Raw genomic sequence first — 55,237 nt, 5'->3', positions numbered from 1 at the left:
TCCTCATAGGCAGGGCTTTCACCTGCATCCGATAGGTAGTTAGACTTTTCAGGTTTTATCCTGCGCAAGTCCCCAACTCATACCCCTTCAGTCGCTGAAGGCTCCTAGTTGGAACGAGCCGCACCCAGTTAAGCCCCCAACCTTGCAACGAACCTAATTTGTTATAGGTCAATGCTCTGGCAGTTCCACAAAGTCCCATAATCTCTAAAATCTGAGACTCATCCTGGCAGGCAACCACAGGAATGACCTGAGTATAGGTTTGTTTAGCTGTGGTTGCGTAAGCCAGGATTTTTTCCATGCTGACACCCCTAACCTTAGCGGCCTCTCCCATAGGAACTAAGTCGTCTAATCTATGCATAATTTTTAGTTAAGTAGTTATGCAGAGATTTAAGAAGATTTTAGGCGAACTGTGCAAGGGCTAGTTCACTTTACAGCAGTATACTCAATTATGATAATCTTTGATTAAAGCTGTTAAGAAATGTAAAAAAGCTGGCTCTGTAGTGCTATGGACATCCGCCAAATCGAAATCTCTCTCAAAAGTCCAAATGCTCAGGATCGCCTCAGGGCACTTACTGCTTTGAGAGAGTATGGTTCAGATGTAGCTGTTCCCCTACTTACAAGTAAACTCAAGGATCCAGAGTTTTTAGTGCGCTCCTTTGTGGCCATGGGACTGGGGAATAAACGGAGTGACGAGTCCTATGCTGCGTTGTTAAATTTGATGCAATTTGATACAGATCCCAATGTAAGGGCAGAAGCTTCCAATTCCTTGTCTAAGTATGGAGACGTGTCAATATCTCATCTGGTCACTACCTTTCAACAGGATGATCACTGGCTGGTGCGCCGTAGCATTCTTGCTGCTTTGGTGGAAATGTCTTGTCCAGAAGAACTCTATAGTATTTGTATTTGCGCCTTAGCAGGGGAAGACCCAACTGTTCGAGAAGCAGGAATTGATGCCCTAGGGTTACTGGCTGGTACTGTTAAGGAAACTGAGGCATTGCAACAAATGCTGGCTCTGAAAGATTCACAATGGTGGCGTATTCGGATGCATGTTGCTCGTGCCCTAAAACGATTTGATTCCCCCGATGCTAAAGCAGCATTGGCAGAACTCATGAAGGATCAAGAGCATCGGGTGGTAGCTGCTGCTTTAGATAGTTCTCTCTAGAGCATTGGTTTGGTGAACAGATTTAGGGAGTAGGGAGTAGGGAGTAGGGAGTAGGGAGTAGGGAGTAGCAAAGCAGCGCCTACCTGTGGGGGGAACCCCCAAGACCGCGCTGCATCAAGACATTGAATTTACCTAATAATGCTGAAAAATCCTATTTGACACTCCCCGCCTTGAAAGAGCGGGGATTCCTAGATCAACGAGCCGCCTTAAACCGCCGTATTCCTATTTTTAACGCCGTCAAAAATAGGACAGTACTTAAACCAAAAACCCGTCAAGACCAAGTTTTTAGTCAATTTACGACAGACCCAGAGGGCGATTCTCGCGATTGCGTTCGAGTACTTTTTACGTTGGAAGTGCATGTGCATAGTCCGTTGCTTCCATTTTCCTCAAGTTCCGGTGTGCCCCACCGTACCGTTTTTTTTCAAAACGTGATTTTTCTGGGTTCACACGTTAACTGTTAATTAACGATTGGGTTTTTAAAGAGGATTTTCCCTACCCTCTGGGCATTATTCTTTTAAGGTCAAGCAGTGGCGGATCTCTCTTCCGGTTGCACCTCGGTTTTTCAACCTGTACCCTATACTTTTAGTATACTCTGGCGCTAGAAAAGTGTCAACTTTTTGCTAAAAGTTTTCTAGGCGACTAAAGTCGCTAGTCACTTTCATCTCCGCTCGCTTTTTGGCGGAATTTTCAGTGTTAGGTTTTCTAATAAAAATCACAGATAAAAATTTCATACCAAGTTGCGCTCAAACGTACAACATTCTCTTCCCCCAATCTCCCCATCTCCCCATCTCCCCATCTCCCTATCCAACCAATCTACTATCTTTGAATGTAACTCGGTATCACAAGGAGTGCGGCTCGTTATGAGTTCTTAACATTGGTTGTATGCCATGCTTAATTAACAGCCGTATTATATGGATTGGATAATACAGGAAAGCCAGCACTCTAGGCAGGGAGAGTAAGTCCCAATCCGCTTCGTTCGGCATCAAGATAACAAACAAACTGTTTTTTAACCAATGGAGACAGTACATCACTCTGTCATGGAGACGCTCTCTCATGCTGAAGTAGAAGCGATGATTGTAGGACAAGAAAAAAGCCCAAAACCCTTTTGCTTCTGAGAGCTTAGGACCCACTTCAAGGTCACGGAAAAGCTGTGATCGTACTTGGATAGCGAGGGATTGGGAGACTGGTTGGGCTTGCAATTTATTTAAGACTATCTGTGGCAACGTGACTCCCAGCAAATCCCTGACTAGGCAAAGGTCAAGCAAGAGCATGCGTTCACAACCAAGCTTTTGAGCCTCGGCCAGTACTCTGCGCCAATCTAACTGGGGATGAGTACGGAGTAGTTCAGCAACGTCGCATAACTGAGCCAGACGTACACTCCAGTGACAACAGTCTTTGCCCAATTGCACACAGAGAATTAACAGCATCTGTTCTGGCGAGATAGTAGATACTGTCTTACCAGCAAGAGATAGAGGCTGAAGATGCGATCGCAAATACTCAAAATCTAATGGCAAACAGAATAAATCGGGTACAATCCCCTGGTGAAGGTCAATACAGACTCGACTCTTTTGATCTACAAAGTGATACTCCCAGCCTAGGTCTTTTTGCAATTCATACCCTTGAGACAGGAGTAATTCTTTAACTCTGGGGATGTCGTGCTTATCAACCAGGATGTCTAAGTCACCAAACTGCCGCAGCCCCACATTGCCGTAAACTGAAACAGCAAGGGTAGCCCCTTTGAAGGGGATAGCAGAAATGCCGTGTGTCTCTAGAAGAGTCAGGAGCTTGAGTAGTTTCTCAGTTAGAAATGTGTTGTGTACAACTAAGTGCTGGAAATAATTTCGGAGTTGTTTGAGGATGTTCTGGGGAACCAGGTCTGGGCAGGTATTTTTGAGACTATGGTACAGCAGCGGTAAGACTTTCTGACGGCGAGCTGTTTTGAGGAGATAAGTCCAGTCGATGTCTTGCTCAAGCAGTAAACGTTTGATAAACTTAGCAGTCGCTTCGTCGATGCTGGTTCGGACACAGTAGAGGAGTAACTGGAGTTCTGGTTTAGTCTGGAATTCTCGGTTAGTTATCGATACTGATGCTATAGTAGTTAATGGGGTTAAAGTCATCATCCAAAGTTAATCTAAAAATTCGCTCAAAAGTGGAAACCGCCATTATACATGTGGCGGATTTAATGGCACGTAAGACTGTAATTCTCCCATTTTGAAGGGAAAATTAGCGAATTACGGCTCAACGGTAATTAATTAAAATAATCTATTCAGTAATCTATTCAGTAATTGATTACTATTTACTTACTACTTACAGAAAAAACTGGGATTTTCAGTACATTTGACTAGTGAGTTTGCAAAGTTTTGATGAAGTACCTTGCCAGATAACACAATAACGATTAGCTTTTAAGTAATCCCTATTGACTGGCAGCGCTTTCCTTGCTAATGCTTTGACAGAATGGCAAGGAAAGCTTCCCCTTAAGCATTCAGTGGTCAGCGGTCAGCAGTCAGCTTTGTGGCACAGGCTTCCAGCCTGTGACTTCACTGAGATTAAACCAATGCTTACCTGTTTTATTCAAAAGCTGTTCCCCTAGCAGATTAGCTGAATGTTGAATGCTAAATGCTTACGCTTCCCCTTAGGTAGATTTGCGGATGGGAATTGGGGGGCTGAGTCAGGCAAATCTTAGGTTAGGCAAAGGTTAGATCAGCCAAATGTTAACGATTATTTCTTTGTCTGGGAGAAATGAGACAGGAAGTATCGCGATACTCTATGCTCAGTAAGGGTTTTACTATGTATACGAGCAATATAAATGTATCAGCCTTTCCTGGACTATCTGGAAAAAGAGCTATTCAAGCGGTTTGATTTAAGCAGTCAACCAATTCCCCCAGGCTTAGAACGCCAGGTAAGCGATCGCGCTAAACATCGGGCGATTATTCAAAGCTGGTGTTACCAATGCCCGGAATTGCGGAAGATTCGCTATACCTACATGGATGTTGGACCAGTCTCTCAAGTCTTTAACAGTGTGATGTATCCCAGTCACTGTTACGATATCCCTTTGCTAGGGATTGACTTCTTAGCCTTTGGCAAAAAGAAGATCCTGGTGGTTCTAGACTTTCAGCCATTGTTTAGGGATGAAGCGTATCAGGAAAAATACATTGAACCGATGCGAGTCATTCGCGATCGCTATCAGGACTTGGCACAAAACTTAGAAATGAAGTTTTACGATGCCAACCAATACTTCTCTAAGTATCTACTGTTTGCCAAAATCGATTCCCTAGAGACAGTGAAAACAGAAGTCTTTGAGGCTTACAAAGACTACTTGGCGTTATATTGGCAAATGGTGGAGCAAGCTGAGCCTCTAACTGAGCCAGAAGATATTGAGCGCATTGTTAAGGCACAGAAAGACTACGACCAGTATAGTGCCGACAGAGACCCAGCCCATGGTCTGTTCAGCAGCTACTTTGGTCCCGAGTGGGCAGAGCAGTTCTTATATGAGTTCTTATTTGAAAATGCCATGCCTTTAGCCGTTAGTCAAAGCCAAACATGACTCTCTATCAGCCGTTTCTAGACTACGCGATCGCATATCTAAAAGAGCGCCTTGATCTACAGCCTTATCCCATTCCCCCTGGGTTTGAAAGCAAATTCGCAACAGTGGGGAAAGGGAAAAAGCAGCAAGATGTCCTGACCACTAGTTATGCCTTTGCTGCACCCAAAATCAGACAAATTCGAGCGGCTCACGTCCAGGGGGGAGCAGCATTACAGGTACTCAACTTTGTGATCTTCCCCCACCTCAACTATGACCTCCCCTTCTTCGGCGCTGACTTAGTCACCTTACCTGGTGGACATCTGATTGCCTTGGATATGCAGCCCCTGTTCCGGGATGACCCAGCCTATCAAGCTCGTTACACCGAACCTATCCTACCGATTTTCAAGGCCCATCAACAGCATTTGCCTTGGGGAGGAGACTTTCCTGAGGAAGCAACACCGTTCTTTTCCCCAGCTTTCCTGTGGACACGCCCTAAGGAAACCGACGTAGTGGAAAATCGGGTGTTTGCTGCGTTCAAGGACTATCTGACAGCTTACTTGGATTTTGTGGATCAGGCAGAACTAATTACCGATTCTGAGCATCTCAAAGCCATCAAGGAAGCTCAACTGCGTTATCTGGGTTATCGTGCTGAAAAAGATCCAGCTCGTGGTATGTTTCAGAGATTTTATGGCAGTGAATGGACTGAGGAGTACATCCATGGTTTCTTATTTGATCTAGAGCGGAAGCTGGCAAAAGTTTAAGCTTAGGATGTTAAAAATTAACCTCAGTTCGATGTAAGAAAGTGGTTAGTTTTTTCAGGAGTCAGGAGTCAGTATCTTCGAGTCATAAGTCAGGACAAGACTACAGAATTGATGGGAATAATACAGAATTTTATTGTTGATAAAACTCTGATTAATTGCCAATGAACTGGTAAATAATTGATTTTGAATCTATTTATTATGACTCGAAGCTCCTGACTCGATACTCCTAAATTTTAGAATTTTTAACTAAAGGTGAAAGAGCTTAGCCAGGCCCCTAGCCATGATCTCAAAAGCGCAACAGTAGCCAGAAACAAATTTTTTTGATATATCTCAAATCCTTGTCTTGATTCAGCCCCTCCCCACTCGTGCTTTGCATCAAGACAAGGTTGTTTTAATGCGCGAAAGCTTACGTAATACTTAATACTTCATAGGTCGCTAAAATAACAAATTATGTCTTTTAATTAAGAACCTTTAAAAAAGTTAGGCTTGTATGAACCTAATCCCCTAATGTGTGATTGTGACTGAGGTTTACGATCATAGAGGTGATTAATGACAATTCCTTTGCTAGAGTATCCGCCCTCAAGCCAAAATCAGCGGGTCGCTGGATATGAGGTGTCCGGAGATGAGCAGCCGAAACTATACACTACAGCTAATCTGCTCTCTCCATCAGAAATGGATGATTTGATTAGGGCAGCCTATGGTCAGATTTTTAATGAACAACAGATTCTCAAAAGCAACCGCCAAACCTTTTTAGAATCACAGCTGAGGTTTGGTCAAATCACGGTGCGCGACTTCATTCGTGGTCTAGCAACATCTGAACCTTTTTGGCAGCGCAATTATCAGGCTAACAACAACTACCGTTTTGTCCAGATGTGTGTACAACGCATCTTGGGGCGTGATGTCTACAGCGAGCGGGAGAAGTTAGCCTGGTCAATAGTTCTAGCTACCAAAGGGTTACAAAACTTTATTGATACTCTGCTCGGTAGCGACGAGTACCTGGAAAACTTTGGTGATCACACCGTGCCTTATCAGCGGCGACGGATCATAGCCCAGCGTACTCAAGGCGATCTACCCTTTGCCCGGATGCCTCGTTATGGGGAAGACTATCGCACTCAACTGCAACAGCTGGGTTACTTCAAATACCAACCAATTGGTTTCAAAACCTATTATCCTCCTGCCTCAGTGCGCTTTGTAGCAGGAGTACTCACTAAGGCAGGAGCTGTAGTCTTACTTGGGGGAACAATTGCGATCGCCTTAGCCGCCTGGGGTATTATCAGCCTGTAGCTGTGAGTGTAGGTTTGATAAGAAATGTTACTAACCTGCTAACGGCTAGACCAATTAGCTGGAGTAAACAGCTTAGCTGTGTCTTGAGCAGGAAGTAATCAACCAAGAGGCTTCCAGCACCAAGGTGGAGCGAATCCACAGGGTCGCCATAGCAAGCCAGTTCTGATCTGCCGTTGCAATCAGACATAAAAAAATCTTAAACTCTTAACAAGATGTAACGAATAAAGGCTCGACATCATTGTATAAAAGTTACCTGAAGGGTAAATAGTGACAGGCGAAAGCCAACCAACCGGTTGACACACAGCATTCCTAGGTCTCTCACCAGAACGTGAAGTTTTGTAATTTTTATTAACGATCCGTTTTGAACCCAACTTATGGGACAAACACTAGGACAAAGACCAAAAAAGAGAGATAGGAGTATTAGCTGTGGCTGGAGCATGTTCTATGCCTTTCCCGTTTCAAACTGCTTGATTCAGTTTGATTCAGTCTGAGTCTGTTTAACTGAAGCCCGTTTTGAAACAAAACCAACTAACCTAGGAGATTCCGTCAATGTTTGATGCGTTTACTAAGCTTGTTTCGCAGGCTGATGCCCAGGGTCAATACATTAGTGCTGACCAACTAAGTGCTCTTAGCGCTATGGTGAAGGACAGCAACAAGCGGATGGATGCAGTTAATCGCATTACCAGCAACTCTTCCACCATTGTGGCTAACGCGGCTCGCTCCCTGTTTGCTGAGCAACCCCAGTTGATCAATCCTGGTGGTAATGCCTACACCAGCCGTCGGATGGCTGCTTGCTTACGCGATATGGAAATTATCCTGCGCTATGTAACTTACGCCATTTTTGCTGGTGATGCTAGTGTGCTGGAAGACCGCTGCCTGAATGGTCTGCGGGAAACCTACCTAGCTCTGGGAACTCCTGGTGCTTCAGTGGCAGTGGGTGTAGAAAAGATGAAGGACGCTGCGATTGCGATCGCTAACGACTCCAATGGCATCACCCCTGGTGATTGCACCTCTCTGATGGCTGAAATTTCCAGCTACTTCGATAAGGCAGCTGGTGCGGTTGCCTAAAAAACTGAAGGTTAGTAAAAGCTCATCGAAAATGTCGCAGAGTCTACCAAAAACTGTTATGATTTGTTAGACCTAAATTAGGGTAACACTGACAGGGATTATTATGTAACTTAAATTAAAGCCGAAAACCAAGGGTTTAATAGTTGCGCTCTCTATCCCGGTGGAACCAACTGTTTTGACATTTTTATGGCGCTTGCGGGATATTCCGTCAGAGCTTTGGGAGATACCCCCTGGATGCTATTGCATCTTGCATTGGCGAGCTAAGGTCTGCCTTTGGTAGACTTTGGTAGCTAAAAAGTATCGGCATATCACTTGCTGTCTAACAATCACAACTTCAAACGTTTTTGAAAACTTGACAAAATATTAGGGAGATACCTAGACCATGAAAACCCCGCTTACAGAAGCCGTCGCTGCTGCTGACGCTCAAGGTCGTTTTTTAAGTAATACAGAAATCCAGACTGCCTTCGGTCGATTCCAGCGGGCTACAGCTTGCTTAGAAGCGGCAAAAGCCTTAACTGCTAAAGCCTCAACCTTGACTGAAGGTGCAGCCCAAGCGGTGTATAATAAATTCCCTTACACCACTAGCATGCCTGGATCAAACTACTCATCTGACAATACAGGTAAAGCAAAATGCTCCCGTGATATCGGTTACTATCTGCGTATGGTTACTTACTGCCTAGTCGCTGGTGGTACTGGACCGATGGATGAGTACTTGATTGCTGGTTTAGATGAAATCAACCGTACCTTCGAGCTGTCTCCGAGCTGGTACATCGAAGCCCTCAAGTACATCAAGGCTAACCATGGTTTAACTGGTCAGCCTGCTAATGAGGCAAATAACTACATTGACTACGCTATTAACGCCCTGAGCTAATTGCTCTTTTGGCCTGGAAAGGTCAGCAGGTGTTAGCAAAAACTAGCATCTGCTGACCTTTCCGGGCATTGTTTTGTCTATACAGTTTGTGTATCTGGCTTGTCTATCTAGGAAGGTTCCATTACCTGAGTTCGATGTAATAAATTGGCAGGTTTTTTGAGGAGACAGGAGATTTAATTGAGTCTTATCCTCCCTGATCAAAAAAGTAATTAAAATGAAACTTAATACGTTTAAATTAAGAAGTTTAAATGTTGCAGCCTAGTCTTGAAAATTCTGTTGAGACTGATAACTCTGATTCGTTAACTGTAGAGCAAGCGATCGCAAATCTAAAAGGAAACGACCAGGGGCTTCGCTATTATGCAGCATGGTGGCTAGGAAAGTTCCGAGTCCGGGAACCACTGGCAATTGATGCCCTAATCGCTGCGCTAGAGGATCAGGACAACCAGACAGAATTAGGAGGATATCCTCTGCGCCGGAATGCTGCCAGGGCCCTGGGCAAACTAGGAGACCATCGAGCTGTGCCTGCGCTGATTAATTGTTTAGACTGCTCCGATTTTTATGTTAGGGAAGCAGCGGCACAGTCTTTAGGGATGTTAGGGGATCGTTCCTGTATTCCCAAGCTGATCAAACTCCTAGACGGAGGTTTAGAAGCAGCCCAGCCTATACCCGGAAGTCCCCACCTGACACAACCTTACAATGCCGTGATCGAAGCCTTGGGGGAGCTTGGTGCTATCGAAGCGATTAACCTAATTGAACTATTCCTAGAGCATCCTAAGGAGTTGGAACAGTATGCCGCCGCACGGGCGATGTACCAGCTAACTCAAAACCCTACTTATGCTGAACGTTTAATCAAAGCTTTGAGTGTTGATCAAGTGCTACTGAGGCGGGCAGCTCTTTCGGATCTCGGGGCAATTGGTTATTTACCAGCAGCAGATGCGATCGCTCAGACCTTGGCAGAAAATAATCTTAAGCTACTCGCCCTCAAAGGAATTCTAGAGCATCACTTAGAAAACCATCCCAGTGATGGTTGCCACCTATCGGAGACGGCAATTAGAATTATAAACTTGATCGATGGTCTTCTATGAAGTGTGAAGGATAAAGTATCAAAGATGAAGAAGCAAGTATGAAATAATTTTATCTAAAATTTTATCTAACTATTTATAGAAGCATTACGTCAAAACTGGTAGGTTTTGATACTTTTATCTTTTGCTTTAAACCTACCACTATAAAACCCAAAGGGCAAACAACTTTTAAGGTTATATCATATCAGGATAATTACCCTTAATAAAAATCTTCTCATCTCCCCATCTCCCCACACTCCCCTAGATTATCGGTATTCAACCAGACTTGATATTAGACCCCTTCATGACCAACACAACCCGAGAGCAAGAATTAATTCGAGCTGTGGAAGAGGCAGATTCTGCCTATAACTTAGTAAAAGCAGTAAAAGCCCTGGCTAATGCACGTTTAGAGGCTGCGATCCCCACTTTAATTGCAGTTCTTAGCTACAATAACCCAGGTGCAGCAGGAGTAGCTGCCGGTGGGCTAGTGGGATTAGGTAAAACAGCAGTAGCGCAATTGCTAAACCTAATTGATGACTATAACTACGGAGGTAGAGCCTGGGCAATCCGCGCACTAGCAGCAATTGGCGATCCTAGAGCCTTCGATACCTTAATTGAAGCTGCTGAAAGTGACTTTGCTATGAGTGTCCGTCGAGCTGCTACGAAAGGTCTGGGCAGCCTGGACTGGGAGGATATGCCTAAAGATAAAATTCCTGCTGCCCAAGAGCAAGCGTTTAAAACACTACTGCTAACCTGCCAAGATACAGAATGGGTAGTTCGTTATTCTTCCGTAGTAGGATTGCAAGGTCTAGCTACTGCTGTAGTGGTCACCTATCCAGATCTGGCTGAGACTATCAAAACTCATTTAGCGCAAATGTTCAAGACTGAAACCGATGTAACAGTGGGCACCCGTATCCAACTGGCTATCCAACAACTTGCATAAAGAATAACTAATCAGGAACGCCGAATATTAAAACAACACCAATCCTGATGCTTCCAGAGGGTGGCGACAATCCAGTTATTTTGTTCTAGGCTATCAGCAATCGGTTTAACCTGATCTAATAATACACCACTGATAACTCCCCAGCTGGTGGGTTTCACAATAGCATTCATTAGTGGAATTAAATCAATAATCACCTCTGCCAGAATATTGCAAAGGATTCCATCTACTGCTTGACCATTAGTAAGCTTAGACAAGGTTTCTAGACTACCCTGTTCTACTACCAGATCCTGGTCAGACATGTTGTTAAGAGAGCGGTTGTTGCGGGCAGCACCCACTGCTAAGGGGTCAATATCCACCCCATAGACCTTTTTAGCCCCTAACAACACCGAGGCAATGGAGAGAATTCCCGAACCACAACCAATATCCACTACCACATTCTCCTGATCACCGAAGCCTAGACGCATCTCTAATGCTTCCAGGCATAACTGAGTGGTGGGATGGGTACCTGTGCCAAATGCTGCTCCAGGATCAAGGCGTAACAAGATCCGTTCGGAAGGGTCTGGTAAGGGTAGCCAGGCGGGATAGATCAAAAAGCGATCGCCAACTTCTTGGGGTTCCCAGTATTGTTTCCAACTACTTGCCCAATCTTCCTCATCAATCAGGTGCCACCGAGTTATCGGTACTGGCAGCCCTACAGTAAGGGCATCCTGATTTACCCAAAGGGCAAGGGCTGCCAAATCCAACAGCTGTGCTTGTATTTGGGGTAAGTGAGCAAGCACTAGTTGAGAATGTCCCTTAAGCTGGCTGGACATTCCTCGACAACCAAACTTTTCTAGTCGCCAGAAGATTAAATCCTCTAAGGCAGAGTCGCACAAAATTTGAATTTCCCACCAGCTGTTTGCCATATCTTAGTTCCGAGGTCGAGAGTGCTGAGTTTAAGAGTGGGGAGTCAGCAGGGGGAGATACATGGTCCTTCGTTAAGGATCAAGATTGTTTGTACCTATAACCTTTTCCCCATATTCAGCACTCAGCACTCAGCACTCAGTACTGAACGTATTCAGTACTTAACTTATAAAGTTACCGTGTGAGCATCCCTGATCCCTGGCACCTTCATAATCTCTGTTAAAACTCCCTCTGGTAAGGGGTCATCTAGACTAAGAACCATAACTGCGTCACCCCGCACAATTTTGCGACCCACCTGCATACTGGCAATATTGACATTAAAACTACCCAGCAGAGAGCCAATTTTACCAATAATTCCCGGCATATCCCGGTGTACGGTAAACAGCATATAGTGAGTGGGAGGAACATTAATCGGGAAGTCGTCGATACTGGTAATGTGGATTTCCCCATCATTCAACAGAGCACCCGTTACAGAATGTTTCCCCATGGAACCAGTGGCTGATAGATGTATGGACCCAGAATAGTCTCGCATCGAAGCATCCCTGGTTTCAATTACCCGAATGCCCCGCTCTTTTGCCTCAATGGATGCATTGACATAGTTTACCCGCTCTCGCAGTGCCTGGGAAAGTAAGCCTTTGAGGGCAGCAACCACTAAGGGTTGGCTTTCGTTGGTAGCTAACTCTCCCTGTAATCGGACATCAAGTAATTCAATGCGTCCCCCCGCCAGTTGAGCAACTAGCTTACCCAGAGTTTCTGCCAACTCCATGTATGGTCTGAGTTTTTCAATCACATTGGGTGACAATCCAGGAATATTAACTGCTGAACGGGCGGGTAAGCCTAAGAGGACATCCCGAATTTGTTCGGCTACATCAACAGCAACATTAACTTGGGCTTCTGCGGTAGATGCCCCTAGGTGGGGGGTCAAAACTATTTCTTTCCCCAATTCACGCAAGGGGGATTCTCCTAGTGGTTCTGATTCATAAACATCCAATGCTGCACCAGCAATCTTCCCCTCTTTTAGTGCCTTAGCCAGAGCTTCTTCATCAATAATGCCTCCTCTGGCACAGTTGATAATTCGGGCAGTTGGCTTCATCTTAGCAATGGCTTCGTCATTAATCAGATGAGCGGTTTCTGGAGTTTTGGGGATATGCAATGTGATGTAATCAGACTCCTGCAACAGCAAATCCATCTCGACTAAACGACAGCCTAGCTGTTCCGCCCGTTCTACCGAAATGAAGGGGTCATAGCCCAGCAACTTCATTCCCATTGCTCGGGCGACAGTTGCTACATGGGAGCCAATTTTACCCAAGCCAACTACACCAAGGGTTTTTTTGTAAACTTCTGTGCCAATAAAAAGCTTACGCTGCCACTTATTGCTTTTAACTGACTGATTGGCATCGGAGATATGGCGAGATAGGGCTAGCATCATCGCCAGGGCATGTTCGGCTGCAGCTATAGTATTCCCTTCCGGAGAGTTAACAACTACAATCCCATGACGAGTTGCTGCTGGGATATCGACGTTATCAACCCCAACACCAGCACGACCGATGATCTTGAGTTGCTTGCCCGCTTCAATTACCTCTTGGGTAACGCGGGTGCCAGAACGAATCATCAGAGCATCATAGTCTGGGATAATTGTCAATAGTTCTTCCGGTGATAGATTCGGATTGAAATTAACCTCAGCAACTTGGGAAAGGATATCAATGCCAGCTTGATCAATTGAGTCAGAAACAAGAACCTTAGACATGACCAGGAGATAGGTTAATGGGCTATACACACGGTGCTGGAGCTATTCCATGGGAAACTAAGATCAACCCCAAGAGTACTAGAGATGAACCATCATCCAATAGCACTTAACTACAAAAAAATGTAGTTGAACAGGTCTATTTGTTCACATTCAGTAGCTTTGACCGCAGTATGCTATCTTAACTGCAAAGGTATCCCTGGATAGCTACTGATCTAAAAGATTTTAAGTTTCCCCCATCTTTGATAGAAAATTTATCAAAACTCTAACCTTTGAAAGCCCCTGTGCTTGAGGCGGGGGCTCAAAACGAGCTCAAGAAAGAGTTCAAGTAAACTTTACATCTACATAATCAGCACAAGTGGCGATGAAATATGTGATTGCTGTATTCCCCAACCGCATTAAGGCAGAAGAAGCTTATACTGCTTTGGAAAAAGAAGAGTTACCTATGGATCGAGTAAGTATCTTGGGTAGAGGATATAAGAGTGCTGATGAGTTTGGATTCATTGACCCCAAACAACAGGGAATCAAGGGAGCCCGACGAATGGCATATTGGTTGCTTCCCTTTGGATTTGCGGCGGGTTATCTGTTCAATGTGCTAACTGAAATAAAACTGTTTGGCTTCTCTAGTGAAATTGGTAATCATCTCCTGGGAGGGGTATTTGGTGCGATCGCAGCAGCAATGGGTAGCGTTTTCGTTGGAGGTGGGGTTGGGTTGAGTCTTGGTAGTGGTGATGCATTGCCTTATCGCAACCGTCTGAATGAGGGAAAATACTTAATTGTTGTTCAGGGATCCGAGAGTTTGACAGAGCTAGGCACTAAAATTCTGCGTCAGTTTCAGCCAGAGACTATTCAACGGTATGAGTTCCTCTAGACTATATAAGGGTTGCGCAATTATTTTGGGGGTAAAAATCCCAAAGGCGCAAAGAGGGCAAAGTAACAAAGACTAAATGTAAATAAAAATAAATAAAATTTAAGAAAGATAACTTTTAGAGTTAGTCATGGGTAATAGATAGTATGCGAAACTGATTACCTATTGCTAAATCCTGATTAGAATTTGAGGAAATAATTATTTAGACCATTAATCAAACGTCTTTAAAAATTTGTTAGTAATGCTACCTAGAGAAGAACTTTTAAAAAGTGTAGAGAATCGAGAAGATGTGGCTCGTGTGATTGACCAAGCTGATCAAGCAATTAAGACTTGGGAGGTGGTATTGACTGATTTTCTATCACCGCCAGTTTTGGTAGAGGTTGCTCAGCAGTTTGAACGGTTGACAGAAGTGCAATTGCTGGCTTGGGGCGGATATCCTCAGGCAGAACGACAACGGTTAGGGATCGCCCGTGAGGAATTGCCTCTGGATAAATCTCAGGTAGAAGTGGTGGGTTTGGATATTGCTGGGAATTTTTTGTTTGATACGGCAACTCATCGGGATTTCTTGGGGGCAATTCTGGGCACTGGATTGGTGCGAGAGAAGATTGGGGACATTATTGTCTTGGGAGAGCGAGGTGCTCAGGTGATTGTTGTACCAGAGTTGGTAGAGTTTCTGGAGCTGAATTTAAATCAGGTGCGTTCGGTACCTGTCAAAACTCAACGGATTGATTTGAGTGAACTCAAGATTAGGGAACCGAAAAAGAAACTCAGAACAACAACAGAAGCTTCCATGCGTTTAGATGCGATCGCATCGGCTGGGTTTGGTATGTCCCGCAGCAAGATGGTTGATTTCATTACTACTGGGGATGTGCGGGTTAACTGGAAAGAGGTCAAGCAATCTAGCTATACAGTCAAATCTGGAGATTTGATTGCCATTCGTGGTAAAGGACGCTTGGAGGTTGGGGATGTCTCTATTACTAAAAAACAACGATATCGGGTTGACTTAACGCGATACATCTGAAACAAGGTGGGGCTTCAAAATTCGCTGTGTTCAATCTCCTGTGTATAAGATAAATTGAGAAAGGTACACATAAAAAGTCTATAGGTTGTCAGCACCCCATACCCTGACTGGGACTAAAGACCCCGACTGGTTTTTCGTTCCCCGTTGCCCATAGCTGGGGTTTCTAAAATACCTAGCATTTGTGATGAAAATTTATTAATGATTATTACGACTTCCGTGCTGCAAAGCTTACTGCAAGCTATACCTATACTGCGGTCACAGGTGTACTTCAAGTCTTCTTTGACCGCACTTTCCCATGCCATGGAAGATCAGGTATTAGCTGGCTCAGAGCAGCCGTTGGTCATTGCTAGCTTCCAGCGAGAGCGTTTCTACCGTCAGGAAGCTCATCGATATCGACGCATTGCTCAACAGACCCCCCAAGTCTATGTACTAGCAGCACCGGAAACAGAATTTAAGAGTAGTTCAGAGTATCACGAAACCGTGGCATTTGAACCCAACGATACCCTCTCTCAAGAATGGCATTTGGTAGTTATTGGGCGAAGTTACACAAACTGTTTGATTTGTCAAGAACGACCCTCACCAATACTAGAGGTGACCAATGGGGAAATGGACTCATCCCGACGTTTTGAAGGAATCTGGACATTTGACCGGAAGGTGAGTCAAAAAGCAGCGGAGATATTACTCAATCGCATTCAAATTTACCGACCTGAACTGGCAGCTAAGATTGAACAGGCAAAATCTCAGTATTTAGACGATTCATCAGTAGTTAGTGCTCGATTAACCCAAAACTCCACCAGTAATCTATCCCTTCTCGACCAAGCTCAAAGTTCCGCCAATTCTGATCCTTTTGTCCAGCGTTTGGTGACTTATCTACAAGCAGGTCAGTATAAATTGCTCAAAGCCTATCGCTCCATTGCTGCTCAGGGCAAGAAAGAATCTCTGATCAACTCTATTTCCAACGCCATTAGGCGATCCCTTGACCCCAATGCCATTCTTGAAGTGGCTGTGCAAGAGTTGGGTAAAGCCCTTGAAGCATCACGGTGTCTAATTTATCGCTGTAAAGCAACAGATACCACTACTATCATCAATCATGAGTTCTTAAAGCCCTCTAGTCAGGGGGATGACCCTTTAGTTGCCACACTAGGAAAAATATGGCCATTGCAAGACAATTGCCTATTCCAAGAGGTTGTCCAGAGTGGAGAACGGATTTATGTAGAAGACACCCAGACAGATCCTCGGATTAACGGTACTAATTCCACAAAGAAAACTGGTAATCGACGATCAAAAACCTTGCACAATCTAGTCCAAGAGCTTGCCATTCGCTCTTGGCTGAAGGTACCAGTGCTGTATCAGGGTCAGTTATTGGGCATGTTAGATATACATCATTGTGGGTCCCAACCTTATCAATGGGAAAAAGATGAGTTAGCCTTAGTGGATGCGATCGCAACTCAAGTCGGTGTAGCTCTAATTCAAGCCGAAGCCTACGCCAACCTAGAAGATTTGAATCAGCAGCTAGAAGCTCTTGACCGCACCCGTAGCAATTTAGTAGCGATTACAGGTCATGAACTGCGCACTCCCCTCTCCACAATTCAAGTATGTCTTGAGAGTCTAGCTAGTGAGCCAGATATGTCCCTAGAATTGCGTCAGGTCATGCTCAATACTGCCCTCGCTGACGCTGAACGAATGCGGAAACTGATTCAGGACTTCCTGACTCTTTCCCGCTTAGAAAGTGGTCGTGTGGAATGGCACCCAGAATCCCTCTCCCTAAGAGAGTGCATTGACCTTTCCCTGAGTAATGTTTGCGCTCGCCGTTCTGAAGATGAACGACCTAGTTTATCGGTTCAAGTTCCAGAGAACCTTCCATTAGTCAAAGCCGACGGGGAGTGGCTAGTTGAAACTCTAGCTAGACTTCTCGATAATGCCTGCAAATTTACCAGCCCACAAGGAGAAGTAAAAATAAGTATCCAAACACTCGATGATTCGATGATAGTAGTTATTATCGAAGATTCTGGACGTGGTATTGAACCCAATCGGCTGGAAGCTGTTTTTGACCGCTTCTATCAAGAAGAAGGTGCTCTGCGGCGAACTACTGGGGGAACAGGGCTAGGTTTAGCAATTTGTCGCCAAATTGTCAAAGGCTGGGGCGGTAAAATTTGGGCAAATTCAGCTGGCAAAGACCAAGGTTCTCAGTTTTACTTTACTGTTCCCATTATCCAAACTCCAAAATCAAAGCACTCAAAAGCTCGGCGTAAACGTTAGGGATTCGAGATATCCAAAGTTTGGGAGTGCTACAAAAGTAGTGATTTTAGCTCCTGTTACCTTGACCAGACCCTAGCCGAATCACTAGATCTTTGCCACTACCAACGCAGGTTCCGTACACAGAACCCAAACCACTCGCGTTTTGGATCAAGACAATGAAGACCAGCTCACTAAGGGGACAATCGTTTAATCACCCAATCCCCATCCTCACCACGATTGTACAGCAACCGATCGTGGAGCCGACTGGGACGTCCCTGCCAAAACTCAATTTCTGATGGAATTACCCGGAACCCTCCCCAGTGGGGTGGACGAGATACCTCTTTATTTTCATAGTCTTGCTTCAGTTGCTGTAGCCGTTGCTCCAACACCTCACGACTAGGAATAACTTGACTTTGATCTGACACCCAAGCCCCCAGCTGAGAACCCTTGGGACGACTGTTAAAATAATCATCAGACTCAGCGGCTGTTAGCTTCTCCACTCGCCCCTCAATCCGTACCTGTCGTTCTAACTCAGCCCACCAAAAGGTGATGGCAGCCCAAGGATTCTCGATTAACTGCTGCCCTTTGTTACTTTCATAATTAGTGTAAAAGACAAACCCCCGCTGATCGTAGCCTTTCAGAAGTACCATCCGGGCGGAAGGTTTGCCATCGGGTGTTGCTGTAGCTATAGTCATGGCATTCGGTTCTGGCAACTCGGCAGCCACTGCCTGGTCAAACCAAATTTTGAATTGCTCGAAAGGATTTGGGTGGACATCGGTTTCACTCAAACCCTTCAATGTGTAATCCTTACGTAAATCAGCTACTCTAGTATTCATGTTTCTTGCCTTACAATTGACCAGTTTTGGTGGCATATTTTAGATCTCCCTAGCAAGCAGGTGTAGGCTTGAAGCGAACTCCAACTGCTGCTATACTGCACAAAGTCATAACCTGAGCTAATCCAAGCTCTCCCCAGCTCCCCAAAACAGCGGGGGTAAAAGAGGTAAAAAGTTCAGTTGATGACCGTGCCAAGTAGATGTCCTTGACCTGTGCGCGTTGGGACACCTGTGCACTTTACAGTAATCGGCAAGTTAAAAAAGCCGAATTTTCGTGTTATCTGTTGTAGAAGTAGGAAGCAACTGCAACGGTTTTGGATTAAGCTGATGCGACAGATTAATTTTTTGCTGATTTTCGCTCTATGTCTGGCACTAGTCTTATTTGGCTTGGAAAATACCCAATCTGTTTCCATTAGGATTATTGATGGTATCCAGGTTAAGGCTCCCTTGGCGATTGCACTGATTCTATCCATGTGGCTTGGAGCAGTAATAGCCTGGTTATTCAGCTTGTGGACGCGATTTCTCAATTTTCTAGGAACTCGTAAGATGGTTGGGCAGATACACTCAAAGGATGAACAGATTAGACAATTAGAAGACGACATTCAACAATACAAAATTGAGATTGAACAGAAACAGTTGCTTTTATCGGCATCTGACCCATTGTCAGATAATCCACTATTAGACTAATTTTGGTATCGCTATTGGGGATTGGTAAAATCTCAAGGAGCTGAATCTCCCCTATAAGCTATATAATTCAATGCCTAAGCAATATAAGTCTAACAAAAATGTTGTTTACTATTGTAAGTAACCTGTTATAGTTTGCCCTAAGTACGCACAAAAAGTTCTTACAGGCAACCTTGAGAGCAGGATCGAAGAGTTAACTATAGAAGCTTGCCCGAACATGGACTAATAAATTCTAGAGATGGAAGTAATGCAAGTCCATGTACGTCTTTCTATCGAAGTTAACCCTAAGTTTGGAGTTTATAAAGCAGTCAAACATTAAAGGTATGTCTTATATATCTCATAAAATAATTCCCGCAACTTCGCTCTAGACTGCCTAGGCTTGGGACTAAAAGCTATGGGCGTTTGTACCGTTTCGCTGGGTCTATCGAAGTTATTAAGAAGTACATCGAAGACCAAAAGCGCCAGTAAGTTGTTCTATTTGAGCAGTTAACTTTACTCCCCATAGACCAATATAAGGGCTACCAATTCACCCCTAAAACTCGCAAATTTATGGTGTCTATTCAGATAAATCCTGTTTGCTTCAGAGGTTGTATTCAAGGTCTCTACAAGAGTGAAAATTTAAGATGTAAAATTTACGCTTCCTTATTTTCGTTCTCCTATTTGTCCTCCCTCCAAATCATACAATACCGATGCTACCGGAGTTGATATCACACCTTACAGGACTTCCGCAGTAACTCTACCAGTAGGGTCAGTAAGCGTACTTATAGGTTATAGGGTTTGGTGCCCAGTTTTGTGTAAGTCCTGCCGTCAGTTAATTGACCAACAGTATCGAACAAGACATGGCTATATATCGTTAGTCAATAGACACGGGTCCTATAGATGACAACAACACCTGCTACCGAAGCGATCGCTATTCTCATTGATGTGGCACAGCGGGGAGAAATTGACCCATGGGATGTTCAGGTAATTGATGTCATTGACCGCTATCTAAGTACACTGGCATTAGACAGTGATCCAGAACTCGGATACCGTGACACGGACTTGTCTCAGTCTGGGCAAGCGTTTCTATGGGCATCCATGCTAGTTCTACTGAAAGCCGATACCTTGGAACGTTTAGAAGAACCCGAGGAGTTGGAGGAATCCGAAGAACTGGATGGGTCCGAGGAAATTGATGGCAGGGGAGATAGAGGTTTGCCTCGCAATCTAGAACGTCATCTACGCCGTCGCTCTGCTGCCCGACCCCCTAAAAGACGCCCAGTAACCCTGCCAGAGCTCATTAAACAGTTGCAGGAGATGGCAGTCCAACTGGGTGAAAACCCCTTACCTTCCCCTAAAAAAGGGACTCGCTCTAGTGTCCGTAGTCAGGCAGCTCGTATTGCCCATCTAGCTCATGATGAAAACTTGACCGAGATTGCCACACGGCTGGAGGAATTTCTATCCCGCTACTGGTATGAGCTAGCGGCAGACAACGATTGGCTGAATTTAAATCAGTTGTTAGAGTGGTGGACGTTATCCCCATCATCAGTTGCATCAACTTCCCTTGGTTCTTCTTACCAGGAGGACAAACTCAGAACAGCCAAGATGTCGGGAAAAGCTGACACAGAAACAGCGATCGCTCCTATTGAATCACGAATAGGGGACAGAGTTAGTGTTTTCTGGGGACTGCTATTGTTATCTGCTCAGTCTAAGGTTGAGTTATGCCAAGAAGAATTCTACCAAGATATAAAAATCCGTAAATTGGAGTAATGAACCCCACGCTTAAAAGCGGGTCATTATAACATCAACTAGCCTTGTCAGGAAACCAGTAATTCTCAACTGGGGTCACTCAAAGCATCACTCAAAGCACAGGTTACAGAAAATTCCAGCTTGTTTGCCACTGTGTAATAGCGGTGGCTATGAAAAAGAGTTAGGGACTAAAGTCCCTCGTGCTAATCGTGGGTGAGAGTTCAAGGACTAGTTAGAATCGTACTCAATTGCCCACATCAACCTCTATGGATTTAGTTTAAGGAGAAAAGATACATGAAAGCCATGATTCTGGCAGCTGGCAAGGGAACTCGCGTTCGCCCTATCACTTACACTATTCCCAAGCCATTGATTCCCATCCTGCAAAAACCAGTAATGGAGTTTTTACTAGAACTATTACGACAACATGGTTTCGACCAAATTGTGGTCAACGTCTCTCACTTGGCTAACGAAATTGAAAGCTATTTTCGAGATGGGCAACGCTTTGGCGTTGAAATTGCTTATTCTTTTGAAGGTCGCATTGTTGATGGTCAACTGGTTGGGGAAGCCCTCGGCTCAGCTGGTGGCATGCGTAAGATCCAGGACTTTTATCCCTTCTTTGATGATACATTTGTGGTGCTCTGTGGTGATGCCCTGATTGACCTGGACTTGACAGCAGCACTTAAATTCCATAAAGAAAAGGGAGCAATTGCTACCCTAGTGGCAAAACCTGTACCACGAGAACAGGTGTCTAGCTACGGTGTCGTAGTTACAGATGAAACTGGTCGCATCAAAGCTTTCCAAGAAAAGCCCTCAGTGGAGGAAGCCCTCAGTACCAATATCAACACAGGAATTTACATTTTTGAGCCAGAAATCTTTAACTATATCCCCTCTGGTCAGGAATATGACATTGGCGGCGAACTATTTCCCAAACTTGTGGAAACGGGGGCTCCTTTCTATGCGGTACCAATGGATTTCCAGTGGGTTGATATTGGTAAAGTCCCAGATTACTGGCGAGCTGTTCGAGGTGTGCTGCTTGGAGAAATCAAGAATGTACCGATTCCTGGCAAAGAAGTCGCTCCCGGAATCTATACTGGCTTAAATGTGGCGGTGAATTGGGACAAAGTAGATATCAAAGGTCCGGTTTACATTGGTGCTATGACCCACATCGAAGATGGGGCAAAGATTATCGGACCAACTATGATTGGTCCCAATTGCTGGATCTGTAGCGGAGCAACGGTTGAGAATAGCGTCATTTTTGAATACTCTCGCCTTGGAGCCGGAGTACGTCTAGTGGATAAGCTAGTGTTTGGACGCTATTGTGTTGACAAGACTGGTGCGGCTATTGATGTTCAGGCGGCAGCCCTAGATTGGCTGATTACTGATACCCGCCAGAGTTTGCCTGTCACTGAACCAGCAGAACGACAAGCGATTGAGGAAATCCTCAGCAGCAAGATTTAACAGGTTCACGTAAGTCCTCGTCCTTATAGAAGGCGGGGATTTACCCAGCTAAATAGCTTTAAAGAAATTTTCCAATTCAGGATCACACCAGAGGATAACGCGTATTTGGTAGTTGCTACTTTGAAATCTTGACTATAATAGAGAAAGGAAATAACTCCAAGGGGCCTTAATGGTTTCGACGTGTTGGTGAAAGCTGACCCGTGATTCAGGTCGAGAGTGAGTCTTCTCTCGCAAATACCGGACTCAAAAAAATTGTAACTGCGAACAACATCGTTCCTTTTGCTCGTAAGGCTGCACCTGCTGTTGCCTAAACACCTATAAACAGGTTCGAGCGTCTGTAGTTTGACTCCGTTAAGGACTACGGACTTAACCCCAACGGATGCTCTAGTAAGCTGTCTTTGGTCGGTTTGCTAGCTAAGACTTCACCAAAGCATCCTGTCATCCGGGATAATGGATGATCCCCGCTCCGAGGGTTAAAGGGGCTATGCCTGTGAATGAGCGATAAGTAAATAACCAGGGCGGACACGGGTTCAATTCCCGTAGGCTCCATTAAAAAATAAATATGACTATAAATATCACCTATTAAGATTTATTTCCCTGGATCAATTCAGGAAATCATCGTTAATTTTTTCAGTGTTGATTTTTATTGTCTTAGGAACCATTAAAGAGGTTATTCCTCAACTTGATATGAGTAAACTCTAATCTCCAGTCAATACTTCCAGTTCTGTATTGATTGGTCTGTTGATAGCAGTTCTCAAAAAGGGTCGGTAAGTCTTGGAAAAATAGGATTAACTTTACTGATAAAAATAAGATAAAAATAACAGGAGTGATTATCCTGTCACTAATTAATCAATCTGTTATCGATGCCTGTTTATTTGCTTAAGCTAACCCCACCTCAATCAAACATTCTCAATAAAACATTGTAGATAGGGTTAGCTTTAGCATTCTGTTCAACCTGGATTTAGTACTATCGGGTTAACAACTTATAACGTGATATTAATAAGCACCATGCCTATTAAAGATTACCATGATAGTTTTCACAATCAGCTTCAGGTCGTAGCCAATAGACCACTTATGTTGGTAATCCAAGTCCATAAGAACGATATCTTCAAAGTCAGTCACCTTTGAACGACCATTGGCTTGCCATTCACCAGTGATTCCAGGTTTAACTCTTAAACGCTTGTAGTGATGGCGGTTGTAGCTCATGACTTCATCAAAGGTAGGAGGACGAGTTCCAACTAGGCTCATCTCTCCGATCAAGACGTTCCAGAATTGGGGAAATTCATCAAGACTGGTGCGGCGTAGAAAGCCTCCGATCCGACTGATACGGGGATCATTTTCATTTTTGAATATATGACCTTTAGCTTGGTTTTCTACTAAGTGCTTGAGTTTGTCTGCACCCACGATCATTGAACGGAATTTCCAGATTCGGAAGGGTTTCCCATTCAGACCACAACGGATCTGACTATAAAATAATGGACCGGGATCGACTATCGACATAGCGATCGCAATCGGAATTGCGATGCTCACGGTAATTAATAATCCAACCAAAGCTCCAATAATATCAATTAATCGCTTGATAGTATTGTTGGCAGACTGATGAACCTCTTGCTGAAATAAACAACTTGGTATTCTGTTATCCCAAATTGGTGAATCAATCGAGGTATAAGCAGAAGACTTGGAGATAATCACGGCTTTTTATTAGTTATCTAAAGTTGATTAAACGACGGAATAATTGCTTTAAATCCCCAGGCTGATAGAACAGTTAAGCTCAATAGAGCCAACTTGCTTAGGTAGTTTTTGGCAAAACTTTATGGAAGAGTCTCCTGCCATTTTCCAAAAGATTTGGTAGGCACCCACTAACCCTAAAGTCTTTGTTGTTCACTAAATAGTCTATTAACCAGACCGCTGAAAACTTTAAAAGTTCCCACTAAAGTTAATTTTTTTTATAAAAGTAACTTATATATAGGTAGATGACCTAGTCATTTTTATTGACCGCCTTATTAAGAATTTTTAATCGAAGCCTCTGCTCATAGTATTTTGATTTTTCAAAAAAAGAGTAGTATATTTTGTATCATTTCATTGAACTTTCACATTGTATCGACGAATTCGTGAAGGGATTGTGAATTGGGGTTGAATTAATTGACTTCTAGTCTGAATTTTGGTATGAATAGTTGACTATTATTAATCAACAAATGACTGGAAATGATTAGAGGTAAAAATAATGCAATTGATGTTAAGTTGCTAGGTAGACATCCCTAAAGACTACCTCTGATACTAAATCCAAGTTAAAAACCTCCTTTATAGTCAAGTCATGAGGGGAAGCCTTAGGTCAAAGGCAGGCAAACGCAAGCTTATGTAGCCGCAACTTCCCTCTCGACTGGGCTAAAAGGGGGCTAGAAAAGCCGATTTAAGATCACAGATCAGTAAACACTGCTATAGCTTAGCCATGTTGCCAGCTTGGCAGGAATTTTCAAGAATTTACCGAAAACAGAACGGACGCGCTTCATCCGAGTTTCTTAAGAGCGTCCCAGGGCTTGCGAAGAGCTAAGGCCCTGCTGCGCGAACAGATCTGTTCTGTAATGAAAGAAACTTGCATCGTCACAAGCCACTATTTTCTTTGCTCAAATCGCTCTTTAATCTTCCAAACCACCCCACGTCCCCGCCACACGCCATATCCCACAAACCCCACAGGGTCTCAAACCCTCAAGCACCTAGTTGTCACCCCTTGAGGTAATTCACACCCATTTGTTCACACAAATCTGTCAAGGCATTAATAGTAGCAATGACTTCTGAATGCTCAAGGGAGTCATTGCTCACAGATGTCTTCTCGGACTCTGGCGTAGGATCGCTTAAGTGCGATTGGCCGTAGGCCACGCTACGCGATGCTCGGTACGAGCCGCTACGCGAACGCAATGGTGTATTTTCTTCAGACAATCCTATCCCCCAGGATTGAGGCAATTCTCCTGTTGACCAATCCATTGGTGGTTCCTGCTTCAAATCTGATTGGCCAAAGGCCACGCTTCGCGAACGCTCAGACACCGCCTCAGTCATAGTCACAGAGTTTTTGGGCAATAAGGTTTCCGGATGTAATTTAAAGCTATCCTTATCTTCAACTTGAACCTGTACATCCGCTGGTTGTTGTGAAGAAGGCCATAGGCTTGAAGCTTCTCGTCCTAACTGCTGAGCTAGACGATTCACAAAAGCAGCAAACAACATTTCTCCCTGCATGCCTAAGCTGTGCATTTTTTCAAGTTCCTGAGATAAAGACTGCTGGTAACCTTGAAGATCTCTTTGTAGGGTCTCAAAAGTCAACCGTTGGTTAAGATCTATATTCTGTATGAGTTGATCAGATTGTTTTTGAAGCTGCTGTAGTTGCTCAATAACCTTTTGTCTTTCGACTACAGCAACAATCTCGTCCTGATTTGAAGGCAATCGGTTGATTGAGTCGTCACTAGTGGGATTCTTTTTTAAGTGAGCTTCCCAATTCGCTAAAATTTGAGATAGCTTTTGCGTCAAGCTTTCGACAAGGCGGTTGATTAGCCCTTGTGAGAAGTCTGAAGCAAACTGCACATTTGTAGTTTGTTGTTTGGTATGGTAATCCAGCTGTTGCTTGGTACTCTCCAAATGCTGAATTTCTCGTACCAGAGACTCCCGCTGTTGCTGTAGAGCCTCTAACTCTAGCTGCAATGGTTTCGTCAAATCGGTACGTAGAAGGTTCATTTCTTGATTAACCGCTCGCAGGATTTGCTGCACTCCTTCCTGAACAGATGTGGTTACTCCCGTCTGAGATGGGGTGACTGTAGTACTTATCTTGTCCGATTCTACCCCTAGCTTCTGCTGTTGGGAAACTAGGTAGCTACGAACTTTCCGCAAAACCTGGTGTGCAGCCGCTAAGTCACCAGACTTTAACCATGGTAAAGGAAAGTCAGGCTTATGGAGAATGTGGTCAATATCAGCAATCAGAGATTGAATGTCGGTTTGAGCAGTCACTTTGAAACCCTTGACGAGAACAAATTGATTCATACAGGAGTCAGAGTCAGCCCCCTGTGTCTAATGTTAAATTGCCACAGTCACCAAACTATTACAAATTGTTCATCATGGAGCATAATAACTGTACTTAGCCGATGTGATTATTGCCAACCCCTCTACCAGAATTAGCCTACCTCAGCTCACTGCAAGTAGTTTAAGAATCTTGGTTTGTCAAGGCAATTTCACTCGCATCAGTCATGGTCGTTGGTCTACCAAAGGTGGTGAGGTTAAGCAGATCTGTTTCATTGGCTTCTTTTAGTTGACACAGGCAAACTCCCTGACTCACTTGATTTGACAGCGGATCATCTATCTATTCAAGGTGTTTACGAAGCGCTCATGATCCCATGGAAGACCGATACAATTCATCTGAAGTTAATTCTAATGTTCATGATTCGATGGCTAGCACTCCTTTTTTTGCTGGCTTACCAGATTCTAGTGTCAAAAAAGCCATTATTAATATGGTTACCCGTAGCCATCCTGCAAATCGAGTGATTTTACTGGAGAATGACTGGGGCGGGTCTGTCTATTTCATCTTAGATGGTTGGGCAAAGATTCGCACCTATAACCTGGATGGGAAGGAGGTGACCCTGAATATTCTTGGGAAAGGAGAAATCTTTGGTGAAATGGCAGCGTTAGAGGAAGTACCTCGTTCAACAGATGTGATTACCTTGACCCCTACAACCATTGGTAGTATACCTGCTCAGGATTTTACTGAGTTAATTCATACGGAACCTTTGGCTGGTGTCCACTTAGCTCAGTTGATGGCAAAGCGTCTGCGTCAGGTTAACCGACGCCTACGCTTGCGGGAGTCAGATAGTACCTCACGAGTGGCAGACACATTGTTGTTTCTCGCTGAAGGACAAGGCAAATTGAAACAAAGAGGAACTGAGATTCCTAACTTACCTCATCGAGAGATAAGTAGCCTGAGTGGATTGGCGCGGGAGACGGTCACACGAGTCCTGACAAAGCTGGAGAAGAAAGGCTTGATCATGCGGGATCAGGATATCCTTTTTATCTGTGATCTGCCTGCTCTGGAAAAGATGATTATCTAGTCTTGAGATATAAGGTATCTCCAAATGAGGAGAAATTTCAGATGGGCTAAGATGCAAGGGTACTTTAACAGTATCTCTTCTGTTATCATCTGTCCCTTTCCTCAAGAGGTTACTAAATTTGCATGAGTGATTCTTTTGATGATGGTCAAGCGGCTTCACAAGATCTCTTTGCCCAATCTAAAAACAAACCCACAAAATCAACAACGGAATTCCCTAAGAGCAATGCTGATGTAACTGAGATGGGGGATCAATTAACTGGGCAGCCAAATCACCCACTAGAAAAGAGGGAACCTAGGGCAGTCTACAAACAATCCACTTCTGCTAACACACAGCGCCTGGGTAATGGTCTAAACCCTAGAGCTAAGACACCTATAACCATGGTAGAAACAGCGTTTCTGGCCAGTACCGCTAGCTTGATTTGGCTGATTAATTATTATTTTCCTCTAGGACCAATACTCAAAATGTTTTTCCCAGTGCCGATTGCTTTAGTTTACCTAAGGAGGGGCAGTAGGGCATCCTGGATGGCAGCACTGGTTTCGGGGTTGTTACTATCAGTGCTTATGGGAGTAACTCGCAGTATTATCTTTTTGGTCCCTTATGGTCTGATGGGGGTGCAACTGGGAGCTTTTTGGAAACGTCGAGCTAACTGGCTGCTTTCTATTAGTATGGGTACGCTAATTGGTACAATAGGCTTCTTTTTTCGGTTTTGGTTGTTCTCAATTCTACTGGGGGAAGACCTCTGGGTTTACGTGATGACCCAGGTGACAGGATTATTGGATTGGTGGTTTGTCAAGCTGGGCTTGCTATTTCAGCCCAGTCTATTTCTAGTTCAAACCCTGGCTATAGTAATGATTATAATCAATAATGCCATTTATTTATTCGTGGTGCATATTGTAGCCTTACTAATGCTAGACCGATTAGGAAACCCGATTCCTAGACCACCACACTGGGTAAAAGTTTTGCTGGATTACGATTGAGCTATTAGCCATTGGTCACTTGTAATTGATAAGAGGTTGTTTGTTATACTTTGAACGGTGAGCTTACGAACTACTTGACGGCTACGCTTTACGCAAATAGTTATCAGCTCTGAGCCCTTTGAGCTTAGAGCTTAAGCTTAACCGATTACCTTTAGCTCAGTTTATGCCCATGTAAAGTATAGCAATCGTTCTTTTATTTTATTGAAATTTATGGAATTATATCCCTAAATAATGTGTGTGAAAATGTGTGTGAAAATGTGTGTAAAAAAATAGTCCTATTAACAAGTAAAGTATTTACTTCTTTAATTTGCTACTTTTAAAAAACGATTCTGTCACCTTATCCAAAGTTTACTGTCACCTTTCACCACAATTCATCTTTAGTGTAGCATTTGTTTCTATTTATTTTTATATTTCAGATAAGAACTAAGGACTAAGAATTAAGGAATAATGATCCGAGTGTATACCCAGCAGGTAAACGGAAAACGATGGTTACAGCAGTATCAAGGATGCTCACCGGTATTTGCTTGTATTTTAGGATTCACTGCTACTGGGCTGATTCCAGGCATTTCTGCTGCTGGTGCTACCCCAGATGATCGTCAGTATACTGCGATCGCTGATGCTGAGTTTTTGGTCAATGGAGTTACTCGCCAACCTCAATATCCCCTTCCTCCTCTAACTGTGGGAGTATCCCCTGTCTTGATTTCCCGTGCTGTAGTTGAGGCATTTAACCTACCCATCTATCTGTTCAATGCTGGTTTACCTCACCCTCCGACAGTACCAGCCATTGACTTAGGTGGTATTCCTGCTAAGTGCCTAACTTCTGGCAATGCCTTGCCCCTAGAAACAGTGAAACGGCTATTTCAGCAAGGTTTACAGTGGGGAGAAAAGCTAGCAAGTGTGGTTGGTGATAGCTATCTGATTATCAGTGAGTGTGTGGTTGGGGGAACTACCACCGCACTTAGCCTCCTCACTGCTTTGGGGATTGATGCCGCTGGTAAGGTTAACAGTAGCCATCCCCAGTGCAATCATGCTCAAAAGTGGGAGGTGGTGGAGCTGGGGTTAGAACGAGCTGGGTTAGGGGGTAGGGGAGCCGGGGAGCTTCCCGAAAGCGAACCTAGGAAGAAGCATTCACTGTCTCAGCCCCACCACCACGCACCTGTACACTCCCTCACCTCCTCATCCTCTCACGCCCTAACACCATCACCACTTGATCACTTAAAGCTAGTGGCAGCAGTGGGAGATCCCATGCAAATTGCTGCAGCAGGTATGGCAATGGCAGCTAGTCGTCACTGTGGCGTTTTACTCGCTGGTGGTACCCAAATGCTAGCGGTTTATAGCTTAGCACAGGCATTGGCAGAGTCGGGTTTAGCCTACCCCAGTATGATTGAGGGTAATTCCCTAGCATGGCAACCAGCACAAGTAGTTGTGGGAACAACTCGCTGGGTGGCAGAAGACTCGACTGGTGACACGGTTGGATTAGCAAAAGATATTGGGAGTGTACCCCTTTTGGCAACACAATTGAGTTTTAGCCAGTCTCGTTATTCTCAGTTACAGGCATATGAGCAAGGATATGTCAAAGAAGGTGTGGGTGCTGGAGGATGTGCGATCGCAGCCCACCTTTATAAGGGCTGGAACTCGGCTGAATTACTTCAAGCCATTGAAAACTTAGTGGAGCAATATCGTCTTTCTCTGAGGTGATTGTTGTTGGAGCCAGTGAAAAAACACTTTACAGTCTGACCAAGTTAGTTAGAAAATCACAGAGGTGCTGATTTGTTTTCCCTATTAACCTTCAACCCTTAGACTAATCTGGAGAAGACTGCCAATTAGGAATGAATTCGCTGTGCTAGGAGTTGTTCTTCTAAGGCAGCAATCCGATTGTAGGCTGCTGTAAGTTGGGCAGTTAAGCGTTGAACTTGAATATCAGCAGAGATATTATTATTGCTATTGCTAGAGAAACTACCTAGCCCAGAGTTACTATCAATCAGCACATCTTTATGTTGGGTCAGTAGGTTAATGGCACTTTGACTTTCGTGGGTCCGGGGTATCGGTTGGCCAGTTGGCTGAGATTCCTCAGTTTCCTGCCTTGAACTATTTTTGAGTTCAGAAAGGCCTTCTGAAAGCTTCAAACTGAGTTTTTCGATGGATTCGCACAGCGTATCTACTCTATCACTTAGAGCCATGATTTGATTTTGATATTCATCCATAGGATTTTAAACTGCCATAACTTAGTTCTTTTTTATCCTAGTCACTTAACGATCAAAATCCGATGAATTGCTGATTTATTTAACTATTGTCAAAAATCAGCTCTAAACTCCTTAGAGTCGGTTTTCCAGAGTAATTTTTTCAAAAATGCCATAGAGCCGCTGTATATCTTAATATTTACCCTGATTAATTCAGCTTTAATTAATAATTGTCTTTTATACCAAGTTCTGCACTACAATTAGCACAATCGGTTTTTTCGGAATTAATTCCTTGGTAATAGTAACTTTTAATACATAACATACGGATAATTTTCCTCATGTCATTACCTTCTCTAACTACTAGAGAGATGGTCAACTAATAGCAGTTGACAAGATAAGCAATAAGTGTATTAACCGCTTAATATAGATATGTCTATCCCCCCATCACTTTATCTTACAGATTTAGATTTCTTATAGTTAGGTCTCAAACAAGACTTTGTGTTCAGGGGGAGGACGGGGAGGAAAAGGGAGACATAGCTGGTGTTTTCGTTCTTTTGATCATGCTTACTCTTATTAAGAGTCAATTAATAAGAGTAAAACTATCATTGATGTCAAGTGATGTAAAAGTGATGTAAAAGTAGATTCAGATGCCTTAGCCCTTGACTTGGATTAGTTTTGTTAACCAGACTATGAGTAGTTGTTAATTGATTAGATTTACTAGATCTAGCAGATGGTTGTTGGCCTAACAGGTCACAAAAGTCAGTTAATTGGTAATAGCTATGGTAGTTGCTATTGAGCCAATGTAAATTAAGGTCAAATAGTTGGTAACTATAGGAAATTCAGAAATACTTATGAAGCGACGCTCCTTGATACTAGGTGCTAGTACCATAGCCCTTAGTCAGTTAGCATCTGGTTGTAATATCGGACAACAAGCCTCTTTAAAGGTAAGGCTGTTGCAAAATTCAATCCCAGTTCAGCTGTTGGGTGAATTTCGTAAGACCTTAACACTACGGGCTAAGCTAAATTTTGACCCGGAGAAACAACTATCTGCTTTATTCCAACTCCTGACAAGCTTGAAAGAGCAAGGCAAACCCAAAAATAACCAAGATTGGTTTCCCCTAGATTTGCTCCCGATTAGGTTTAGGAAACCGATAAGTACTGATTTAGTTACCTTAGGAGATTATTGGCTCAAGTCAGCCATTGAGCAGGAATTGATCCAACCTTTGAAGATAGAAACGTTGCCAGGATGGAAACAACTGCGGCCAGAGTACCAGAAACTTGTCAAACGTGACCAAACTGGTCAGCTAGACAACTCAAGAGAAATTTGGGGTGCTCCTTATCGCTGGGGTGCTACTGTCATTGCCTATCGCCGTGACAAGTTCAAAGCCTTAGGCTGGACTCCCAGTGATTGGAGTGACTTGTGGCGTGAGTCTTTACGCGATCGCATTTCTGTATTAGACCACCCCCGAGAAGTGATTGGTTTAACCTTGAAAAACCTAGGCTTATCTTATAATCAACAGGATTTAAATCAAGTCAAAGACTTGAAACCAGCACTTCGACAACTGGCTAAACAGGTTAAATTCTACAGTTCGGATCACTACCTAAAACCTCTAGTGTTGGGGGATACCTGGGTAGCAGTCGGTTGGTCTACGGATATCCTGGCACTAAGAACACGCGATCGCCAAATTGAGGCAGTGGTGCCTCAGTCAGGAACAGCTCTTTGGTCAGATTTATGGGTAAAACCGGTATCAGTTAGCTCTGCTTCTGACTCCTCAGAAAGTAACTCTGGGTCGGATTTAAGCAAAAAGTGGATTGAATTTTGCTGGGATAGCAAATCAGCCAAGCAAATTTCTCTACTGACTAATGCTGCTTCCCCGATTCTGGTTAATATGCCAAGAAATACGCTGCCACAAGATATCCAATCTAATCCTCTACTGCTGCCAGAAGCAGCAATTCTGGACAAGTGTGAATTCCTCCATCCCTTACCAGAGTCTACACAAAAGCAGTATGAATCCTTGTGGAAAGAAATGCGAAGTACCTGAAAATTGCCTGTTCTAGTTTTGTGATAACTGGCAAAAGGCCGAGACTTGGCCAGCTAAAGGTACTTGACCAGGAATACATACCTCCACCTGGCACATGGAATTACCATCACAGGTATAAGCTCCTAAAGGCTTTCCTCGCTGGTTAAATACTCTGGTATTGTAGTTATAATCCCTGGCAACGTTTCCCATTTTGTTAATAAAAGCATACCTACCCAGATAATTAAGCAGACTCCAGAGTTGACGATTCACTACCAAATCTACCCGGCCTTTACTCGGATAAGCTAACCAATTATCCAGTAGCTTACCGCCAAACTGTTCATCAGCCCACCAGAAACTTGGAGTAGTGAGCTTAGTTTGAGAGATAGTATCAGCAGTAATCACAGACCCATCAGTAGGAAGATTATCTGGCTGCAGTAAATTTAAATTCACAGCTTCTGTGTCCGGCTGCACTCCTACAGTCTTTTGAGCTAAAACTGGTTTAGGCTTCCAGCCAACCAGAAAACAACTCTCTAGAAATACAAGGCACAAGACACAAGGCACAAGGTATAAAGGATTTATTTTAGTAACGGTGTTTTTTTTATCCATCAACCAACCTTAAAGCAACCAACCTTAAAGAATTAAGAATGTAGAATTAAGAATGTAGAATTCTACATTCTGCATTCTGCATTCTGACAGACAACCTACCCTACACCGAATACGGGGCGAACAACCAACTAACCTTATCCCCACAGACGACGCCTAGGAGAACCATTAAGACGCTGGTGGGTATCAGAGAGTAAGGAAGGAATATCCAGTTGTTCGGGGCAACGGGGAAGACAGTCACCACAATTGGTACAACGGTTTCCCTTCACCCCCCTAAACCAATGACCAGCATTTTCAAACATTTGATAGCGGTATTGACCAAACTCGGTCATGTCATAAGCTAAAGCAAGATTGCGCAGCCGCAATACTTCTGGAATGTTAATGGTTTCTGGGCAAGGTAGACAAGCATAGCATTGACTACAGCGGTCAGTTCCTAGAGCATTGTTCAATTGGGTTTCCAAACGAGAGAATGCTACCACTTCCATTGGGCTCAAAGACTCGTCTCGGTTAGCCACACTTAAAGGCAGAGTCAGCTCATCTGGGTTAGCCGGTCCAATACTAAGGGTGGTAATGCGGCGATCGCTTAATAAAAACCGATAGTTCAGTTCCAGTGGCGAGAAGGGATGGCACAGTTTCTCTAACGTTGGTGGTGGGGTGTAGAGTTTGCCTCCTTTATCAGCAGGAGATATGATGAATATCCCCATATCCTTCTGATTAGCCAATTCAATCGCCGCAGCATTGCGTTGAAAGAAGTAATAGTAATGTAGGTTAATGAATTCAAAAAAATCTGTTTGAATTGCCCCTAGAATCACTTCTCTTGAACCATGGGTTGAGAAACCAACATGGTTTATACGTCCCTGGCCTACAGCTTTTTGGACAGCTGTCATACAGCCAGTGTTAGACTTTACCCAGGACAGATGCTCTTCAGTGTTAATCCCATGAATTGCTAAACAATCGACATAGTCGAGCTGTAGACGTTCTAAGGAATCATTAATCCACTGACTCATCAAATCAGCATCAGGGGTTGGTGGAATCTTGGTGGTGATATATAGCTGGTCTCGTGGTAATGACAATCCAGCTTTCAGGATGTTACCAAGGTACTCTTCACTCTTGCCGTAACCCCTGGCAGTTTCCAGGTGGTTAATTCCTTGATCCATTGCCTGTTGCACCGTCTTCTGAGCATTTGACTCAGATGCTAAGCAACGCATGGTGCCGCAAGAAAATACTGAAAGCTGGAGATTAGTTTTACCAAACCGCCGATAACGCATGTTCCCCAACTGCTGAAATAATCAAATCTTTGGTTATCAAATCTTTGGTTAAAATGTTGCCGAAAAAACAGTTGCGCAAAAAACTCAGTTGATTGCTATCGATGTGTATTCGGTTATAGTTTGGGGGATCGCTTGGGGTATCGCTTGGGATATATCCATTTTTTCCAACGCTCAATTGCGGTAGAGCATCGGGATTAGAGCCTCAGCAAAACTACCACAAACGCCGAAATGGTAAGGCTTTCAGAAACATCTCAATAATTTTTTGACAGAGCAATTAAAATATTGTTGCTGTTAAATCCCGTTTAATCCCAATCTTTTGGCTTTAGGTACCACGGCTATATCCTCCACGGTGGAGAAAATCTTCTGGGCGGATATTAGAGACAAATTCCCGAAACGCTCGACGCTCCTCTTCATCCTTATCTTGGTCTACAGGAATCGAAGCATCAGCAATAACTTCTTCCATCACCCAAATCGGACTGCCGGTACGCAGGGCGATAGATATGGCATCACTTGGTCGAGCATCAATTTCTTTCTTTGTCTCACCCTGACTAACACAGAGGCTGGCATAGAATGTGTTATCTTGGAGAGAGTGTATTATAACACGATCCAGTGTTATGCTCCACTCCTCTAGAAAATTGACCATTAGGTCATGGGTCAGGGGACGGGGTGGTGTTTGTCTTTCCAAAGCACTGATAATTGCTTTTGCTTGATCTTGCCCAATATAGATTGGCAGAGCACGCCGATCTAAGACATCTTTGAGTAACACGATGGGGCTACGTGTTACAGTATCTACTGCAATGCCAGCAACTCTCATTTCAATCATCAGCTTAGCCTCTAGAATACGGTCAGCATCAGGGGCATCAAAGCGAAGCGGTAAACTAGTACTGTACAGACGGGCACCGAAACTTGCGCTTGCCAGATCTGTTCTTTTCACGTTACCGGTCAACGGTAAGATTAGCCCTTGAGAATCCAATTCGGTGAGATCAACAAGATTGTATTCTCCAAGTATGCCTTAGTCTCAGGAAATTTGTTTGGCCACTTCACTAAAAAAATACAAACCTATGCCAGCTCTTTTCCTACTAACAGTCTAGTTGCACCAGTTCATCCGCTTACAGAAGAACAGTATAAACAACAGTGTTTACAGGATTAATTCAAGCTCTCGGCACAATTAGACCAATGGGAAGCGATCGCTTTATTGTCTCCGCTACCTCTGATGCTATGGATGTTATCTTACAGGATTTAGAACCTGGTGATAGTGTAGCAGTAGATGGAATTTGCCTAACGGTAGAGACAGTTTTGCCCACAGGCTTCTCAACCACTGCTTCTGATGAAACTCAGGGGCGCACCACCCTTGGACAAAGGCTACAGACAACTTCTTACGTTAATTTGGAAACGTCTTTGCGTGTGGGTAGCAAACTAGGGGGTCATTTTGTAACGGGTCACATTGATGGTATTGGCTGCTTAACGGAATCTTTACAAACACCAAACTCCTGGGAAATGTGCTTTACAGCACCAGCTTCTTTGATGGATGTGTGGCAGCATAAGATAGCCCGTTATCTTGTTCCTAAGGGTAGCATTGCTGTCAATGGGGTCAGCCTAACGATTGCTGAGTGTGACCCCAACGGCAGTTGGTTCAAAGTAGCGGTGATTCCCCATAGTTACAGCCATACGAATCTTAGCCACTTACGGACTGGCAATTGGGTGAATATCGAAAGTGACATTTTAGGGAAATATGTTGATAAGTTGCTGGGTAATCGAGTACCAGCTGCTGAAGCGATGGATGAAATTTCCCCGGAATTTCTCCTAGAACATGGGTATTTGACCTCCTCCACCGGCTGAAGCCTGTAGGGCTGTTTCATTCTTGTGAAAAATTACGGAGGCCAAAGGTGAACAACTAAACAAGCCAACCTTCACACTTCACACTTGAGACTTCACATTCTATTGGATTCCGACCTCGACAGAAAGGGAAGCTCAAGAAGCCCAACAGGCACGGTTGTTATTAGAACAAGAACGGCAACGGTCACAGCGGCTAGCAGAGCGGTTAAGGGCGATGGGCATTGACCCGGAGCTTCTGGAGTAATCAGGTCCAACAGAAATGCGTTCGCGTAGCGTGGCCTACGGCCAATCGCGCCCCGCGTGACATGCAGGTCAATCCCATTAGGATTAATGATTTAATTAATTATCTCATTAATCATCTATAAGGCTCGATCCCTAAAGTACTTTTCCCCCTCTTCCCTTTCCTACTAAAGATGTATAGGCTGCGAGAGTCTCCCTTGCGGTTCTCTCCCAAGAGAATAGCATCGCTCTTTCCTTACCCTTTCTAATCAATTCCTCCTGCAACGAAGAATTACTGATCACCTTGACCATAGCATCTGCTAATTCAATAGGCTGATTAGGGTCAATTAAAATTGCGGCATCTCCCGCCACTTCAGGCAGGGATGAAGTATTAGAAGTAATCACAGGGGCACCCAAAGTCATCGCTTCCAAAACAGGTAGACCAAACCCTTCATAGTAGGAAGGATACACAAAAACATCTGCATTTGAGTAAAACCAGGCTACTAGTTGATCCGATAAGTAGCCCAGATGATGAATATGATGTTTCCACGGGGAACTAGCAATAGCAGCAAAAATAGATTCATAAGACCATCCTTTTTGCCCAATCAGTACTAACTGATGATCAATTTGATGCCGTTGTTTTAAATAATTAAATGCTGCAATCAGAGTATTAATATTTTTCCTCGGCTCAAGAGTACTGACAAATAAAATATAGGGTTGGGCGAAGTCGTAATTAACTGATGTCAGCAAAGACTTCACCTTGGTATTCGGTAAATCTAGTGTATTAGCTAAATCTAAAGTAGAGTAACGGCTAGCTTGAGGAATAACTTGGATGTTGTCAGGATTCACTCCTAGGTAATTGACGATATCCTGTTTAGTAGACTGGGAAACAGTAATTACTAAATCAGTCCACCGTAAACATTGTTTTACCCGAGCAGTATAGCTTTTAACAATTGAGTTAACATACTGAGGATATTTAATAAAAGTTAGGTCGTGAATCGTCATCACCCGCAAGCTTTTTCGACAGGGATAAACCACATGGTCAGTACCATGGACGATATCAGGATTGCCTAAGTATTGCTCACAATAAGGTAAAATGGGATTAGGTATAGTAGCTAGTAAACTAGAGAGGGTAACCGGTAACGGTATAGTTTTAATCTCTAGATTTTGAATCTCTAAATGCCTAGTTAGCACTTCCAGAAATGACCAATCACGAGATAACCATTGTCTTACACTTGGTTGATAGGCGACACTTAACTGAAAGTCTTCCTGACCTTGTAGCTTATGGAGTGCCTTAATTAAATTTAAGGCATACATTCCAATACCACTTAACCTATGGCGGATTGGTGTAGCATCAACAGCAATTTTTATCATAGTTTAATCATTAGTTAATTACCAAGTAAAATTATAATTTGTACTTGGTAATTAACTAATTACTATAGATAAACTCTGTTCCGGTCAAGATGCCGTCACAAATAACATCTAACCCTTTACTTTTACCAGGAATTAATTCATTGACATCAGATACCTGAAGTTTAAATTCCGATGGATTACTAGCTTCGGTGGTCATCTCTAGGGGAATCATGCGGCGGAAGAAAAAGTGATAGGCATACTTTCTTGCTCGTTTTATGATTGCCTCAGGTAAGCCATCCCCTAGGGGTAACTGATCTAAATACTGAACATACTCCTCTACAGAACTGGCATCCATAGTGATGCCTTTATTACGAATCCACGCTTCTCCTGCAACAATTACAGGTATACCCATGCTAGTCAACTCTACACCCATTTTAGTTCCATAGATCAGGGCAGCATTACATTGGAGGATAGCAGCATAAGTGCTAACGGGACTTTCTGGGGGAATCACAAACACATTTGGAGGGAGAGTGGGGAAAACCTGACGAATTTCCTCAAACAAGGGTTGACGCGATCGCAAAGTGCCTCGAATTTCCGCTGGGTGAATCCTAATTAACAACTGTAACTCTGGTCGATTAGCAAAATACCGAATAGTTGTCAAGACCCATTCCAGCATATTCGGAAAAGCATTAACTGGGTAATGGAGTTGAGCATCCCACATCACATTAGTCAGTAACCCAATACAAGGACGAGAAAAGTCTACTCCTACCGCATCAGTAATTTTGGTCAGGTCAAACTGAGGACTTTCATGGAACCAAATCCAATCCTGAGTTCCTTGCCAGCGACTTTTCAAATAGTCCATCAACTGCTGTTCCATCTGGGAAGTCCACGGTATAGTTTCCCAATTACTTACTGGCTCCCACATCAACTGGTGATGATAGGTTTCATGGTGACTAAAGATAAAGCATTGTTTGCGATAAGCAGGATTCCAGTTGACCACCCGCACCCCTTCCTGACGGGCTACTTCACCAGTCAACCCCTGAGGAACATAAATGCCATGGTTAAATACAGCACACTCAACCTTAACCGTTTGCAGCAGCCGACGGGTTGCCCAAGTGGTCAGGATTGCCGCTTGGAAGTAACGCTTGAGAATCGGCTCAGCATTCGGTTCCCCTTCCAGGGAAGCACGAGCATAAAATCGCAGAGCTCCAGCTAAAGCGTGTTCTCCCACAGCTACCCCATTTAGGGTGTACTTTTCAATCTCAGCAATGGTTAGACTACTAGCTATCTCCTTGGCCTGTTGGTAATCTGTCTGTGTGAGAAAATGACTGTAGCGATGGATAGTCAATCCTAGGGGCTTATAGATCTGATCGGCTAGGGGAAAGCAGTCGTTACACAAGTCACGTTTAGGACCATGGTTTACAAACAAGTCCTGTTTGGGGTAAAAACTGACATCACACCAAAAACAAGCCGGTAAAATACCATCACAGAGCAAAATGTGAACTTGAGCACCCCTGAGGGTTAGCCCAACTGCTAGTAGACTTTCTAAAGTGATGGAATGGATTTCTCCACCCACACTAGTAGCTACCAGAATCTTAGAGCCAGTTTGGGCAGCTTTTAGGGAATTTTGCCATTGGTTTAGAGACCCTTTCAAGACCAAATCCCACCTAGGCTGATCTCGAATAATGCGCTGTCTACGCTTATAGAGCTTAACCCTGCGATGAAGGGATTTGTTCCGCTTGAGAAACTCTTTGATCATTTGATGGTTGACGGTTGACGGTTGACGGTTGAGTGTGAACAGGTGACAGTCAGCTAAGCCAGATTACTAGCATATTACTTTCACCATAGAGGTTTGGAGATTATTGCTTTTGTATGTACTGTATGTACTGAACACTGTAACCCCAAGCCAAAACTATGCGAGAACTCTATCCCCCGATCGAACCTTACCGAAAAATTTGGGTTTAAAGCCCCGTCCTTCTAGGACGGCTTTTTTTTAGATCTAAGTTTGACATTTTTATATGCGTTATGTTAATATAAAAATGTATTAGAAAGGGGTCGAGTTCGTTCGCGTAGCGTGACCGTTCGCTTAGCGTGACCGGAGGTCAAGGTCAAGGTCAATGATCGTGTTAGAGTTTAAAGCCAAAGGTAAACAGTCTCAGTATTCAGCTATAGACGAAGCTATCAGGACTGTTAAGTTTATCAGAAATAGCTGTATTCGTCTATGGATGGACAATAAAAGGACAGGTAAAAACGATCTTAGTAAATACTCTAAGATTCTAGCCAAGCAGTTCCCTTTTGCTAATGAGCTAAACTCTACTGCCCGTCAGGCCGCCTCTGAGAGGGCATGGTCATCGATCGCTCGATTCTACGACAATTGCAAGAAAAAGGTGCCAGGGAAAAAGGGCTTCCCAAAATTTCAAAAACGTGGTCATTCTGTCGAATACAAAAAGTCAGGATGGAAATTATCCCCTGACAAGAAATCGATAACCTTCACGGACAAAAAAGGAATCGGGAAGCTTAAACTCAAAGGCACCTGGGACTTGTGGCGTTTTGACAAGAAGCAAATTAATCGGGTTCGGATAGTCAAGAGAGCCGACGGGTATTACGTTCAATTCTGTGTTGCAGTAGAGGTCAAAGAAGATCTAGACACAACTGGCAGGACTATCGGACTGGATGTAGGACTCAAGGAGTTCTATACAGATTCTGAAGGACACAGTGAGCCAAATCCCCGATTTTATAGAAAAAATGAAAAACGCCTAAAATTTTATCAACGTCGGGTTTCCCGAAAAAAGAAAGGCTCGTCCAATCGTAGAAAAGCCATTAATAGACTAGGCAGGCAACATCTCAAGATAAGTAGGCAACGTGAAGAACATGCCAAGAGACTGGCACGTTGCGTAATCCAATCTAACGATCTGGTCGCCTACGAAGACTTGAGAGTTAAGAACCTAGTAAAAAATCATTGTCTCGCTAAGTCTATTAATGACGCAGGTTGGTATCAGTTTAGGAAATGGTTGGAGTATTTTGGCGTTAAGTTTGGCAGGATAACTGTTGCAGTGAATCCTGCCTATACTAGCCAAAACTGCTCTGATTGTGGCGAAGTTATTAAAAAGTCCTTATCGACAAGAACTCATATCTGCAAATGCGGATGTGAACTAGACAGAGACCATAACGCCGCCATCAATATCCGAAATAGAGCTATAAGTACGACGGGGCACGTCGGAACTTGGATTCTTAATCCAAACGCTTCAGGAGATCTGACCTCTACTTTTCCTGGTTCCGACCTGGTTGAGCAAGTCGGGTCGTTGAGTGAAGAATCCCCGCGCCTTTAGGTCGGGGAGTGTCAATGTACCCAGATTGGATAATTGAAATCCTTTCTCCAGAACAGAGTTCAAATCGGGTAATTGGCAATATTCTCTATTGCTTACAACATGGTTGTCAGCTAGGTTGGTTAATTGATCCTGCTGATAGGTCTATTTTAGTGTTTCGACCGGGTCAAGAACCAGAATTGTTACTAGGTAGCAATCACCCTTCTGTATTAGATGATATTAACCTAGAGTTAACAGTAGATCGGATTTTTGGTTGGCTGAAGATGTCAGGTAATTAGCTAAAGGTAAGCATTCAGCATATGCTTATGATTGGCTGAAGACATAAACCCCAAAATACCATTTCAAAATTACCAAATTGTTGAAAGATCTAACACAAATCCTGGCAAGACATCTTCTCCGGAGATAGTATCAGGATTGTTTAGAATTTCTACAGCTTGATGGGGACGATAAATTTCAGTTTTTCGCTGTTTTCGGTTAATCAACCAGCCAAGTCTTGCCCCGTTTTCCATGTATTCTCGCATTTTCCCACGGGTTTTTTCGAGAGAATCGCTAGGAGACATTAACTCTACTACGAAATCGGGACATATGGGGGCAAATCTTTCTTGTTCAATGGGGGTTAAAGCATCCCAGCGCTCTTGCTGAACCCAAGACGCATCAGGGGAGCGGTCTGCACCATTGGGAAGTGTAAACCCACTGTTGGCGTCAAACACTTTACCCAAATTGTTCTGGCGACTCCAGGCTTTGAGTTGATAGATTAAATCAGCATTTCGTTCACCTGTGGTGCTACCTGTAGGTGACATAATAATTAATTCTCCAGTAGCAGTGCGCTCAAATCTTAAGTCGCTGTTGTCGTGACACAGTTGCCAGAATTGTTCGTCCGTTAAGTCCAGTTTTAATTCTAGAGTAGGGGGTAAGGAGATAGTGGTAGTATTCATGAAAACTCTCTAAATATTGAAAGTTTATATGGTGTGTTTGTAACGGATGCCTGAAAACTTAAATTAACAATTAACGGGTCTTAATCACCTAGTATTTTAAGGGAAAGCTTGAAACGATAAAAGCCCTTAAGCCAATTGATGACTGATATTAGAATTAATAAAATTAAACCTGAAATCCCATAGCCTGAAGTCCCTGACGAAGACGCTGAGCTTCAGCTGGGTTATGGGTTTCGTGAAGTGCGATCGCTTTTTTAAATGCCGATAAACTCTGATCAACGTTGCCCAGTTTTAGCCAAACCACTCCCAAGTTTTGATAAGCCTCTCCATACTCTGGGTTGAGTTGAATCGCTTGCTGATAGGATGCGATCGCATTTTCCATCTGACCCAAAGCCTTCCAAGTCATGCCCAAATTATTATGTCCAAGGGCAAAACTTGGGTCTATCTTAACTGCCATTTCATAAGCCGTTTTGGCGTGATTCAACTCCCCTGCTTGTAACAACAAACTGCCCAAGTTATTGTAAGCTCCTAATTTCAACTGGGGCAAAATCGGTTGTTGAATCGCCTGTTGATAATGTATTGCTCCTGAATTCAGCTCTCCTTGGCGAGTATAAGCATTCCCCAGATGGTAGTGCAGTTCAAATAATACCGCTGGCTCTAGCTCAGTGCCAGTTAAACCACGCTTGAGTAACTCCACACCCTGGTCTACTTGATTATTTTGAATATAAAGCGCCCCGAGTTTACTACACACATAAGCATCAAACGGATGACTAGCCAGATAGCCTTCCATCGCCGTAAGGGCTCTCGTCAACTTATTGCGTGATGCGATCGCATCATAGCTATAACCGTAGTGTAAGATTGCCACCTCGGATAGAGACACCACCTGCCATTGGGGTTCTCGTTGTAAAACTTGCGCTACAGTATCATCCACCATAGCATGATAGGGACGAGAAAAGCGAATCTCTGGGTGATAGCGAAACAAACGGGACACCAGAGAATAGGGAGATTGAGTAGCACCCACTTCTTGCCGGACTAGATTAATAACTAGATAGGAACTATTTTGGATTGCCTGCTTGATTTCCGGTACAACTTCCGGTTTCAACACTTCATCAGCATCCAACACCAGCACCCATTCCCCTTGCACATACTTCAACGCCTGATTGCGAGCAGCTGCAAAATCATTACACCATTCAAACTGATAAACTATAGCGCCATAGCTTTGCGCCACCTCAATCGTTCGATCCGTTGAACCTGTGTCTAGGACGACTATTTCATCCACTACATCCTTGACACTACTCAAACATTGTGGTAAAGATTCTTCTTCATCTTTAACAATCATGCATAGGCTAAGCATGGGATCAGTCATTAGGTTAGACGGTTAGGAGGTTGAAGGTTAGGAGGTTGAATGTTGTTCGTGTAGCGTGGCCGAAAAGCCAAGGTTAGACGGTTGATGGTTATAAGGTTTAATCTTAAATGTTGACGGTTGAGGCTTAGGCGATTGATGGTTGAAGATTAGAGCTTTAAGAAAAACAAACCTAGATTTCTCACATACAACCTGCAACCTGCAACCTGCAACCTGCAACCTTCAACCTGCAACCTTCAACCTGCAACCTGCCAACCTGTCAACCTCTAAAATCACGAATATCAAACTGTCACCGAAGCTTGAGGTCGAGCAAAAATCATCCTACCTGCTGAGGTCTGCAACGCTGAGGTAACAATAACTGGCAGTTCAACACCCATGTGTTTATACCCTTCTTCCACTACTACCATTGTGCCATCATCGAGATAACCAACTCCCTGGGTAGGTTCTTTACCCCCCTTAAGGATTTTCAGCTCTAGGATGTCACCCGGTAGATACAGAGGACGCACGGCTTGGGCTAAATCATTGACATTCAACACTGGCACCTTTTGGAGCTTAGCCACTTTACTCAAGTTGTAATCATTGGTTAAAAGAGTGCCATTAATTTCCTGGGCAAAACGTACCAATTTGGTATCTACAGTTTGTAGGTCATCGTAATCAGCGGAATGGATCACCAAGCGTTCTGGGTAAACAGCTTGCATCCGATTTAGGATATCTAGCCCCCGCCGTCCCCGAGTTCGCTTCTGATCATTGGCAGCATCGGCAAGTTGCTGCAATTCTAGTAAGACAAACTGGGACACCAGAATTTGACCTTCGATAAAACCCGTCTCAAGCAGTGCTTCGATCCGACCATCAATGATACAGCTAGTATCTAGAACTTTACTTGAGGCTGATTTAAGCGTGCCTTCTGCCACTAAAACTGATTCGAGGCTATTAGGATTGATCAGCTGCAAGAAGGTGCGACCATGGGTATCGGCTAGACTAATGCCCAAGAAGGAAAACATCACACTTCCTAAAATGGCAGTCAGGGGTTTGATGAAGGAAAATTCAGAAGGGATGGGGAGTAAGAAAATTGGCGCTAGCATCAAATTAGCTAACAGCAGTCCCAGGATCAGACCAATAGCCCTGGTCAAAATTACCTCAATCGGCATTTTTCGCACTTGGGCTTCTACCCGACGGTAAGTTACTTGGGCCATTAACCCTAGCGCTAGTCCGATAATGGCACCAAAGCATGCAGTAGTCGAGCGTAACGCTGTCAAATTGCTGACTTGATCTTGCACATGACCGGGTAGCAATTCCACACTGTCGAAGCCTATGCTTGCTGCTGCTATGATAAATAAAAGTATAATGACGAAGTCAAGCATTCTTCCTTTCCAATTGGTTTTGTAGTTGGTTTTTTAGGAAAACTTTTAAAACGATTGCATAAACTGTCGTCAACCTGATAGTCAACAACTATATTTAGTATATCGTTTACATCGCTGTATTTTCTGATACGACTTAGCTTCAGTAAACCGTTGAATTGCCTAGGCTAACCGAGGAATAGCTTGGGCAATTCTATGGGCTGGAGTTATCTGCTCAAGGGAGTTACAGGGTCCCTACTGTTGACTCTTCTTAAGCGGGTAATCTCGCTCCGGAGGAGATTGAGGTTAGCCAAAAGATGATCATAAAACTAATAAAAAATTTATTTAATTAATAACTGTTCATCCCAGGGGTCGGATTGGCTTACCTGATTGAAGTATTACCGTAAAAAGCCAGTGGTCAATTTATTACATAATTATGAGAAATTATGAGAAATTATGAGAAAGTTTGCGATTCTTTAAGAGTCAGTGCTGCCTATGTTCATATTCCCTTTTGCCGACGTCGATGCTATTACTGTGATTTTCCAGTCTCTGTAGTAGGGGACAACGCTACACAGGGTACCTCTAGCATGATTGATCAGTATGTCGAGGTGTTATGTCAGGAAATTAATATCACTCCAGCCACCACAAGGAGTTTAGACACAGTGTTCTTTGGGGGTGGAACCCCCTCCCTGCTGACAGTTCAACAACTAGCAAAAATCCTAGATACCTTAGACAGGCACTTTGGAATTGCGGCTGATGCCGAGATTTCCATGGAGATGGATCCAGGAACCTTCACCAAAGATCAGTTAACGGGATACCGAGATTTGGGGGTCAATCGAGTCAGCTTAGGGGTTCAGGCATTTCAAGATAAATTACTGAGCAATTGTGGCCGTACCCATGACTCTAAAGATATCGTCACTGCTATCGAACTGATCCATCAAGTAGAGGTTCCCGAATTTAGTCTTGATTTAATCTCTGGTCTACCGGATCAAACCTTAGAACAATGGCAGGAGTCTCTGGAAATAACAGTCAAGATTGCCCCTACCCACATTTCCAGCTATGACCTAGTGCTTGAGCCTGTCACTGCCTTTGGCCGCCAGTACACCTCTGGAACTAAGCCGTTACCGACTGATGAAACCACTGCCGTGATGTACCGCTTAGCACAGCAGGTCTTTACTAGTGTCGGGTACGAACATTATGAAATTTCTAACTATGCCTTGCCTGGTCATCAATGCCGTCACAATCGGGTGTATTGGGAAAACCGCCCTTATTACGGTTTTGGCATGGGTGCGGCTAGCTATACTCAAGGATATCGGTTCACTAGACCACGCACGAGGCGGGAGTATTATGCTTGGGTGGAACAGATGGTACAAGCGGGTGGGGTTTCGGATGGCTCACCCACAACTTCAGAGGATGTGTTGTTAGAAACCCTAATGCTAGGTCTACGCTTGGCAGAGGGGTTGAGTCTGTCTATGCTAGCTCAGAGGTTTGGGGAAAAAATTCTGGAAAAGATTTGGACGGCTTTGCTGCAATACTACGGTTGTAACTGGGTAGAGGTTGTGGGAGATAATGGCGAAAGGGTTAATTTAACCTATGGTCAGAGGTTACCAGTGGCGGGACGGTTGAGATTAACTGACCCGGAAGGGTTTTTGTTCTCCAATACCATTCTGGCTGACTTGTTTCATCTGTTGGGGTAGGAGCCCGTGATTTGTTGATTAACCGCAAAGACGTAAGGGTACGCAAAGAAGAAAAGTGGGAATGCTTTATGTGGTGGGAACACCAATTGGTAATTTGCAGGATATGACGTTTCGGGCAGTGGAAATTCTGCAATCCGTGGATTTGATTGCTGCGGAGGATACGCGCCATACCGGGAAGCTATTGCACCATTTTCAAATTAAAACGCCGCAAGTGAGTTACCACGAACACAATCACGACCAGCGTTTACCCGAGTTGTTGAATCGCCTGGGTCAAGGAAATACCATTGCGTTGGTGACGGATGCTGGGATGCCTGGCATTTCTGACCCTGGCTATAAATTGGTCAAGGCTGTTATTGAGGAGGGGATATCGGTAGTGCCCATACCAGGTGCTACTGCTGGAATTACGGCATTAAGTGCTGCAGGACTACCGACAGACCGATTTGTGTTTGAAGGCTTTTTACCCACCAAGGGTCAAAGTCGAAAAAAACGTTTAGACTCTCTCAAGGGGGAACCAAGAACGTTGATTTTGTATGAAGGGCCTCACCGCGTGCTTAATACGTTGCGAGATTTGGCAAACTGTTTGGGAGAAAATCGTAGAATTGTATTGGCTAGGGAATTAACCAAATTGCATGAGGAGTTTTGGCGGGGAACTATTGGGGATGCGATCGCTCATTTTACTCAGCTAGAACCCAAGGGAGAGTTTACCCTAATAATTGGTGGAGCTTCCCAACAAAAGCCTATGTTATCAAAAGCTGAACTAGAAGCTCAATTGATAGAGATTATGGCTCAGGGAGTATCGCGATCCCAAGCGAGTCGTCAGTTAGCTAAGCTAACTCAACTCCCCCGACGTCAACTCTATCAGCTAGCGTTGACAATTCCTTCATCAGTTTTTCCGGTGAAAGATCAAGACTAAGCTTGATTGGTAAATCTTTCTCAATGTTTTGATTTTTTGTTGATTAACGATTAACAAGTAACAAATAGCAAGTCACAACTAGCAATTAACAATCAACAATCAACAATTAGCAATTAACAAGCAGCAATTAACAAGTAGCAAGTAATGACTAATCCCTAAAGAAAGCTGCTTTCCTTGCGCTTTGAGTTAAACGACGCCATCTATCTATTCGACATCTATTCGAGTTATGATTTTCAGGATTCACTCCCACTCATCAGGTCCTAACTATAAAGCTAAATTAGTACCATGGGTGACACTCGTTTTAACACTGACTCTGATGTTTGGTTACAAAAGGATTGAAAGCTATTTAGTGCAACCAAAAGTTGCCTTAGTTTTAGGGGGATCTGAATCCCGGGAGAGATTTGCTGCAAAATTTGCTGTAAAGCACCCAGACCTCGACATTTGGGTATCTTCTGGCAGCCCGAAGGGATATGCTAAACGGTTATTTACTCGGGAAGGAATTGACGTCAGTCGCCTCCACCTAGACTACAAAGCGGTGGATACAGTGACTAACTTTACTACCTTAGTGGATCAGTTAGAAGCTCAAGACATCGATAGTGTCTATTTGATTACTTCTGACTATCATATGCGCCGTGCTCGCTTGATTGGTGATATCGTTTTTGGCAGTAGAGGGATTGTTCTCAAGCCCTTACCTGTTCCTTCCGAAAAGTCTACTGAACCCCTTGATAAAGCTTTGCGAGATGGGGCTAGGGCGTTGCTGTGGTTGACGACAGGTCAGACAGGGGCTGAATTAGGGCAAGCCTCGAAAAGGTTAATCAAGTGAAGTCCGTTAAGAGTTCTTGCACCAGTACGTAGGGTTGTACAATCAGAGCCTGAAACCGCTTATTCTGGTTGCTGTTCCAATTAGAGAGTTGGTCAAGTAAAGGCTTGTGCATTAGCTGCTCACTGATCCAATGTTGGACAGATAGCACATCATCATTTGCGATCGCTACCCCAACATCCAACAAATCCAGTCCCTCATTCACCACCAGTACTGCATCTCGTTTGACATGAGGAATCAGTAAGTCCCAGGTTGTCTCATCCAAGGATTCCGCCAATTGTACTCTTAAATCCATGTTTAATTCAAGGTTTTCTTAACAGTTCTTCAAACATACCAAAATATCCGGGAGCGTGATAGCCCCTTCTTTCGCGCGTAGGAGTAAAAACGCGACGCGACGACTTTTAACTCGTCGTATCCTTTCAGTTGAGTTATAATAATAGTAAAGGAGGTGATAGCAGCATGTATAAAACAATTTCAGTCAAGGCAACGTTTTCAGATGAAGAAACCGCTTTTTGGCTATTTCAGTGCCAGCAGTCAAATAGCTTAACAAATTGTGCTGTCTATTACTCCAAACATAAGCATTATAGTTGGCTGGAACAGCAGTCAAAAGCATTCACAACTTACTGGCAAGGCGATGAACTGCGCTACGGATGGAAGACTTATAAGTGTGCTGTAAAGTATCCACAACTTTGTAGGGAGCTTAAATCAAATCCTCATTACAAAGCAATGGCTGCCCAGTCAGCCCAACAAACCCTCAAAACTGTAGCTGAATCAATAACCAGTTACAACCAGTTAGTTGGGCTTTATTACAAAGGTCAGGTGGACAGACCAAAGCTTCTTAGGTACCGCAAGAAAGGGGGTCTGGCAGCTGTTACATTTCCCCGTCAACCACTCAAATATAAAAACGGCTTATTTTATCCTCCAATTAGCAAAGAATCGAAGTCTGAATTGCTCTGTGAAATTGCTTTAGAACCACCGGAGTTTATAGACCCGGATTGGGTTAAAGAAGTGACTGTTCGTCCGTACTTAGGGCAGCTATGGATCGATTGGGTCATTGACGATGGAAAACAGCCAGTCGAACATAATCCCAATCTGGACTATTCACAAGCCTGGAGTTTTGACCATGGTGGTGATAACTGGCTAACTGGCGTTTCAACTCAGGGAAAGAGCCTGATCGTTGATGGTAGAAAGCTTAAATCACTAAACCAGGCTTACTGCCGGTTAGTTGCCAAGTACAAAACTGGAAAATCTGATTTTTACTGGGATGCAAAACTTGACCGGGTTCAGCGGAGGCGAAATAACCAGATACGGGATGCCATTAACAAAGCTGCCCGGTTCATTATTAATCGGTGCCTGAACGATCGGATCGGAAACTTAATTGTTGGTTGGAATGAGCGGCAAAAAGATGCATCAAACATGGGACGGCGTGGCAATCAAAACTTTGTCACAATTCCCACAAAAAGACTGATCGAAAGACTAAAGCAACTTTGTTCCGAGTACGGAATTAAATTGACAATCACCGAGGAGTCGTACACGAGCAAGGCGTCTTTTCTGGATGATGATCCATTACCTAAACACGGTGAAAAACCCAGTGGATGGAAGCCATCTGGTAAAAGGGTAAAACGCGGATTGTACAAAACTTCAAAAGGGCACCTAATCAATGCGGACTGCAACGGTGCAGCCAACATTGCGAGAAAAGTAGCCAGACAGCTAGGTTTAGACCTGGTCAAGCTGGGTAGGGAATCTTTGACAGTTCCACACCGGTATGACATTTTCAAATCCCTGAAAAAATTATACCGGACGAGAAGTGTTCGCGAAGCGTCGCCTTCGGCGATAGCAGCACGGGAAAACCGCTGCTGCGTAACAACATCGTAGAATCTCCCGTGCTTCAGCCGGGGGAGATGTCAAAGCAAAATTGCTCCGATGGTTTGTTTTATTTAACCATATTCACCAAAGCTCTTATCACCTCAGGCTTCCACCTCAGCCTTCCTCTCACCATTGGGTTATAACGGTTCTCATAGTAATGAACTACACAAAATTGTTGCCCTGATGAGAAATTCGATTAACATCATCAAACATAAAATGTGGTTGAGGCTGAATCCCAAACATCGGTGCGCTGTAAAACTATTCCTTGGCTTGGCGCTGCTTGGCATCACGGTGCTTACGCTTCCCTATCTTGCTCCCATTCGTGCTAAAGATTTAGTTCAAGATGACCTAGCGGTAGAATTTCGTGACCGCAATGGTTTATCCCTAGGCACAATCCTCAGTCGAGACCAAGACCATACTGCGGTTGTGCCTCTCGATCAAATTTCCCCGCACTTTCTCCATGCTATTCTCGCCGCAGAAGATGGAGAGTTTTATCACCATGGGGCATTAGAGATGCGGGCAATTATGCGATCGCTAATTGAAGCCATTGAGGCGAAACGCATTGTCAGTGGTGCCTCCACCATCACCATGCAACTGGCACGGATGCTCGAACCCAACCCCCGCACTCTACCTGCCAAATTCCAAGAAATTTGGCTATCCTGGCGATTAGCAGCAGGGATGAGTAAAGATGAAATCTTGGCAGCCTATATCAACCGACTCCCCATGGGTGGCAATATCTATGGCTTAGAAGCTGCTGCTCGGATTTATTTTGGCATGCCCGCCAGTGAACTCAATGTTGCTCAAGCCAGCCTATTAGCTGGTCTACCCAATAATCCTAATTATCTCAATCCTTATTATTACTGGGATGCTGCCAAACGGCGGCAAATCTATGTGCTCAAGCGAATGGTAGAGGATGGCTATATCACCGCTACTCAAGCAGACCAAGCCTATGAGGAAGCCATTTCCCTACTACCTCGACAGCAAGGAATAATTGCCGCACCACACTTTTTATTCTTGGTTGCCAACCAATTACCATCAGAACATCCCTCACAAATCCGTACTACTATCGACCGTCCCCTACAGGAATTTGTTGAAGCCCAAGTGCAGCAAGTAGTTCGCGAGCTTGCCCATAAAAATGTCCATCACGCTGCTGCTATTGTCATTGAAAATAAATCCGGAGAAGTATACGCCTATGTCGGTTCTCCCGATTACTTTTCCGAAGCTGAATTAGGACGCAATGACGGAGTCCAAGCCCTACGTCAACCAGGTTCCACCCTCAAGCCTTTTTTATATCACTTAGCCCTAGAGCAACGCATTATTCGTCCCAACACCGTCTTAGCCGACATCCCCACCTATTACCCGATTCCCGGAGCTAGACTCTACAGTCCCACCGATTACAGCGAAACCTTCCTTGGACCAGTTCGCATTCGTGTTGCTCTAGCCAATTCTCTTAATATCCCAGCAGTTAGGGTATTGGAAAAAGTTGGAGTATCAAACTTTTTGTTGCACTTACATCAACTAGGTTTTGAACACCTAACCCAGTCTCCAGAACATTATGGATTAGGATTAACCCTAGGTAGTGGTGAAGTTAGTCTTTGGGAACTAGCTCGCGCCTACCTCACCCTAGCAAGACTTGGACAACCCACATCCGTTGTCACTACGCTATCTAGCCCCTCGCCAAATAGGGATGATTTGTCGGTTTATCGAAAACAAGGAAGACAAGAAAGACAGGCAAGCGGGGGAAGTAAACAATTGTCAGATCATCGAGCAAGTAAGCAAAGCCCACTGTTCAAGCTACCCTACTCGAACGCCAAAGGCGAACAACCAAATAACCTTAAACATTCCAACCTTGAACTTTCAACCCTTTCAACCTGGGCATTAATCACAGATATACTGAGTGACCCTCAAGCTCGTGCTCAGGGGTTTGGTGTCGATTCAGTACTGAATTTACCTTTTCCGGCAGCCGTTAAAACTGGCACCTCTTCTAATTTCCGAGATACTTGGACTGTGGGATTCACCAAAAACTATACCGTTGCCACTTGGGTAGGCAATTTTAATGGTGAGCCCATGGAACAAGTGTCTGGGGTGATTGGTGCTGCTCCCCTCTGGCATCGGATTATGTTACACCTGCATCAATCTCAAGAACCTGCTCCGTTTCAAGCTCCTCCCGGTTTAGTCCAACGTCCAGTGTGTGCCCTTTCCGGTTTGCGTCCGACTCCTGCTTGTCCAACTGTTGTCCAGGAATACTTCTATCCAGACGACCTCCAGGATTACGAACGTCAATCCGATACGTTTTATCAGATCACCAGTGTTGGAGCTAATCAGCAATCGCCCCAGTACATCGTTAATTTACCTGATGAGTACAACGAGTGGTTAGCAAGACAACCCCAAGGAAATCTAGCGCCAGGAAAACTGAAAATTTTGTCTCCTCGGGAGGGGGATTTATATGTGCTATACCCTACTGAATCCGATCAAGATAGCAACAGTGCTGTTCAACGGCTAGAGTTCAAGGTGGCTGGGCTAAAGTCTGAGTCAGTGGAGTGGTGGTTGAATGGTGAAAAGCTAACTACCAACTCATCCAATTCCTTCTTTTGGCCTCTCGGTCCTGGGGATTGGACATTGGAGGTAAAAAGCGGTGACATTAGCGATCGCGTCACCTTCAAGGTGCAGTTAGCGGAAAATCCACCAACTCGCCGGGGGTTTTCTGTTGCTGGCCCTTAGTAATTTGTTAATTGTAAATAGTTAATTTATAATTGATCAGATAGGGGAGTTTGAAGGGAAAGAATACCCCATCCCTGCGACGGGCTTGAAGTTACCGTAAGAATAGTGGAGCCTTAATAATAAAGTTTTAACCCCTTTTCTCATAGCCGACCAACCATAAAGGCTCCACTATTCTAAGGTTTCGTCTCCGGGGATGAATTTCCCTTGGCCGTAGGCCACGCTAAGCGAACAAATATCTAAGGTAATCGACCGGTCTTCCCCAAAGCCTCTAAATATTCCGATAGATTTAGACCCGCATTGTCTGCCATCTTTTTTAGGCCATCCCAAGCAGCATCGGTTGTTCTGACTGTATGCGACTTTTTTGCCTCCCCATGCATTGGAGGTCTTCCAGATCTTTTTACCATGTTGTTGACATCCGTATTCTCAGAAGCTATAATTAATATAGCATGAACAAAGAGGTCGAATTATGCAACTGGGATACGTCTATAAATTAAAGCCAAACCGACAACAAGAGGCCACAATGAATAAGTGGCTTGATATGTTGATATCGCAGTATAACTACCTCTTGAGAGACAGAAATGAATCTTATGATCAGGCGAAAGCTCCAAGATTAGGTAATTATTGTGACCTAAAAAGTGGTGGGGAGGCGTGCCCACTGACCTGTTCTGTAAGTAAAAATTACTCTGTAGGCTATCCCTGGAAAAATAGTCATAAAAATCCAAGAAGGAGTGCATACGAGGCTCAAAGCTCAAGTCTTCCTATTCTTAAGAAGCAGCGACCCTGGTATAAAAAAATCAACTCAACAGTCTTGCAACAGACCTTGAGGCAATTAGATGTTGCTTTTTCCAAATTCTTCAAAGGAGAAACTGGATACCCAAGACCCAAGAGAAGGTCACGATTCAGAAGTTTTAAATATGCCCCTGGTCAAGTCAAGTTAAATGGGGACAACATATATCTCCCAGGGATTGGCTGGATGAGGTTTCATAATTCTCGCCCTATCCCTGATGGATTCAATATAAAATCTGTTACTGTTCGACGGAAGGCTCGTGGATGGTTTGTAAGTCTTCAAATCGAAGATAAGTCAATACCAACCCAGTCAGTAAAAGGGAAGGATGAGATTAGTCCTCAGAAGGTTAAGGGTTGTGACCTGGGAATCAATAAGCTGGTCAGTATTTCTAGCGGAAAAACAATAGCCAACCCAGCTAAACAAAAATTTTTTAGGCGCAGAGAAAGACGTCTGAAATTGAGGCAGAAAGCAGCTAGTAGGAAAAAGAAAGGGTCTAAGAACAGAGGGAAGTCTTATGCTGAAGTAGCCTCACTCCATGAGCGTATTACAAATAAGCGTACTGCTTATCACTGGGATGTTGCTAATCAATTAGTTGATGGTACAGATGCCTTGGTATTCGAGGATTTGAACATTAAGGCAATGAAATCTCGCTCTCTACCTAAGCCTAATGAAAATGGTGGCTATGAACGCAATGGACAATCAGCAAAAAGAGGGCTGAATCGCTCAATCTCTAATGCAGCTTGGGGAGAACTGGTGAAAAAGATTGAAGTCGTGGCTGCGAAGTCAGGCATTCCAGTAATAAAAATAAATCCCAAGCACACATCTCAAAGGTGTCCAAAATGTCATCACATCAGTAAGGAAAACAGAAAAAAGGAAAAGTTTGTCTGTACCAACTGTGGTTATTACGATGACGCTGATGTAAATGGTGCAGTAAACATAAGACTGCGGGGTCTTAAAAAACTGGGAATTGACCCCACTCAGCTACCTCCGGTGCGGGGGGAAGTTACGCCCATGGAGATAACAGTCTCTTAGAGATTGTGCCTGGGAATCCCCATCCTCTTAGGTTGGGGAGGTTCAATTTAGCTTCCGAATCGCTCCGTTGGTACCGGAAGGAAAAGTATTAGCAGTAGACATTCAGCCAGAAATGATCGACGTCATTGACTTTTTAACAGAAGATAACAATGTTAATAACGTCGAGACAATATTAGGAAGTTTAACTAACCATAAAATTACTGAAAATAGTATTGATTTAGCCTTAATCGTAGATGTTTACCATGAGCTTTAATATCCCCGAACAATGATGGAAGCGATTGTTAAATCTATCAAGCCAAAGGGAAGAGTTGTGCTGGTGGAATATCGAAAATAAAACCCACTTATTCCTATTAAAGGTTTGCATAAAATGACTCAGAGGTTGTCTGAGAAGTCTCATTTGCTACATCCAAGCCCCCTCCCCATCTGTAAAAAAGCGAAGCATCCGCTAATTCCCCCCAGAATTGGGGGGTTAGGGGGGCGGGGGACTTTTAGAAGCAAATTGACTCTTGTTCCCCCCAAGCGAGCAATCCCTCGCTTGGGGGGCTAGGGGGGCAAAATTCAGTATAAAAAAACTTTTCAGATATCCTCTCAGAAGCAGGTAAAAAAAGAAATGGAAGCCGTGAATTTAATTTGGCAAGAAACTAATAATGATTTACCCAGCCAACATTTGATGGTGTTTCAAGTTAGTGACAAGTCATTATAGCAGTTCTCAATTAGGTAAGATACTTTCATTCTGGGAGTAGGCAGTAGACAGA

The 55,237-nt window shown here is 43.9% G+C and carries 46 protein-coding genes, 1 other RNA gene and 1 pseudogene; 30 read left to right on the top strand and 18 right to left on the bottom strand.

What is annotated here, in order from left to right:
• Positions 1-55: 55 nt before the first annotated feature.
• Positions 56-358, bottom strand: a complete 303-nt coding sequence (locus tag F6J99_RS09555) for a hypothetical protein (protein WP_293112717.1) — start codon at positions 356-358, stop codon at positions 56-58.
• A 147-nt stretch (positions 359-505) separates the two neighbouring features.
• Here F6J99_RS09555 and F6J99_RS09550 point away from each other — a divergent pair, with 147 nt between their 5' ends.
• Positions 506-1,162, top strand: a complete 657-nt coding sequence (locus tag F6J99_RS09550) for a HEAT repeat domain-containing protein (RefSeq protein WP_293112716.1) — start codon at positions 506-508, stop codon at positions 1,160-1,162.
• Between the two features lie 839 nt (positions 1,163-2,001).
• On the opposite strand, the gene F6J99_RS09545 is transcribed toward F6J99_RS09550, so the two are convergent.
• Positions 2,002-3,279, bottom strand: coding sequence for a nucleotidyltransferase family protein (locus F6J99_RS09545; protein WP_293112715.1), 1,278 nt, complete (start codon positions 3,277-3,279; stop codon positions 2,002-2,004).
• Positions 3,280-3,968: 689 nt separating this feature from the next.
• On the opposite strand from F6J99_RS09545, the gene F6J99_RS09540 reads away from it, so the two are divergent.
• From F6J99_RS09540 to F6J99_RS09510, 7 genes are all read left to right on the top strand, one after another.
• On the top strand, positions 3,969-4,706 hold the full coding sequence (locus F6J99_RS09540) for a 15,16-dihydrobiliverdin:ferredoxin oxidoreductase (RefSeq protein WP_293112714.1): 738 nt from the start codon (positions 3,969-3,971) through the stop codon (positions 4,704-4,706).
• Complete coding sequence (locus F6J99_RS09535; protein ID WP_293112713.1) at positions 4,703-5,446, top strand: phycoerythrobilin:ferredoxin oxidoreductase; 744 nt, start codon at positions 4,703-4,705, stop codon at positions 5,444-5,446. Before F6J99_RS09540 ends, F6J99_RS09535 begins: the two co-directional genes overlap by 4 nt.
• A gap of 549 nt (positions 5,447-5,995) precedes the next feature.
• Complete coding sequence (locus tag F6J99_RS09530; protein ID WP_293112712.1) at positions 5,996-6,730, top strand: phycobilisome rod-core linker polypeptide; 735 nt, start codon at positions 5,996-5,998, stop codon at positions 6,728-6,730.
• A 549-nt stretch (positions 6,731-7,279) separates the two neighbouring features.
• Complete coding sequence (locus tag F6J99_RS09525) at positions 7,280-7,798, top strand: phycocyanin subunit beta (protein ID WP_293112711.1); 519 nt, start codon at positions 7,280-7,282, stop codon at positions 7,796-7,798.
• A gap of 382 nt (positions 7,799-8,180) precedes the next feature.
• The gene (gene cpcA / locus F6J99_RS09520) at positions 8,181-8,669 is read left to right on the top strand and encodes a phycocyanin subunit alpha (protein WP_293112710.1); all 489 of its coding nucleotides are present in this window, start codon (positions 8,181-8,183) and stop codon (positions 8,667-8,669) included.
• 248 nt (positions 8,670-8,917) lie between these two features.
• The gene (locus tag F6J99_RS09515) at positions 8,918-9,754 is read left to right on the top strand and encodes a HEAT repeat domain-containing protein (RefSeq protein WP_293112709.1); all 837 of its coding nucleotides are present in this window, start codon (positions 8,918-8,920) and stop codon (positions 9,752-9,754) included.
• 280 nt (positions 9,755-10,034) lie between these two features.
• Positions 10,035-10,673, top strand: a complete 639-nt coding sequence (locus tag F6J99_RS09510; RefSeq protein ID WP_293112708.1) for a HEAT repeat domain-containing protein — start codon at positions 10,035-10,037, stop codon at positions 10,671-10,673.
• Between the two features lie 11 nt (positions 10,674-10,684).
• Here F6J99_RS09510 and prmA read toward each other — a convergent pair whose 3' ends face one another.
• Positions 10,685-11,578, bottom strand: coding sequence for a 50S ribosomal protein L11 methyltransferase (prmA, locus tag F6J99_RS09505; RefSeq protein WP_293112707.1), 894 nt, complete (start codon positions 11,576-11,578; stop codon positions 10,685-10,687).
• A 164-nt stretch (positions 11,579-11,742) separates the two neighbouring features.
• Positions 11,743-13,323 (bottom strand): phosphoglycerate dehydrogenase, encoded by a 1,581-nt coding sequence (serA, locus tag F6J99_RS09500; protein WP_293112706.1) that lies wholly within the window; start codon positions 13,321-13,323, stop codon positions 11,743-11,745.
• 361 nt (positions 13,324-13,684) lie between these two features.
• Between serA and F6J99_RS09495 the strand changes: the two genes are divergently transcribed.
• The 3 genes from F6J99_RS09495 to F6J99_RS09485 all read left to right on the top strand — a co-directional run bounded on the left by F6J99_RS09495 (position 13,685) and on the right by F6J99_RS09485 (position 17,468).
• A complete protein-coding gene (locus tag F6J99_RS09495) occupies positions 13,685-14,191 on the top strand; it encodes a hypothetical protein (protein WP_293112719.1) in 507 nt (168 codons plus the stop codon).
• 238 nt (positions 14,192-14,429) lie between these two features.
• A complete protein-coding gene (locus tag F6J99_RS09490; RefSeq protein WP_293112705.1) occupies positions 14,430-15,209 on the top strand; it encodes a photosystem II S4 domain protein in 780 nt (259 codons plus the stop codon).
• A 198-nt stretch (positions 15,210-15,407) separates the two neighbouring features.
• On the top strand, positions 15,408-17,468 hold the full coding sequence (locus tag F6J99_RS09485) for a DICT sensory domain-containing protein (RefSeq protein ID WP_293112704.1): 2,061 nt from the start codon (positions 15,408-15,410) through the stop codon (positions 17,466-17,468).
• Positions 17,469-17,638: 170 nt separating this feature from the next.
• Here the strand turns inward: F6J99_RS09485 and pdxH are convergent, their stop codons facing one another.
• Positions 17,639-18,283 (bottom strand): pyridoxamine 5'-phosphate oxidase, encoded by a 645-nt coding sequence (pdxH, locus tag F6J99_RS09480; RefSeq protein ID WP_293112703.1) that lies wholly within the window; start codon positions 18,281-18,283, stop codon positions 17,639-17,641.
• Positions 18,284-18,607: 324 nt separating this feature from the next.
• Between pdxH and F6J99_RS09475 the strand changes: the two genes are divergently transcribed.
• The 4 genes from F6J99_RS09475 to ssrA all read left to right on the top strand — a co-directional run bounded on the left by F6J99_RS09475 (position 18,608) and on the right by ssrA (position 22,699).
• Entirely contained in the window at positions 18,608-18,967 is a 360-nt protein-coding gene (locus F6J99_RS09475; protein WP_070395568.1) for a LapA family protein, read from the top strand.
• Between the two features lie 876 nt (positions 18,968-19,843).
• Positions 19,844-20,710: a segregation/condensation protein A gene (locus F6J99_RS09470; RefSeq protein ID WP_293112702.1), complete on the top strand. Its 867-nt coding sequence runs from the start codon at positions 19,844-19,846 to the stop codon at positions 20,708-20,710.
• A gap of 273 nt (positions 20,711-20,983) precedes the next feature.
• Positions 20,984-22,147 (top strand): NDP-sugar synthase, encoded by a 1,164-nt coding sequence (locus tag F6J99_RS09465; RefSeq protein ID WP_070395566.1) that lies wholly within the window; start codon positions 20,984-20,986, stop codon positions 22,145-22,147.
• A gap of 160 nt (positions 22,148-22,307) precedes the next feature.
• Positions 22,308-22,699: a transfer-messenger RNA gene (gene ssrA / locus F6J99_RS09460) on the top strand.
• A gap of 444 nt (positions 22,700-23,143) precedes the next feature.
• Here ssrA and F6J99_RS09455 read toward each other — a convergent pair.
• Both F6J99_RS09455 and F6J99_RS09450 read right to left on the bottom strand, forming a co-directional pair.
• Positions 23,144-23,779: a sugar transferase gene (locus F6J99_RS09455; RefSeq protein WP_293061858.1), complete on the bottom strand. Its 636-nt coding sequence runs from the start codon at positions 23,777-23,779 to the stop codon at positions 23,144-23,146.
• Between the two features lie 1,089 nt (positions 23,780-24,868).
• Positions 24,869-26,173, bottom strand: coding sequence for a hypothetical protein (locus F6J99_RS09450; protein WP_293112701.1), 1,305 nt, complete (start codon positions 26,171-26,173; stop codon positions 24,869-24,871).
• A gap of 350 nt (positions 26,174-26,523) precedes the next feature.
• Here F6J99_RS09450 and F6J99_RS09445 point away from each other — a divergent pair, with 350 nt between their 5' ends.
• The 3 genes from F6J99_RS09445 to F6J99_RS09435 all read left to right on the top strand — a co-directional run bounded on the left by F6J99_RS09445 (position 26,524) and on the right by F6J99_RS09435 (position 29,906).
• On the top strand, positions 26,524-27,231 hold the full coding sequence (locus F6J99_RS09445; RefSeq protein WP_070395564.1) for a Crp/Fnr family transcriptional regulator: 708 nt from the start codon (positions 26,524-26,526) through the stop codon (positions 27,229-27,231).
• Positions 27,232-27,353: 122 nt separating this feature from the next.
• Positions 27,354-28,208 (top strand): DUF2232 domain-containing protein, encoded by an 855-nt coding sequence (locus F6J99_RS09440; RefSeq protein WP_293112700.1) that lies wholly within the window; start codon positions 27,354-27,356, stop codon positions 28,206-28,208.
• 447 nt (positions 28,209-28,655) lie between these two features.
• Positions 28,656-29,906, top strand: coding sequence for a nicotinate-nucleotide--dimethylbenzimidazole phosphoribosyltransferase (locus F6J99_RS09435; RefSeq protein ID WP_293112699.1), 1,251 nt, complete (start codon positions 28,656-28,658; stop codon positions 29,904-29,906).
• Positions 29,907-30,031: 125 nt separating this feature from the next.
• On the opposite strand, the gene F6J99_RS09430 is transcribed toward F6J99_RS09435, so the two are convergent.
• The gene (locus tag F6J99_RS09430) at positions 30,032-30,412 is read right to left on the bottom strand and encodes a hypothetical protein (RefSeq protein WP_293112698.1); all 381 of its coding nucleotides are present in this window, start codon (positions 30,410-30,412) and stop codon (positions 30,032-30,034) included.
• An 827-nt stretch (positions 30,413-31,239) separates the two neighbouring features.
• Between F6J99_RS09430 and F6J99_RS09425 the strand changes: the two genes are divergently transcribed.
• Positions 31,240-32,430: an extracellular solute-binding protein gene (locus tag F6J99_RS09425; protein WP_293112697.1), complete on the top strand. Its 1,191-nt coding sequence runs from the start codon at positions 31,240-31,242 to the stop codon at positions 32,428-32,430.
• A gap of 12 nt (positions 32,431-32,442) precedes the next feature.
• On the opposite strand, the gene F6J99_RS09420 is transcribed toward F6J99_RS09425, so the two are convergent.
• The 3 genes from F6J99_RS09420 to F6J99_RS09410 all read right to left on the bottom strand — a co-directional run bounded on the left by F6J99_RS09420 (position 32,443) and on the right by F6J99_RS09410 (position 35,103).
• Complete coding sequence (locus tag F6J99_RS09420) at positions 32,443-32,958, bottom strand: hypothetical protein (RefSeq protein ID WP_293112696.1); 516 nt, start codon at positions 32,956-32,958, stop codon at positions 32,443-32,445.
• A 191-nt stretch (positions 32,959-33,149) separates the two neighbouring features.
• The gene (locus F6J99_RS09415) at positions 33,150-34,280 is read right to left on the bottom strand and encodes an aldo/keto reductase (RefSeq protein WP_293112695.1); all 1,131 of its coding nucleotides are present in this window, start codon (positions 34,278-34,280) and stop codon (positions 33,150-33,152) included.
• Positions 34,281-34,602: 322 nt separating this feature from the next.
• Positions 34,603-35,103 carry a bifunctional nuclease family protein gene (locus F6J99_RS09410; RefSeq protein WP_293070434.1) on the bottom strand — a complete coding sequence of 167 codons (501 nt, stop codon included), beginning with the start codon at positions 35,101-35,103 and terminating at the stop codon, positions 34,603-34,605.
• 138 nt (positions 35,104-35,241) lie between these two features.
• Here F6J99_RS09410 and F6J99_RS09405 point away from each other — a divergent pair, with 138 nt between their 5' ends.
• Both F6J99_RS09405 and F6J99_RS09400 read left to right on the top strand, forming a co-directional pair.
• Positions 35,242-35,430, top strand: a complete 189-nt coding sequence (locus F6J99_RS09405) for a hypothetical protein (protein WP_293061845.1) — start codon at positions 35,242-35,244, stop codon at positions 35,428-35,430.
• A complete protein-coding gene (locus tag F6J99_RS09400; RefSeq protein WP_293112694.1) occupies positions 35,415-36,119 on the top strand; it encodes a riboflavin synthase in 705 nt (234 codons plus the stop codon). Before F6J99_RS09405 ends, F6J99_RS09400 begins: the two co-directional genes overlap by 16 nt.
• A 372-nt stretch (positions 36,120-36,491) precedes the next feature.
• Here the strand turns inward: F6J99_RS09400 and F6J99_RS09395 are convergent, their stop codons facing one another.
• Positions 36,492-37,709 carry a glycosyltransferase family 1 protein gene (locus tag F6J99_RS09395; protein WP_293112693.1) on the bottom strand — a complete coding sequence of 406 codons (1,218 nt, stop codon included), beginning with the start codon at positions 37,707-37,709 and terminating at the stop codon, positions 36,492-36,494.
• 55 nt (positions 37,710-37,764) lie between these two features.
• Entirely contained in the window at positions 37,765-39,447 is a 1,683-nt protein-coding gene (locus F6J99_RS09390) for a capsule biosynthesis protein (RefSeq protein WP_293112692.1), read from the bottom strand.
• Between the two features lie 358 nt (positions 39,448-39,805).
• On the opposite strand from F6J99_RS09390, the gene F6J99_RS09385 reads away from it, so the two are divergent.
• Complete coding sequence (locus tag F6J99_RS09385; RefSeq protein WP_293112691.1) at positions 39,806-41,017, top strand: transposase; 1,212 nt, start codon at positions 39,806-39,808, stop codon at positions 41,015-41,017.
• 14 nt (positions 41,018-41,031) lie between these two features.
• The gene (locus F6J99_RS09380) at positions 41,032-41,292 is read left to right on the top strand and encodes a Uma2 family endonuclease (RefSeq protein WP_293112690.1); all 261 of its coding nucleotides are present in this window, start codon (positions 41,032-41,034) and stop codon (positions 41,290-41,292) included.
• A 69-nt stretch (positions 41,293-41,361) separates the two neighbouring features.
• Here the strand turns inward: F6J99_RS09380 and F6J99_RS09375 are convergent, their stop codons facing one another.
• The 3 genes from F6J99_RS09375 to F6J99_RS09365 all read right to left on the bottom strand — a co-directional run bounded on the left by F6J99_RS09375 (position 41,362) and on the right by F6J99_RS09365 (position 44,670).
• Complete coding sequence (locus F6J99_RS09375; protein WP_293112689.1) at positions 41,362-41,949, bottom strand: Uma2 family endonuclease; 588 nt, start codon at positions 41,947-41,949, stop codon at positions 41,362-41,364.
• A 163-nt stretch (positions 41,950-42,112) separates the two neighbouring features.
• Positions 42,113-43,312: a tetratricopeptide repeat protein gene (locus F6J99_RS09370; protein ID WP_365972966.1), complete on the bottom strand. Its 1,200-nt coding sequence runs from the start codon at positions 43,310-43,312 to the stop codon at positions 42,113-42,115.
• A 278-nt stretch (positions 43,313-43,590) separates the two neighbouring features.
• On the bottom strand, positions 43,591-44,670 hold the full coding sequence (locus tag F6J99_RS09365; protein WP_070395551.1) for a PIN/TRAM domain-containing protein: 1,080 nt from the start codon (positions 44,668-44,670) through the stop codon (positions 43,591-43,593).
• Positions 44,671-45,092: 422 nt separating this feature from the next.
• Between F6J99_RS09365 and hemW the strand changes: the two genes are divergently transcribed.
• The 3 genes from hemW to F6J99_RS09350 all read left to right on the top strand — a co-directional run bounded on the left by hemW (position 45,093) and on the right by F6J99_RS09350 (position 48,079).
• Complete coding sequence (gene hemW / locus F6J99_RS09360; RefSeq protein WP_293112688.1) at positions 45,093-46,343, top strand: radical SAM family heme chaperone HemW; 1,251 nt, start codon at positions 45,093-45,095, stop codon at positions 46,341-46,343.
• 61 nt (positions 46,344-46,404) lie between these two features.
• The gene (gene rsmI / locus F6J99_RS09355) at positions 46,405-47,256 is read left to right on the top strand and encodes a 16S rRNA (cytidine(1402)-2'-O)-methyltransferase (RefSeq protein WP_070395549.1); all 852 of its coding nucleotides are present in this window, start codon (positions 46,405-46,407) and stop codon (positions 47,254-47,256) included.
• Between the two features lie 316 nt (positions 47,257-47,572).
• Entirely contained in the window at positions 47,573-48,079 is a 507-nt protein-coding gene (locus tag F6J99_RS09350) for a YdcF family protein (RefSeq protein WP_365972963.1), read from the top strand.
• On the opposite strand, the gene F6J99_RS09345 is transcribed toward F6J99_RS09350, so the two are convergent.
• A complete protein-coding gene (locus F6J99_RS09345) occupies positions 48,072-48,371 on the bottom strand; it encodes a DUF2288 domain-containing protein (protein ID WP_293112686.1) in 300 nt (99 codons plus the stop codon). The genes F6J99_RS09350 and F6J99_RS09345 overlap by 8 nt on opposite strands.
• Before the next feature lie 164 nt (positions 48,372-48,535).
• Here F6J99_RS09345 and F6J99_RS09340 point away from each other — a divergent pair, with 164 nt between their 5' ends.
• Both F6J99_RS09340 and F6J99_RS09335 read left to right on the top strand, forming a co-directional pair.
• Positions 48,536-49,951 carry a transposase gene (locus F6J99_RS09340; RefSeq protein WP_293112685.1) on the top strand — a complete coding sequence of 472 codons (1,416 nt, stop codon included), beginning with the start codon at positions 48,536-48,538 and terminating at the stop codon, positions 49,949-49,951.
• 174 nt (positions 49,952-50,125) lie between these two features.
• Positions 50,126-52,663 (top strand): transglycosylase domain-containing protein, encoded by a 2,538-nt coding sequence (locus tag F6J99_RS09335; RefSeq protein ID WP_293112684.1) that lies wholly within the window; start codon positions 50,126-50,128, stop codon positions 52,661-52,663.
• Between the two features lie 236 nt (positions 52,664-52,899).
• On the opposite strand, the gene F6J99_RS09330 is transcribed toward F6J99_RS09335, so the two are convergent.
• Positions 52,900-53,067: a hypothetical protein gene (locus F6J99_RS09330; protein WP_193431512.1), complete on the bottom strand. Its 168-nt coding sequence runs from the start codon at positions 53,065-53,067 to the stop codon at positions 52,900-52,902.
• Between the two features lie 62 nt (positions 53,068-53,129).
• On the opposite strand from F6J99_RS09330, the gene F6J99_RS09325 reads away from it, so the two are divergent.
• Together F6J99_RS09325 and F6J99_RS09320 are read left to right on the top strand one after the other, a co-directional pair.
• On the top strand, positions 53,130-54,482 hold the full coding sequence (locus tag F6J99_RS09325) for a transposase (RefSeq protein ID WP_293112683.1): 1,353 nt from the start codon (positions 53,130-53,132) through the stop codon (positions 54,480-54,482).
• 49 nt (positions 54,483-54,531) lie between these two features.
• A pseudogene (locus F6J99_RS09320) lies at positions 54,532-54,735 on the top strand (class I SAM-dependent methyltransferase); the annotation flags it as partial.
• Positions 54,736-55,237 lie beyond the last annotated feature (502 nt).

It is taken from the genome of Moorena sp. SIO4G3 (assembly GCF_010692305.1).
Taxonomy (GTDB): domain Bacteria; phylum Cyanobacteriota; class Cyanobacteriia; order Cyanobacteriales; family Coleofasciculaceae; genus Moorena; species Moorena producens_A.
This window is presented reverse-complemented; position numbering and strand designations above follow the sequence as displayed.

Bases quoted from the DNA above. Each gene is read 5' to 3' on its own strand.
- F6J99_RS09335 (WP_293112684.1), top strand. From the start codon at position 50,126: ATGAGAAATTCGATTAACATCATCAAACATAAAATGTGGTTGAGGCTG.
- F6J99_RS09340 (WP_293112685.1), top strand. From the start codon at position 48,536: ATGTATAAAACAATTTCAGTCAAGGCAACGTTTTCAGATGAAGAAACC.
- F6J99_RS09435 (WP_293112699.1), top strand. From the start codon at position 28,656: ATGATCCGAGTGTATACCCAGCAGGTAAACGGAAAACGATGGTTACAG.
- F6J99_RS09495 (WP_293112719.1), top strand. From the start codon at position 13,685: ATGAAATATGTGATTGCTGTATTCCCCAACCGCATTAAGGCAGAAGAA.
- F6J99_RS09490 (WP_293112705.1), top strand. From the start codon at position 14,430: ATGCTACCTAGAGAAGAACTTTTAAAAAGTGTAGAGAATCGAGAAGAT.
- serA (WP_293112706.1), bottom strand. From the start codon at position 13,323: ATGTCTAAGGTTCTTGTTTCTGACTCAATTGATCAAGCTGGCATTGAT.
- F6J99_RS09540 (WP_293112714.1), top strand. From the start codon at position 3,969: ATGTATCAGCCTTTCCTGGACTATCTGGAAAAAGAGCTATTCAAGCGG.
- F6J99_RS09515 (WP_293112709.1), top strand. From the start codon at position 8,918: ATGTTGCAGCCTAGTCTTGAAAATTCTGTTGAGACTGATAACTCTGAT.
- F6J99_RS09410 (WP_293070434.1), bottom strand. From the start codon at position 35,103: ATGATTGAAATGAGAGTTGCTGGCATTGCAGTAGATACTGTAACACGT.
- pdxH (WP_293112703.1), bottom strand. From the start codon at position 18,283: ATGAATACTAGAGTAGCTGATTTACGTAAGGATTACACATTGAAGGGT.
- F6J99_RS09325 (WP_293112683.1), top strand. From the start codon at position 53,130: ATGCAACTGGGATACGTCTATAAATTAAAGCCAAACCGACAACAAGAG.
- F6J99_RS09525 (WP_293112711.1), top strand. From the start codon at position 7,280: ATGTTTGATGCGTTTACTAAGCTTGTTTCGCAGGCTGATGCCCAGGGT.
- F6J99_RS09380 (WP_293112690.1), top strand. From the start codon at position 41,032: ATGTACCCAGATTGGATAATTGAAATCCTTTCTCCAGAACAGAGTTCA.
- hemW (WP_293112688.1), top strand. From the start codon at position 45,093: ATGAGAAATTATGAGAAAGTTTGCGATTCTTTAAGAGTCAGTGCTGCC.
- F6J99_RS09440 (WP_293112700.1), top strand. From the start codon at position 27,354: ATGAGTGATTCTTTTGATGATGGTCAAGCGGCTTCACAAGATCTCTTT.
- F6J99_RS09475 (WP_070395568.1), top strand. From the start codon at position 18,608: ATGCGACAGATTAATTTTTTGCTGATTTTCGCTCTATGTCTGGCACTA.
- F6J99_RS09555 (WP_293112717.1), bottom strand. From the start codon at position 358: ATGCATAGATTAGACGACTTAGTTCCTATGGGAGAGGCCGCTAAGGTT.
- F6J99_RS09330 (WP_193431512.1), bottom strand. From the start codon at position 53,067: ATGGTAAAAAGATCTGGAAGACCTCCAATGCATGGGGAGGCAAAAAAG.
- F6J99_RS09470 (WP_293112702.1), top strand. From the start codon at position 19,844: ATGACAACAACACCTGCTACCGAAGCGATCGCTATTCTCATTGATGTG.
- F6J99_RS09550 (WP_293112716.1), top strand. From the start codon at position 506: ATGGACATCCGCCAAATCGAAATCTCTCTCAAAAGTCCAAATGCTCAG.
- F6J99_RS09395 (WP_293112693.1), bottom strand. From the start codon at position 37,709: ATGATAAAAATTGCTGTTGATGCTACACCAATCCGCCATAGGTTAAGT.
- F6J99_RS09430 (WP_293112698.1), bottom strand. From the start codon at position 30,412: ATGGATGAATATCAAAATCAAATCATGGCTCTAAGTGATAGAGTAGAT.
- F6J99_RS09510 (WP_293112708.1), top strand. From the start codon at position 10,035: ATGACCAACACAACCCGAGAGCAAGAATTAATTCGAGCTGTGGAAGAG.
- F6J99_RS09465 (WP_070395566.1), top strand. From the start codon at position 20,984: ATGAAAGCCATGATTCTGGCAGCTGGCAAGGGAACTCGCGTTCGCCCT.
- F6J99_RS09485 (WP_293112704.1), top strand. From the start codon at position 15,408: ATGATTATTACGACTTCCGTGCTGCAAAGCTTACTGCAAGCTATACCT.
- F6J99_RS09445 (WP_070395564.1), top strand. From the start codon at position 26,524: ATGGAAGACCGATACAATTCATCTGAAGTTAATTCTAATGTTCATGAT.
- F6J99_RS09390 (WP_293112692.1), bottom strand. From the start codon at position 39,447: ATGATCAAAGAGTTTCTCAAGCGGAACAAATCCCTTCATCGCAGGGTT.
- rsmI (WP_070395549.1), top strand. From the start codon at position 46,405: ATGCTTTATGTGGTGGGAACACCAATTGGTAATTTGCAGGATATGACG.
- F6J99_RS09345 (WP_293112686.1), bottom strand. From the start codon at position 48,371: ATGGATTTAAGAGTACAATTGGCGGAATCCTTGGATGAGACAACCTGG.
- F6J99_RS09370 (WP_365972966.1), bottom strand. From the start codon at position 43,312: ATGACTGATCCCATGCTTAGCCTATGCATGATTGTTAAAGATGAAGAA.
- F6J99_RS09530 (WP_293112712.1), top strand. From the start codon at position 5,996: ATGACAATTCCTTTGCTAGAGTATCCGCCCTCAAGCCAAAATCAGCGG.
- F6J99_RS09365 (WP_070395551.1), bottom strand. From the start codon at position 44,670: ATGCTTGACTTCGTCATTATACTTTTATTTATCATAGCAGCAGCAAGC.
- F6J99_RS09350 (WP_365972963.1), top strand. From the start codon at position 47,573: ATGTTTGGTTACAAAAGGATTGAAAGCTATTTAGTGCAACCAAAAGTT.
- prmA (WP_293112707.1), bottom strand. From the start codon at position 11,578: ATGGCAAACAGCTGGTGGGAAATTCAAATTTTGTGCGACTCTGCCTTA.
- F6J99_RS09535 (WP_293112713.1), top strand. From the start codon at position 4,703: ATGACTCTCTATCAGCCGTTTCTAGACTACGCGATCGCATATCTAAAA.
- F6J99_RS09450 (WP_293112701.1), bottom strand. From the start codon at position 26,173: ATGAATCAATTTGTTCTCGTCAAGGGTTTCAAAGTGACTGCTCAAACC.
- F6J99_RS09545 (WP_293112715.1), bottom strand. From the start codon at position 3,279: ATGACTTTAACCCCATTAACTACTATAGCATCAGTATCGATAACTAAC.
- F6J99_RS09375 (WP_293112689.1), bottom strand. From the start codon at position 41,949: ATGAATACTACCACTATCTCCTTACCCCCTACTCTAGAATTAAAACTG.
- F6J99_RS09425 (WP_293112697.1), top strand. From the start codon at position 31,240: ATGAAGCGACGCTCCTTGATACTAGGTGCTAGTACCATAGCCCTTAGT.
- cpcA (WP_293112710.1), top strand. From the start codon at position 8,181: ATGAAAACCCCGCTTACAGAAGCCGTCGCTGCTGCTGACGCTCAAGGT.
- F6J99_RS09415 (WP_293112695.1), bottom strand. From the start codon at position 34,280: ATGCGTTATCGGCGGTTTGGTAAAACTAATCTCCAGCTTTCAGTATTT.
- F6J99_RS09385 (WP_293112691.1), top strand. From the start codon at position 39,806: ATGATCGTGTTAGAGTTTAAAGCCAAAGGTAAACAGTCTCAGTATTCA.